The sequence below is a fragment of the Neobacillus sp. GCM10023253 genome, assembly GCF_042653105.1.
Classification (GTDB): domain Bacteria; phylum Bacillota; class Bacilli; order Bacillales; family Cytobacillaceae; genus Neobacillus; species Neobacillus citreus.
In genome coordinates, this window is the sequence record NZ_JBHSHV010000017.1 from 1 (window position 1) to 57,614 (window position 57,614).

Below are 57,614 nucleotides of genomic sequence, written 5' to 3' on the forward strand. Positions count from 1 at the left end.
ATGCTTATTTTTAGAATACCACACAATAAAAAGATATTTAAATGAAAAATGTTGACAAACTATTAGCTGGTTTATATCTGCTTCAAAAGCCTCCACTACATGCATTAGACGGAAAACCTCCGCCTATGAATTCTCATACCTACACGAAAATCAACAATGAATAATAACAGAGCTATTTTTAAAAAACGGCAAATAAAGAATGATTATTAGGTTAGTCATATAGTAAGCATACAAATTAAATATTGGTAAGGGTGTACAAAAATTGCTAATATTCAAATAAATACATTTCCACTATCTTTAACTTGTAAAATATATTTACCAGAATGATATCCTTTATGAAGAATCCTCGCCGGTCCATTGCATCTACCATTTACTGAAATAAAGGAAAATTTCATTAGATGACTACGTTTATAATTATGGTTTGCTTCAATGAATCCTTCTAAAGCTATTTCATAAATACCTTCTCAATAACTACTACAATGCTTTCGCAAACTTTTGTTAAACTTTATCGTTAGCCTGTTTGTTGCCTCGTCCATTTAAGAGGGGGCTATTTTAGACGGCATCTTTTGCATTTTGTAAAAGCAGAACTTAATTTTTTGAAAGGGGGGGATGCCGCAAATAGAAAAAATTTTAAGAGTAAAAACCTATGTATGGAAATGGTTACAATGATCAAAGAATTTTTTACCAAGGGAGGAAAATTAGTGGAAAAGTTAACTCCATGGAAACTAGGAACTTTAGGTCTTCAGCATGTATTGGCCATGTATGCTGGGGCCGTTATCGTTCCCCTTATTGTAGGACCTGCGGTAGGCATGACCGCCGAGCAATTGGCTTACCTTATCTCCATCGACTTGTTCACCTGCGGAATTGCATCATTGCTTCAAGTGGTTGGAGGAAAGAATTTTGGAATCAAGCTTCCAGTTATATTGGGGTGTACTTTTACTGCCGTCGGGCCGATGATTGCCATTGGAAAACTTCAAGGCATTAGCGCCATTTATGGTGCCATCATCGTCTCCGGGATCATAGTTATGATACTTGCTCAATTTATGAGTAAGGTAATGAGGTTTTTTCCGCCTGTCGTAACAGGAGCTGTTGTAACGATCATTGGGATATCACTTATTCCTGTGGCGATGAACAACGTTGCAGGTGGAGCAGGGTCACCTGATTTTGGGAATCCGCGAAATTTATTACTGGCAGCATTGACACTTGTCCTGATTATCGTAATTAACCGATACAGTTCAGGCTACATAAAGGCTGTTTCTGTTCTGCTATCCATGATTATAGGTACTCTGGCAGCTGCGGGTATGGGAATGGTGAATTTGTCACCAGTTGGAGAGGCTTCCTGGTTTCACATGGTGCAGCCCTTTTACTTCGGGATTCCCACTTTCCATGTAACCGCGATTCTTTCCATGACTCTTGTCGCCATTGTAAGCATGATCGAATCCACAGGTGTATTCCTGGCATTGGGGGAAGTCTGCGATAGGAAACTGGAATCGGAAGACATCAAAAAAGGATTGAGGGCGGAAGGTTTGGCTGGTGTTCTTGGAGGAATCTTTAACTCCTTTCCATACACATCATTTTCCCAAAATGTTGGATTGGTTGCCCTTACGAGAATTAAAACACTCAATGTAGTCATTGCCGCTGGTGCGATCCTGATGATATTAGGATTGGTGCCAAAAGTGGCAGCGCTTACAACAATCATTCCAAATCCTGTTCTTGGAGGAGCAATGATTGCGATGTTTGGCATGGTTATTTCTTCTGGGGTTAAAATGCTTTCCCGGGTAGATTTTCATAAAAATGAAAATCTACTGATTATAGCGGTTTCGGTAGGAATTGGTCTGGGTGCCTCAGTTGTCCCTGACGCATTTGCTAAATTGCCAGAGGGATTGCGTTTAATTTTCCAAAACGGAATCGTAATAGGTAGTTTTACCGCTATTGGGCTCAATCTATTTTTAAACAAAAGGGAAGAACAAAAGAGTATTGATCTATTAGAAGATCTCAAGTCGGATCATTCGGCAGAAGCAAGTATTTGATAAAATATCAATTCGAAATGTTATCTTGGGAAGTGCTTGAAACAATTTCAACTCGTATGGTAAACGAAGTCCCTCACTCCATTTATATTTAGGCAACCATAGTCAAACACACTGGTAGCTGCCGGGGAGTTTTTTTAGTAGAAAAAAATTTTCAGGGGGAAATAGGATGAAGAATTATTATGAGTTTGAAAAATTGGGGACTAGTTATCGTCAAGAATTCATTGGCGGCTTAACCACTTTTCTAGCGATGGCGTATATTTTAGTAGTCAATCCGCTGACACTTTCCTTAGCAAGTATTAAGGATTTTCCAGATGCGTTAAGAATGGATTATGGTGCTGTCTTCGTGGCTACGGCAATTGCATCTGCTGTTGGCTCGATTGTGATGGGGCTGCTCGGTAAGTATCCATTAGCGCTGGCACCGGGGATGGGGTTAAATGCTTTCTTTGCCTATACCGTTGTTTTGGGAAGCGGTATTCCTTGGCAGCACGCCCTTGGTGCGGTATTGATTTCTGGTGTGTTCTTCTTTCTCTTAACACTTACCGGCATTCGTGAAAAAATCATCAACGCGATTCCGGTTGAATTAAAGCATGCTGTTGGAGCGGGGATTGGTTTATTTATTACCTTTATCGGCTTGCAGGGATCGGGCATTATTGTTAAAAATGACGCTACGCTGGTCGGTTTAGGGAAGATAACTAGCCCGACTGCACTTTTAACGATTTTTGGAATTCTCGTTACGGTTATTATGATGACTAGAGGAGTTAAAGCAGCAGTATTCTTCGGAATGATTATTACAGCTGCTGTTGGAATGATTTTCGGGCAAATCTCCATTCCGCATCAAGTGGTTGGCGGTGTGCCAGATATTAAACCAACTTTTGGCGCCGTATTTTCGTCCTTTGGCGACCCTTCATTCTGGTCAACCGCCATGCTGGGGATTGTTCTTACTTTCTTATTCGTTGACTTCTTTGATAATGCAGGAACCCTTGTCGCAGTTGCCAACCAAGCGGGCTTAATGAAGGATAACAAACTTCCGAATGCCGGAAGAGCGTTGTTGGCAGACTCCATAGCTACAATGGCAGGTGCGGTGCTGGGTACTTCAACAACTACTTCTTATATTGAATCATCTGCAGGGGTAGCATCCGGAGCGAAGACAGGATTTGCTTCATTGGTCACAGCTGGATGCTTTATTCTTTCACTCTTTTTCTTCCCGCTTTTATCCGTTATTACAACACCTGTAACGGCACCGGCATTGATTATCGTCGGAATATTAATGGCATCCTCGCTTGGAGAAATAGACTGGAAAAGGTTTGAAATTGCTGTTCCTGCATTCTTAACCATGATTACCATGCCTCTTACTTACAGCATTGCAACTGGTATTGCCGTTGGCTTTATTTTCTACCCGATCACCATGATTGTGAAGGGAAGAACCAAGGAAATTAATCCAATCATGTACCTATTCTTTGCAATCTTCCTTATTTATTTTATGTTCAAATAAATGGAATAAAGGCCGCCCGATTTATCCAGGCGGCTCAGATTCTCGAAATGAAGAAATCTATTTTCTTGTATACAATTAGAAATTTGGTCTAATTGTCTCTACCGGGTTGCCGTAAACTACCTGACTACAAGAATAATCTGAAGCTATGTTGTATTAGCTTTAGTTTATTCTTGTAGTCTTTTTATGTTCGGCCACCCGTTTTTAAGTTTAAATGGGGAATGTAGAAAGGGGAATGTTTAATGGAAGAAATTTTTGCCGTTAAAGGCAATATTATTTTTACGAAGGAATTCGGCAAATATGAAATAATTGAAGATGGATTTATTGTTGTTCATGGAAAAAGTATTAAAGGTGTTTATAAAGAACTTACAGAAGAATATAGGAATATAAGGGTAGAAGACTATGGTGATTCTTTAATCATACCTGGTTTTGTTGATCTTCATTTACATGCACCCCAGTTTGCTAACCTAGGATTAGGTCTTGATAAAGAATTAATGCCTTGGCTTGAAGCCTATACATTCCCGGAGGAATCGAAATATTCAGATGTTCATTATGCTAGAAAGGTATATTCTTCCTTAATAAGGGAACTGTGGAGGTTCGGTACGACCAGGTCCTGTGTTTTCGCAACAATTCATAAAAATACAACAAAATTATTGATGGAGCTATTCGCAGATTCAGGTCTTGGAGCCTATGTTGGGAAGGTGAATATGAACAGAAATTCACCAGATTATCTGACGGAAACGACAGAAGCTTCGCTTAATGACACGGAAGAAATTTTAGAAGAATATTGCGGCAAATATGAATTGGTAAAGCCAATTGTTACACCTAGATTTGTTCCTAGCTGTAGCTTTGAACTTCTGAAAGGGCTTGGAGAGTTAGCTAAAAAATATAATGTTCCTGTACAGTCTCATTTATGTGAGAATTATGGTGAAATTAGTTTTGTAAAATCATTACATCCTGAGTATAAAAATTACGCTGAAATATATAATGGCGCTGGTTTATTCGGAGATGTACCTACTATAATGGCACACTGCATTTTAGTAGATGAGGATGAAATTGAACTAATGGTAAAGAAAAATGTATATGTTGCACATAGTCCTAATTCAAACTTTAATTTATCAAGTGGTATTGCATCAATAAGAAGACTGGTTTCAAGAGGGGTGTCTGTAGGACTTGCCAGCGATATAGCAGGTGGACATAGTTTATCAATGATGAACGTCATTACCAGTAGTGCACAGGCAGCAAATATCAAATGGATTGAAAGCAATAGAGTTGATCAGCCTTTAAGTACCGCGGATTTATTTTATCTGGCAACAAAAGGCGGGGGTAAATTCTTTGGAAAAGTAGGAAGTTTTGAAGAAGATTATGAGTTTGACGCTCTTGTCATTGACGATCGTAATATCCCTGCTTTTAGAACGTTTACGGTAGAAGAAAGATTACAGAAATTTATCTATACTGGTGATGATAGAAATATTAAAGAAAGATATGTTTCAGGTAAAAAAATATCCGAGCCCAAAGTTTATTAAGCTTAAAATCTATTAAAAGTGCTCAAGTCGGAACATTTTGCAGAAGCAAGTATTTGATAATAGATCAATTCTGAGGATCACTGATTATTTTAGTGATCCTGTTTTTTAGTAAGAATATGAGTATGGAGGCAGCCCTAAGTTCGTTTTTTGGGATGCCTATAGGTATTCATTTACTAACTTTATAAAATTTTTAGCAGAGGCGGAGACAAAATGATTTTCAAGCCAAATGACACCTAAAGAAGAGATTAAATTGGCATCCCTAATGGGTGTAGAGTAGAGACCGCTGTTCCCATAGACATCTAAAACAGATTTTGGCACGATGGTTACCCCCATTCCCCCCTTAACCATCTCCATTAATACATGCATATCAGAGCATTCACCAATAATTATTGGTTGAAGCTTTTGTCTAGAAAAGGCTTCAAAGATTGTATTATAGATGCCTAGACCCTCAGAACTCGGAATAATAAGGGGCATATCGGAAATCTCTTTCAAAGAGATCATGTTTGCCTGTATCTTCTTACTGCTTACGAAAACAAAGTTCTCATTAATAAGATGATGATAAGTCAAGCCGCGATGGTCAATGGCAAGACGTACAAATGCGATCTCAATGGCTCTCGATTTTACCATTCCCGCCAAACGAGGGGAATCATTTTGAACAATTTTTAATGGTACAAGCGGATATTTTTTGTGGAAGGATTGCAACATTTCTGAAAATCCTGTAACCGATAGGGTATTGATACCTACAGATAGTACGCCCCTTTTCCCATCTTCTGTTTCCTGTAATTCATTTTTTATTTCTTGGATACTGTTCACTAGAAGCAAAGCATGTTTATAGAGCACGTTTCCTTTATCAGTTAACTCCATACCCTTGCCATTTCGCTCAATTAATTTAACACCAAGCTCTTCTTCTAATTGTTTCAGCTGCATACTAAGAGGCGGTTGAGACATATGTAGCCGAGCAGCGGCAGCAGTTATATTCTTTTCCTCAGCTATCGCTATAAAATACCGTAATTGTTTGATATCCATTCATTTCTCCATCTATTTAAATAATATATGATTTCTATATAAATTATATATTTTTCGTATAGTATACGTCTATGATATCATAATAATATGAAAATTCAAAAAGTTATTTTGTGCCAGCATCTTAGTTTGTATTTATCATGGAGGTGACCAAAAATAGAAGCAATCATCTTGGCTGCTGGATATTCCAGCCGGGCGAATACCTATAAAATGACTTTGCCGCTGGGGCATATGACGATATTGGAGCAAACCATTTCTAAATTTGAAGGGTTAATCAGCAGGGCCATGATCGTAGCTGGGTTTCAAGCGGAAATCATCGAAGAGGAAATAGCGAAAATCAGCAATAAAAATGCCTATTCGTTCCAGATGAAGTTTGTTTATAATGAAAACTTTGACCAAGGAATGTTCAGTTCTATACAAAAGGGCTGTCGTGAAGTAAGTGACCAAGCCTTCTTTCTAACACCGGGGGATTGTCCACTTGTTAAGAAAGAGACCATCGAGCTAATCGCCATGCAAAGAGGGGACGTTGTGATTCCCAGCTTTAACTATAAAGGCGGTCACCCGATCAAATTATCAAGTGAAGTGAAACAGAGAATTCTAGATACCGACTCAAAAGGAATTTTGCGTACGGTCCTTGCCAGCTACGAAAGGAATTATGTGAATATAGATGATCCTGGAGTACTCATGGATGTAGATACACCGGAGGATTACCAAAAAGCCATGGATTATTATAAAACGAAAATGTCTCATTTACCTTTATGGGGATAAAAATGAATTATAAAATTCATTTTTATATATTAATTTTTGAAAGGGGTTTCTACTAATCTATGTTTCAGGTGAAAAAATTTAATCGAAGGGAGTGGCTGCAATGAGACTAAAGGATATAAGCACTCCAGTGCCCAAAAAGGACCATAAAGATAAAGTATCAGGCCAGCTGCCTTATATTAGTGACGTGAAAGTGGACAATATGGTTTATGGTGTTTTGTATCGGTCGCCGATTGCATATGGAAAAATCAAATCCATTTACGTGCCAGATCTTCCTGAAGGATATGATGTAGTTGGGGCAGAGGATATCCCGGGTCCGAATTACGTGAAAATTATTAAACAGGACCAGCCTATTTTCGCCAATGAGTGGGTCAACTATATTGGGGAGCCGATTCTCATGCTCGTTGGCAAAGATCTGAACACCCTCTACGGGTTGAGAGATGAAGTGAAGGTTGAATTTGAAGAACATCAGGCTATCTATACATTGGATGAAGCAATCGATCAGATATCTTCCGCAAGTTTCGTTAGCTATGAATTTGGGGAAAGCTTAGATATCATTTCAGCTATCGAGCAAGATGCCCATCAAATTGTTGAAGAAGAATATACGACGGGTTATCAGGAGCATGTCTACCTTGAGCCACAAGGAATGCTTGCCGTTTATAAGGATGATGAAATTGTCGTCCACGGATCGATGCAAGCTCTTTATTATATAAAAAATGCCTTGCTAAGCGCTTTAGCCTGTGGCGACGATGAGGTCAGAGTGGTGCAAAGCCCTACAGGCGGCGGTTTTGGCGGGAAAGAAGAATTTCCTTCGATGATGGCCTGTCACGTAGCCATTGCCGCTAATGCTGTTAAGAAATCAGTCATGCTCGTGTTCGACCGCCATGAGGATATGGTGGTGACGACAAAAAGGCATCCGGCCAAATTCAAATATCGAACTGCCCTTGATCAGGAAGGAAATATTTTGAGCATGTGTGTTGACGTCTCTCTTGACGGCGGGGCGAATGAAGGATTGAGTTCTGTTGTGCTGCAGAGGTCATTATTAAACAGTGCCGGTGTCTATAACATTCCTCATTTTCATGCCAAGGGCTTTTGTTTAAAAACCAATACAGTTCCGAACGGTGCCTTCAGAGGCTTTGGTGCCCCGCAAAGCTTTGCCGGAATCGAAAGTCATATGGGACATCTTAGTAAACACACTCAACTAGACCCTCTTGAATATAAGCGAAAATACCTCGTAAAACAAGGAGACCCTACCATCACAAAAGGTAACTTCCGCGACCCAATCTTAATGGAAGAAATGATTGAGGACCTGTTGGATGCCTCAGATTACACCAAGAAAAAAGAGGAGTTCCAGCGATTCAATCAACAAAACCTGCGCTATAAGAAAGGCATTGGGACTTCGGTGTTCCTCCACGGCTGTGGATTTACAGGCAGCGGCGAAAGAGATCATATTAAAGCAACGGTGAAACTAGTTAAATCAAAGGACGGCAAGGTTCTTTTAAAAATCTCAAATTCTGATATGGGACAGGGAATTTATACGACATTGAGTAAAATTGTCGCCAAAGAACTCGACCTCCCGTTGGAGGAAGTTTCCTACCCTGATCCCGATACAAAAGAGGTTCCCGACTCCGGTCCAACCGTAGCTTCCAGAACGACGATGATTGTTGGAAAATTACTTGAACGGGCCGCAAAAAAACTAAAGGCCGAGTGGAAGTCAGGGGAGGAACAAGAAGTATTCGAGCATTATGTTCACCGTGAAATGATTCCTTGGGACGAAAAAACCTTCACTGGAGATGCCTACCCTGCTTATTCATGGGGCGTTAATTTCGTGGAAGTAGAAGTAGATACGTTAACAGGAATTGTAAAGTTAGAAAAAGTATACGGAAATTACGATGTGGGGAAGGCGATCGATGATCGGATTATGAAAGGCCAAATTGATGGTGGTCTTGCACAAGGGTTAGCATACGGGTATCTGGAAAAGATGACAACAAAGCAAGGCAAAATCCAACAAAAAAGCATATCGGATTATGGACCTCCGACTTCATTGGACGTTGTTTCAATCGAAAGCAAGTTATTTGATAACCCATATGCGGATGGCCCGTACGGGGCGAAGGGCGCAGGTGAATTGACTTTAATCGGCGGAGCCCCGGCAGTCCAGTCGGCGATTGAAGATGCACTGCAAACTTCTTTTCAGCAAATTCCGGTTACAGCGGAAGTTATTATGGAAAGTCTTGAACGAAAGTTGGTGAATAGGGTTGATTAAATTTACCCTTAATGGAAAAACTGTGGAAACGGATGCTCCTCCCACTGCAAGATTACTAGATTTAATAAGGGAAGAGTTTGGATTAATCGGAACAAAGGAAGGCTGTGGTGAAGGGGAATGCGGAGCCTGCAGTATTTTCGTAAATAATTCCTTGCAAAACAGCTGCCTTATTCCTATTGGCGCGATTGCCGGTGCCGAAATTCAAACGATCGAAGGATTAATGGAAACAGAACAATTTAAGATTTTAGATGAGAGCTATTCCGAGTGTGGAGGGGTGCAGTGCGGCTATTGTATCCCGGGGATGGTCATGGCAAGTGCCGCTTTGTTATCTGAGAATCCCAATCCAACAGAAGCGGAAATTCGTGAAGGCATTTCTGGAAATCTATGCCGATGCACTGGCTACAATATGATTGTGGATGCAGTTAAATTGGCAGCGAAAAAAGGTGAAGTCGAATGCCAGAAAAAATAACCGCGTATCGTTTTGACTATTTAGACGAAACCTTGAGCCAGTTGAATAAAGAAGACTGTGCCATCGTAGCCGGCGGCACCGATGTCATGGTCCTTCACAAAAGTGGAAGGGGAGTGCCTCCTAAAATTCCTAAACCAGTTGTTTTTATTGATCATCTTTCCGAGCTAAAGCGGGTGTATCAAAAAGATAAAGATCTCCATATCGGAAGCTGCAGTACCTATGGTGAATTACTAGAAAACCCGTTAATTCCCATAGCCTTAAAAAACGCAATCAAAACGATTGCAGCACCGGCCATTCGAAACAGAGGGACATTGGGAGGAAATATTTGCAATGCATCTCCGGCGGGTGACACACTGCCATTATTATATGTTTACAACGCAAAACTTTTGCTGCGCTCCGTTAATGGGGATCGTGTGGTGGCAATCAGTGATTTTATTCAAGCACCGCGAAGAATCGGGCGTAATCAAAATGAAATTTTGGCTGAAATCATATTGCCGTCAGTTTTAGAAGAAGGATCCCATGTCGTTTTTGAAAAAATCGGCAACCGAAATGCAGATGCCATTGCCAAAGTATCGTTTGCAGGTTACATCCGGATCAGCAATGAACGAATCGATGACATTCGCTTTGCCTTTGGAGCGGTCGGACCGACGATGGTTCGTTCGATTGATATTGAGAAGAAGCTGCTTGGAAAACCGTTCCCATTATCGGATGCGGACATCGATTCGATTGTGGCAGACTTTGATCAAATCATTCGGCCAATCGACGACCAGCGCTCCACAGCAGTATACAGGAAAACGGTCGCCTTAAATCTTTTGCGTTATTTTCTTAACACACCACAATATCAACCGAATTAATTTTAAAAAAAAGGGGGGTGAGTCATACATGTTACTGATGGAAAAAGTCGCCATGTTAAATCGTCAAAACGAAACCTTTGCTCTAGCCATGATCATTGAATCAAGAGGCTCGACTCCCAGCCATGTTGGAAAAATGATTGTATCCCCTGATGGCACGATTGAAGGGACTGTCGGAGGGGGATTAGTTGAATATTTTGTCATTGATGAGTGTGTGCAGGCAATTCAAAAGGGTAAGTCGAAAATCGTTGAATATAAATTAAATAAACATGCTAAAGACGGAATTCAAATGAATTGTGGAGGAATAGTGCGGGTGTTTATTGAAGTTTATAAAAGCAGGCCTGAACTCGTTCTGGCTGGTGCGGGTCATGTAGCCATTGCGCTTTCAAAACTCGCCGATTTTCTTGAAATTCCCTATCGCGTTGTGGATGACCGGGAGGGTTATTGTACGAGGGAACGCTTTCCAAATGCGACCAGGCTTATTGTGGATGAGGATATTGGGAAGGCAACGCTTGCGGCCAACCTAAATGAAAAGTCTTACTTAGTGATTGTGACAAAAGATCAAGATGAAATCGTATTAAAAACAGCCCTGCAATTTCCTTGTTCCTATATTGGCATGCTTGCCAGCAAGCGCAAGGCGATACAAATATTACAAAAATTAAAAGAGGAAGGATTCTCAGAAGAACTGCTGGAGCGCGTTTCTTCTCCCATCGGGGTGGATATTAACTCAGAAACAACACAAGAAATTGCCATCAGTATTATCGGTGAAATCATCAAATTAAGCAAAGAAACAAACCCAATCAAGGTGAAACAATTAAATAGATAAATAGAATAGATTCCGGGGGACGGTTCTGGCGCTCAAAAAAGCCGCTTTACCGCCCCTGTTGTCTTTTTGGAATGCTGTGCAATTATCCACTTGGAGTTGAAAAATGTGACCAAACAACAAGTTAAAGATCAATTAGGCAGGCCGCTTCGTGATATTCGAATTTCTGTGATTGACCGATGTAATTTCCGCTGCCAATACTGTATGCCTGCGGAACTGTTCGGTCCAGATTATGCATTTTTACCTAAATCAGAATTACTAACTTATGAAGAAATTACACGTCTTGCCAGCATTTTTATTAAATTAGGTGTTGAGAAGATTAGATTAACTGGAGGTGAACCTCTTCTTCGAAAGGATTTACCAATTCTTGTTGAAATGCTTTCAAAAATTAGTGGTCTAAAGGACATTGCTTTAACGACCAATGGCGTATTGCTCCCGAAATATGCTTCACAGCTGAAGGAAGCCGGCCTTGATAGGATAAATATAAGTTTAGATAGTCTAAATGACGAACTTTTTGGTGAAATAAATGGCAGGAATGTGGGAGTTGGCCCGGTACTCCGAGGAATTGAGGCCGCAAAAGGCGCAGGCCTTCGCATTAAAATCAATATGGTTGTAAAAAAGGGACTTAACGACTCTGAAATTATTCAGATGGCAACCTACTGTAAAGAACAGAACCTAGAACTACGGTTCATTGAATATATGGATGTCGGCAGTACAAATGGTTGGATGATGGAGGACGTTGTTACAAAGCAACAAATATATGAAATATTAAAAGAACACTTTGAATTTGAACCGGTGGAGGCTGCTTATTACGGAGAGGTGGCCAAGCGTTACCGTTATAAAGGGACGGATATTGATTTCGGCTTTATTACCTCAGTATCTGAATCGTTTTGCTCAACCTGTACCCGTGCAAGATTGTCAGCAAATGGGCAAATTTTCACCTGTTTATTTAATGGAAACGGCCATAATATTAGGGATTTTATTAGAAGTGGAGCTACCGATCAAGCTGTAGAAGAAAGAATTAAAGGCATTTGGAATCATCGATCCGACCGTTATTCTGATGAACGCACCGAGGAAACGAGAAAAGCTAGGAAAAAGATTGAAATGTCATATATAGGTGGATGATTACCTAATCACAACTACAGACTCCAAAGGTAATGGGGTTCACGAGTTTCTTCTATTATATATTCCTTTTTGTTTTATTTTAGGTTATACATGATTTTTACTGACCAAAACAAATTTGGAGGGAGTATTTTTGTTTGGTGCAATAGAAGCGGGCTACAAAGTTCATTTGGGCTGTCGGTGACATATAAATAGACGGAAAAAATTCGCTTAATTAGTAATTAGCATGTAAAAAAGCTTAAATAGACGAAGATATTCCGCCTATTGACTCGAAAAGCGTGAAAATGAGGGATTTTGCTTTGCATAATCGGAAAACCTTCCCTTATTTACCCCGAAAGTAGCTCCATTCTGAATCTAACCGAAAAATTTCCGCTTATTTTCCTTTTGCTGGTACCTTACTTAAGGACAAGAATTCTTATTGAAAAGGTAGTGAGATAAAAACCATCGTAAGACAGGATTCCATTGTTTTTTTTCAGTTTTTCTACTGGAAAATTCACAAAAATGTTTATACGGAGGAATTCGGAAAATATAAAGGAATTATAAGCAAGTGCCAGTCATTATCCGGAATTTGTTGATATTTAATCGACATTATTCGGGTGGTGCCAGTCACTCTTTTTTGCAGTACCGGTCCTGGTACCAATCGAACTTTGTCGAAGAATGATAGGTTTCTAGCAGTTTGGAAAATGATAGAATAAAGTTGTAGCTGAATATTGTCGGGGTAGTTGGTTGCGCGCTTCTTTCTGGTTTTCCCAGAAGGGAGGTGATAATCATGGAAACATTTCTTGAAATTCTACGTGAAGTTCTGAAGGGGATAGTGCGCGAAAGTAGTGCCTTTATCTTTCGGAAAAACGTCCTAGTACACAAGAAAACCACCCGACGCCGTTCAAAGCAGGTGGTTCTCACAAATAAATTGCCCAAACAACCATCACCCTGACGGTAAAGGCTGCAGGGAGAAGTGTTACCAGCACTTCTCTTTTTTATTATATATCCATTATATACAAAAAAATTCCTTTTTAAAAGAGGTAAAAGTGATGGTGTTGGAGCTTTATGCGGTTCCGTTTTGCGCAGCAATTCTTCTCATCGTTACCATGACATTTCATACCTCTTTCCTAATAAACTCAAGCTGCAATAAAAAGTGCCAGGCACCGCCCAATTTTCTGGATGGTGCCTGGCACTTTTTCCTATTTATTTAAATAGTGAAGAATATACTTTTTATTGTTCTTTTTATACAGCGCCTAAAGGTCCTCGTGTAGAATTTCTTTGTATTTTAGCAAAAGAGAAGTAAATGCAATTCAAAATACATTAACTGAAAAATTGAGGAAATTTAAGGAATAATTAGAAAATATGTTAAAATGTAACTAGTTCACACACATTAACAGGAAGTAAAAAATGGGAGTGGGTAGCTTGAAAAAAATAAGTGAGTTTACTAGCACAAACATTATGTCTGTAAGTCCACACAGGGAAACAGAATTTTCAAGCATTATTCATCAATCATGGGAACGTTCGAGGGAATACAATATTGATCCTAATCGAAAATATGGTAAGGTTTCAAAAGAATTATGGAAGAAAAGTATCGTAAACAATGCTGAATTAATACATACCGCCTTACCCTTAATGAACGATATATACCAGTTAGTAGAAGGCACAGGGTTTATGGTGATTATTTGTGATAGGAATGGACGATTACTGAAAACGATAGGAGATGAAGAAATTTTAAAAAAAGCGGAAAGCGTCTCTTTTGTTGAGGGGGCTGATTGGAGTGAAGAGGCGGTTGGCACAAACGCCATTGGCACTTGTATTAAAGTAAATAGGCCGCTGCAAGTTTTTCATTATGAGCATTATTTGAAAATTTTACAAGAATGGACATGCTCCGCATCACCGATTAGGGGATCAGATGGAAATATACTCGGTGTGCTCAACGTATCAGGTCCTTATGAAAAAGTGCATCCGCATACGCTTGGAATGGTGGTCTCCGCGGCCAAAGCGATAGAAAATCTCCTGAAACTGCAAGAAAAGAACAGAAGAAATGAGGTAATGAAAAGCTACTTAGAGGTAACCATGAATTCACTCACTTCTGGGATTATTCTTGTAAATCAGCAAGGTGACATCATTCAGGCAAACAAAACATTACAAGACATGATTCAACTTAACGAGGAAGATCTTGTTGGTAAAAAAATTGCTCAAGTGTTTACGAACCAATTATTCCAAACGGATCTGTTTATGTTCGATAACATTAAAGATAGAGACATCACTCTTAAAACGAAGATTAACCAGAATACCAAGCATGTGCTACTAAATTGCAAACCAGTCTATCAAGGAGAAATGCGAATTGGCTCGTTGCTCACGTTTCAGGAGATTCAAAAAGTACGCCAGTTAGTCAATCGTTTTACTGGCAATAGGGCGACAATTACGTTTAAGGATATTATCGGGAAAAGTCCGCTGTTCCTCAAAAGCATAAATGAAGCGAAAGCAGCTTCACATTCTCCTTCAAATGTGTTGCTTTTAGGTGAAAGCGGTACGGGGAAAGACTTGTTTGCTCAGGCAATTCACAACAATAGTAAACGCAGTGCCATGCCGTTCATTGCCATTAATTGTGGGGCGATTCCAAGAGACTTATTAAGTAGTGAATTGTTTGGATATGTGGAAGGAGCTTTTACAGGGGCAAGAAAAGGCGGGAATTCTGGGAAGTTTGAGCTTGCCGATGGGGGGACGATTTTTCTTGATGAAATCGGTGAAATGTCGTTGGATATGCAAGTTCTTCTTTTAAGAGTCCTGCAAAATAGAGAGATTAATAGAATTGGCGACCATAAAGTCATTCCCGTCGACGTAAGAATTATTGCCGCAACCAATAAAAATTTGAAAGAAGAAGTTAGAAAAGGAAATTTTCGAGAGGACCTATATTTTCGTCTTAATGTTCTTCCCATTCAGATTCCATGCTTGCGCGAAAGGGATGAGGATATCATGTTGTTAGCCTCTCATTTTGTAAAACAGTATAATCAAAAAATCCCTAGATTAATAGAATCAATTTCACCCTCCTACTTGAATGCAATAAGGAAATATGACTGGCCAGGAAATGTCCGTGAGCTTCAAAATGTCATTGAAAGATCCTTAAATCGATCTACCTCAGGGGTTCTTTCGATCGAGTCTCTTCCAGATGAAATCACGGGCCATCAGGTCGAAACAACGGTTGACCCAAATGTACCAGGTAAAAAAGCAGAGATCCAAAAACAATTATTACTCAATACGTTAATAGATTGTCAATATAACTACAGTAAAGCAGCTAAGAAGTTACAAATATCTAGGAGTACGCTTTACAGATGGCTGGATCGCTTCAACCTGAAATAATATTGTCCCATTTTGTGTCAGTGTATCATTCGTTGTGATACATTTTGATACAAAATGGGACATTTTTTATCGAAATAACTAGAAGGTATGACTTTTCCTTCTTGAAGGGTGAGGAAGTGATAAAGAGAATAAATGCTAGTGTTCCAGGGGATTGTTCTGCTGCATAGGAAGCCTTTTTTTTAAAAAGTGAAAGCGGTTACCAAATTGGCACGAATCTTGCAAATTAAATGAGAGTGAACATCCATTTAATAAAAGGAGGATTCAAGATGTCAATTCCTAAAGATAAACTGCTTTGGATGTACGAAACGATGGTGAAAAGCCGTTATTATGAAGAATTGCTTGTCGAGGCTTATGCTGAAGGGAAAAAACCAGTGTTTAATATTGGTGCGGGACCTGTTCCGGGTGAAATGCACCTTTCAAATGGGCAGGAACCTGCTGCGGTTGGGATCTGCGCCCACTTAACAAAAGACGATACCGTTGCTTCGCCACATCGTCCACATCATCACGCAATCGCAAAAGGTGTGGATTTAAAACGGATGACAGCGGAGATTTTCGGCAAGGTAACAGGCCTGGGAAAAGGGAAAGGCGGCCATATGCATTTGTTTGATCCTGCGGTGAAATTTTCTTGTGGGGGTATTGTCGCTGCAGGGATTCCTCAAGCGGCTGGCGCAGCTCTTGCTGCCAAGCAAAAAGGAAAGGACTGGGTGGCAGTAGCGTTCATCGGTGAAGGAGCGGCCAATGCCGGTGCTTTTCATGAAACATTAAATATGGCAGCACTATGGAAACTGCCACTCATTGTTGTGGTGGAAAATAACTCTTGGGGTATTTCTGTTCCTAAGTCGGGCTCAACAGCCATTTCATCAAATGATCGGCGGGCGGCAGCTTACGACAATACAGTGGGTTATTCGGTAAAAGATAATGACCCGCTTGAAATGTACAGGGTTTCTCAGTTAGCAGTTGAAAGAGCCCGTCGTGGAGAAGGGCCATCGATTATTGAGATTGAAACGTACCGCTTTTTAGGACACTTCCAAGGGGATCCAGAATTGTACCGTGACAAAGAAGAAGTTCCTTCTTTACGTGAAAAAGACCCCATTGATCGATTAAGAAATCATCTGCTATCTGAAGGGATCGCTTCAGAAAATGAATTAGACCAAGTAGAGAACCTTGTGAAAAATGAGGTTGATGCAGCTTTCCAATTTGCACGGGAAAGTGAATATCCGCTTCCAGAAGCCGCACTTGAAGATGTATTTTGTTAATTTACTAGATAGGAGATGAACGGAATGCAAACAACGAAACGTATGCTGACAGGAAATAAAGCGATGGCAGAAGCCATTGCTCAAGAAATGGAACGCAACCCAAATGTATTTGTGATGGGTGAGGATGTCGGTAAATATGGAGGCATATTTGGAGCGACTCAAGGACTGATCGACAAGTTCGGTGATCAAAGAGTACTGGATACACCGATTTCTGAAACTGCATTCATTGGAGCTGCGATTGGTGCGGCTGCAGAAGGTATGAGACCGATTGTGGAATTAATGTTTGTTGATTTCTTTGGTGTTTGTATGGATCAAATCTACAACCATATGGCGAAAATTCCTTATATGTCCGGCGGGTCGGTCAAGTTGCCAATGGTGTTAATGACAGGGGTTGGCGGCGGATACAGTGATGCTGCACAGCACTCACAGACACTTTATGCAACCTTTGCTCATCTTCCGGGAATGAGAGTAGTCGCACCTTCCACCCCGTATGATTTGAAAGGAATGATGACGGCTGCCATCAGAGATGATAATCCGGTTGTATTTATGTTCCATAAGACATTGCAAGGCTTGGGCTGGATGGACCAGGTGGAGGAGTCGGTAGGCGAAGTACCTGAAGAACCTTATACGGTTCCACTTGGAAAAGCAAAGGTTGTTCGTGAAGGTACAGACGTGACCATTGTGGGAATCCAAATGATGACCCACCAAGCAACTGCTGCGGCAAAAATCCTTGAAAATCAGGGGATCAGCGCAGAAGTCATTGATATTCGTTCACTTGTCCCGCTTGATAAAGAAACGATCCTAAATTCTGTACGCAAAACACATCGTTTGGTAGTGGTTGACGAAGATTACCTATCCTATGGTTTCACGTCTGAAATTGCCGCAATCGTTGCGGAAGAGGCACTTTATGAACTGGAAGCGCCAATTAAACGGCTCGCCATTCCGGATGTGCCGATTCCATATAGCCGAGACCTGGAAAAATATGTGATTCCAAATGCACAAAAAATTGCCGATGCAGTCGTTAAATTAATGGATTAATAGTAAATGGAAATTTTGCAGGCGGCTGTTCCATTCCAGGAAAGCCGCTTTTATGCTGAATGTTGGGAGGAATCGGAATGCAAGACATAAAAACATTACATGAGATTACATTACCTCGTCTCTCAGAGGCGGATGAAGAAAGTCTGATCACATTTTGGCATAAGTTAGAAAAGGATCGTGTGAAAAAAGGGGACGTCCTTGTCGAAGTTCAGACAGAAAAAGCGGTTACCGAAATAGAATCCGATATTGATGGTGTGATTGTGAAAATCCATAAAAAAAGGGGGGAAGTCATTGGAATGGGTGAAGTCCTTGTCAGCATAGCTGTAGATGATAAGGGAGAATCCGCACCAGTGGCAAACCACGCCCAACCGATAGACACTTCAGTTCCGGGTCAGCAAGAAATGGAAACAAGAAAGCCGTCATTTGTAAAAACTTCGCCACGAGTACGGAAAATGGCAAAAGATTTAGGTGTTGATTTAGCAACAATCTCAGGAACTGGTAAAAACGGAGAACTAACGATTGAAGATATACAGAGAGCAGCAAATAATGTTCGGAGCGTCGAAACACCAGTCCAAAACCAACCTCACGAACAACAAAGAGTGATTGCATCACCTTCGGTAAGAAAGCTTGCCAGGGAAAAAGGAGTAGATCTCGAAGCATTACAAGCGAGTAATGGAAATGGGAGAATTAATCGTGAAGATGTGCTGAAATTTGCAGAAGAAAAAGAACATCCATTGCAAATGGAACAGGCAATCAAAGAGGTGGAACCAGCTACGGAAGCAAATAACGGTCAAATCGAACGTGTCAAGCTGGGAGGCATACGAAAAGCGATTGCCAAAGCTATGGCCCATTCAAAACAAACCATTCCGCATGTAACCCATTTTGCTGAAGCGGATGTGACAAGTTTGGTCACCCACAGAAACAGGCTAAAGGAAGTGGCAAAAGCAAAGAATATTAAATTAACCTTTATTCCATATGTGGCAAAGGCACTAATTAGTGCCTTAAAAGAATATAAAGAATTAAATGCTTCCATAGATGAAACAGAAGAAAACATTCTCTATAAAAAGTTTTATAATATTGGAATTGCCGTCCAGACCGAGAATGGCCTTGTTGTACCAGTGGTGAAGGATGCAGACCATAAAAACATTGCTGCACTTGCAAAGGAAATAGACCTGCTGACAAAAATAGCAAGAGATAACAAGTTAACTATGGACCAAATGAAGGAAGGAACCTGTACAATCTCGAATATAGGCTCAGCAGGAGGACAATGGTTTACTCCCGTCATTAATTTTCCCGAAACTTCAATCTTGGGGATAGGAGAAATTATTGAAAAGCCGATCGTACGGAATGGAGAAATTACCATTGGCAAAATGCTGCCACTTTCCTTAAGCTATGATCACCGAGTAATTGACGGTGTAATTGCCCAAAATGCATTAAACCATATAAGAAGATTGTTGGAAGACCCTGAACTCCTGTTGTTGGATATAGAATGAATTTATGGTGTGCCATTTTTAATGGACATATTGATGTGTAAACCCGTTACCGGTATAACCTTTGTTAAAGAGCTCCCGAAAACCGCCTCAGGAAAAATCCAAAAGGTACGTCTGTGAAATGGCTACTGGGAAACTCAAGGCAAAGCTGGAAGATTTGTAAACTAATAAGGAAAACCGTGCAAAAACTTTAAATGAGCAACGCGGACTCTTATCTGTAGCATATAGTAAGATGAGAAAAAACTCTATCAGTATTCAATACTGTTAGAGTTTTTTTTTACAATTATTCTACTGACAATGTGCCATTTCATTTTGGTTTTTTTTAGTTAATCTAAACCTACTACCTAAGTACTGACCCAAAAACGCCCCAATCACTTCGTGTTAGCTATCCTAAATGACCGAAAGTTGCCAGTGTTGCCTGTCTAGGTCGGCAATGCCTGTCACTTTTTCCATTTAAAGCTCCAGTCATTCTCTGAACTTCCTATTATAAAAACTAGAATCCAAGAGAAAGCATTATTATCACAAAATATCCACCTTTTTATAAAACCTACCCTATCCGTTTCCTTCACCAAACCATAAATAAAGAATGAATAGAGTTTTTCAATAAACAAGGATGGTGGTTAAGAATGGCAAAGTATCGAATGGTGCGAACTGAATTTTGGGAAAATCCCGTTGTGGAAGAGATGACCCCGGAGGAGAAGTATTTTTACCTCTATCTGCTGACAAATTCGAAAACAACTCAAATTGGCATCTATCGAATCACGAAGAAGCAAATGGCTTTTCATTTGGGCTATTCAATGGAGACTGTTCATTCGTTAATGGAACGATTTGCAGAGCATCATCAGTTGATTCGCTACAATCCGGAAACAAAAGAACTGGCGCTTAAATACTGGGGGGAATATAACCTGCATAAAGGCGGTAAACCAATCATGGACTGTATAACCGCCGAGCTAAAAGAGGTCCAGGATCACTCGCTTATTTCGTATGTTTCGGAAGGCATTACTAATTTCGGAATTAGCAGCCTTTACGAATCTTTTAGTAGACAGGAAGAATTGTATTTTGGCAACGAGGGTAGTGAGCGTGAGGAACAGGATACATATACCGATACGGAAGAAGAAGAGTTTAACGATACGTCCGCGCGTCGTTTGACGATACGTGGGCAAAAAGAAAAAGAAAATAAAAAAGAAAAACAAAAACAAAAAATAGTTTCTCAGCCATATATGGAGGACACTCCAGATTTAGAGAATCTTACAAAGCCGGAAGACGTGAATGAAATTATTGAGTTTTGGGATGCGAATGGTTTTGGGTTTACAAACGTGATGGCGAAGCAGCAACTGTTAGCATGGTTAGATGAATCTAGCTTTTTACAGCCAAAAGAGATGATTTTAAAAGCCATGGAGATAGCCTGTGCTAATAACAAGCGAAGGCTCAACTATATAGTTGCGATTCTTAGAAACTGGGAAAATGAATCGTTACTGACCGTAGCAGATGTTGATGCCCATCAGGCACCCCAACAGGCAGTACCAATGTCAAGAAAATCAACTGAAGCCTTTCGTACTGGAAGAGATATTCCAAGTGGATTCCAACTCGATCTAACGGCAGGTGAAGAGGAATGAGTATAGCTGAAAAAGCGTTCTTAGGCAGTTTGATGAAGGCGGAGTACTTACTAACGGATACCGTGATCCAGCCTGAACAGCTAGAAAGCGTACGGCATAAAGAAATCATGCGAAAAATGGTAGAGTTCAAACGCGCAGGTAAGAATCTTGATTTGATTACTTTTTCAACCTTGCCCGACCTCGAATCAGTGGGGGGAATGTCCTATCTTTCTGAGCTGCTGTCCTATGCAGACATCGGGAAATTTGATGGAATGGAAAAGCTCATTCTTGAGTCGTGGAAGGAGCGGGAAAAGAGAAATATTTTAACGATAGCCGCCATGAATGACTGGGAGATTGCAAAAGTCATTAGCGAGTTGGATAAAATTAGCCAATTAAAGCTCGAGGATCACACCTCGTTACAACAAGCGTTGGCCAACATCTATGAGGCACCCTGGGAAGATCAATTACGCCTGAAAAGTGTCACAACGGGTATCAAACAGCTCGATGACATGACGGGAGGTTTTCAGGGTGGGGAAGTTACGATACTGGCAGCTAGACCATCAATGGGAAAAACCGACGTGATGCTTCATTTTGCCAAAATGTCGGGCTGGGCGGGGTATCTGCCACTCGTATTTTCTTTAGAAATGCCTGAGAAACTGATTACCAAACGATTAATAGCTTCGACAGGGGGCTTTAACCGTGCGAAAATGCGGGACCCGAAACGAATGCTGAGTCAACGTCAAAAGGATAAATGATCGGATGTGATTGGCGATCTCACGGAAACCAATATGCAAATTTTTGATGGGGCGGGTCAAACGATTGCCGAAATGAGAGCGAAAACGAGAAAGATGATGAATCAATTTCCTGGCAAGAGACCGATACTGTTTATCGATTACTTAACACTGATCCAATCCAGTCAATCGTACGGAGGGAATTCCCATCAACAAGTAACTGAGATATCCAAATCCCTCAAAAACATGGCGAAGGATTTTGATTGCCCCGTCATCTGTTTGGCGCAGCTAAATCGATCGGTGGAATCAAGGGCCAATAAACGGCCGATGATGTCTGATATTCGGGAATCGGGAAGTGTGGAGCAGGATGCCGATGTCATTTTGTTCCTATACCGCGAAGCCTACTATGACAAGGCTTCTCAAGATCATTCCCTTGAAATCATCGTCTCAAAAAACCGAAATGGCCAAGTTGGAACCATCGCCGTCAATTACAACGAGTATACGGGAGCGATTGATGAGCGAAAGGAACAGAATCAACCCCTTGTATAGCTGTCCAGCAGCCATTAGAGAAGAAGCACGCGGAACATTTTATGAACGATTAATGAGGTGAAATCACATGTTGGTGAAAGAAGCTTACGAAGATAGTTTTCGTTTTGAAGAATCTACTTTGGCTCATTACATCTACCATTTACTTACGGAACAGAAAATTTCCTTAGAGGACGACATGTCTATATTAAACGCAGTTCAAGCAGATAACCGGAAAGTAGCGGAATTGATCCGAAAGAATGTATTAGGGATTAATAAGGTTCGCGTCTACTCACTGAAGATGAACAAGAAGGACTTTTTTTTCATATTTGCCAGCAGCCCGCAAGAGGCGATCCAATTCTTTACCGAAACATTTCAGCAAAGCCCATTAAACTATCACGAATATCCACTAGAATTCGAGTTTGAGAGAGGAAAAGAGGTGGTTACCTTTCGGGACATGAGGAAGGATTTTGAGAGTTTTCCAGCCGTAGCGGGGCGGTTTGAGTAGGTGGGGGGAAGTGTGGGAAGGAAATAAATCTACATTTGAAATATTCATCATTCCTGGTTATATGTTAATTTCAAATAAGCATTCGTCCGACGTAGACCATCGGTATCAAAGTTCCTATTTGTAATGCGGTGAACCTTATCATAAGTAAATGAGGTTCTTCTTAGTTAATATTCTTGAACGAAATATACTTGAAAGAATAAGATAGTAGAGTATTTTTCTCTACTATCTTTATTAATCAAGAGCACCTGTTCGTATTATTTCAACCTTAATAGTTGATTTTAACTTTAATGTTGAATACTTTTCCCTCAAATCTTTATCACTTAAATTGGAATATTTTCTGATGCTTTTTATTTTTCTTCCAATGCCAATTGGATCAGTATTTAATTTTCTTAATTCTTCAAGAAAATCCCCCAATTCTTTGCTTAGTTCTTCCCCAAGCAGTTGCTCCAATTTTTTTATAGATTTCTTATTGTTAAGAGTAATTGCAGGCTGTAATTCTATAGTTGAAACCTTAATCGTTGCGTTTAGATAAAAGTCATCTTCGTTAGATAATTCAACTTTTCCACGGTGCTTTATTGGGCGGATTGTAATATTAAATTTATCTCCTTTTGGCTTTTCGACTAGTGGTATTTCCTTTTTTTCTAAAACCTCTAGAGGAATGTTTAATGTTATATCTCCCAAAGAAGCTCTGCGATTGGTGAATAATTTTATGAACAAGGTTTTTGTCAAAGAAATAGAACCGACCATTTTATCATCCTTTAATAATGCCACCTTTTCAATATAGGGTGCTGCACCATTCTTATTCGATATAATAGGTAAGGTAGGATCGATGCCAATTTCATATAGAGTGGAGAAAAAATCATGCAGGTTGGAGTTTATTAACATTTCATTCCTTGCTTGCTTATCCAATAATTGATAAATATATGACCCCATCTCAGGGTATTCTTCATAGTTATTATTTTTAATGACTTCTTCAGTATTGTTTGTAATGGCCAAAAATATTAATGATCCAATGCTGCTGTCTCGCTGCATTGAATCTAAAAAAGATGAAATTCCTATCTTTTCACTTATATCTTTATCAAAAAGTATTGTCCTCAATTGTCCAGATGTAATGTCGTGGCTTGTTTGCTGTTCTAACCTTTGTCTTATTTGTTTGCTTGTAGTACCGACGGCAGAAATGGTTTCACTTGTTTTTTCTTCTTTACGGTCGAATTGCAACAAGCTAATAGAGCCTTTATATGTATCTTTATCAAGTAAATCATAACCAATAATAGTTGAAATCCCTTGCCTTTCTAATATTTTTTCAGGGGGCACGCATGCAGTACAGAGAAGACAACAAAATAGAATAAGCCATTTTTTCATCTTTTCAACTCCGTTAAGAATGTGAAAAAAGTTTAGATTTAATGATTGAAATGGAAAATAACAAGATTGGATAGATAAACCATAGGTAAAAGCCGACTTGACCAACTTGATCAAAAAAAAGGTTATTGTCGACTCTTTTGGTGACAAAAAAACTCGTGATAAAAATGATTATTGAGATTACCCATATACCATGTTTTTGTTTTAAATGAAATATTTGCTTTACTCCTTTTGAAGAAATGAACAGGTATAAACATAAATTTGGAAAAATAACTAATATCCATAATGGAACGGCAATAAATTCAAACCGTTCAAGAAATGGAAAATGGACCGTGCTTATCATACTGACCACAGGCCAAATATGTTTTTCCAATTCCTTTGGACTAAAAAATAAGATTGAAATAACAGTGGTTATAAATACTAAAAGTGTAGTAAACCAGATTGCTAATTGACTGAAAAAAAGCAGCTTTTTTTTCTCCTTTATAAATGGAAAAATAAAAAATAAGGTTTCAAAACCTAACATTGTAAAACTGGTTTTAAATACTCCTTTCATTAGTTGTGCTGGGGTTGCCGACATGACGGGTAAAATTCTAGTGAAGTTTATCGATCCAATTGGTTGATAAAAAACAAATACCAGCCATATAGTCATTAAGAAGGATAAGAAACATGTTCCTGCAATTACTCTGAATCCGCCAGATACGGCATAAATGGTTACTAATAATAGCACTAAAACACCTACCCATTCATCAACTCCTTCATATCCCCATGTCAGGGACAATTCAACATAAGCGATGATGATAGAGTAAAGTGCTGCAATAAAGTAAATAACCATAAAAGTATTGATGATACTGCCTATAAAGCGACCAAATACATTCTCGTGTATTTCATAAAGATTACAGTTTTCATACTTAGCAAGGATGCTAATTATCATCCAAATGATAACACTAATGAATAGTCCAGAGAGTAGAACACTGATCCAGGCATCTTGCTTAGCTTCATGAAAAAGAATCCGAGGGACGCCAAGTATGCCCATACCGATTTGTGAAGTGTGAATGATAAAGAAAGCCATATAGGCGTTAACAAAATTAATATTTGATTTCATTATCCACCTCAAATTTCATCTAGATCGTTTTCTGTTTTTTGAGATTTCCATCCTATCCGGAATACGTTTAATGGGCGATTAACAACAGGACGTTTCCTATAAAAATGGTGTGGAAGACGTATAAGGGCGTATTTTAAATCCTTTATCCTAAGCGGGTAAAGAGGTGCAAGGTAAGGTCTATTTAAGGATGTCAACTTTAACAAGTGGACAACCAGTACACAGACACCGATCATAATCCCATTAAAACCCCCCACACCCGCTAGAATAATGAAAGGAAATCTGGCAATTCTTATAGCAGTCCCCATCTCATAAATTGGGGCCGAAAAAGCTCCTAATGCACTAAATGCCACGATTATAATTAAAATATTGCTAGTTAAGCCAGCCTCAACAGTTGCTTGACCAATAACAATCCCTCCAACAATCCCCATTGTTTGACCTACTTTTGATGGAAGACGTGCCCCTGCCTCTCTAAGTAATTCAATTAATAATTCCATTAATATTGCTTCTAGTAGAGGGGGAAAAGGGACTTGTGAACGTGATTGCCCAATGACAATTAACAATTTAGATGGTATAAGTTCATAGTGATAGGTAAGGATTGCAACATAGAATGCTGTAAAGAGCAGTGATCCAGCCATAGCAACAAAACGTATAAATCTTATGAAAGTACTCAAAGACCAGCGTAAATAAATATCTTCTGTAGATTCGAAAAAAGAAAAAAAATTAGCAGGCCCAATAATTGCCACTGGGCTTCGATCTAAAAGGATACCAACCCGTCCATTTAAAATAGAATAGAGAAATCGATCGGGCAGTTCTGTCATGATAAACTGAGGAAAAAAAGAATAATGATTATCTTCAAGACACTGTGCCAAAACTGAACTGTCACTTATATCATCAATTGTAATAGTTTCAAGCTTCTGCTTAAGTGTTTTTAGTATGTCTTCATCCGTTAAATCTTTCATGTAAATAATTCTTAATTTCTTCTTAACACGTTCTCCTATTTCTAATTCATCCGTACACAAATTAGAATTATTTAAATTTTGTCTGATAATTTTTATATTAGAAGTCAATGATTCTGTAAACGAAATTTTAGGGCCGTATACCAAAGATTCAGTTTCTGCTTTCTCGATAGATCTTTCAATTGGATCAGCACAATTTACTAAAAGGGCTTTATTTTCTTTTAATACGTAAATATAAACGAATCCATTTAAAAGTGAAGAAATAATCTCCTGTTCCTTAAAGTCAATCTTTACCTCGTCAATGGGGATATTCTTTATTAAATAAGAATAGGTTATATCTTTTTTTGGCAGCTGTTGAATGAATTTAATAACATATTCATTAACTGTTTCACCCTTAATTAAATTTTTCATAAAGACAACTTCAAGACAATCTCCAGCGACCTCAATTGTCCTGCAAAGTAAATCTGGTGATTGGTTGAGGATATATTTAATTTTTTTATAATTTGGGCAGTTATTTTTATTTGGTGTGTTTGTCATTTGAACAATCCTTAATAATTTTTTTTTATTATTTGAAATAAAAAAAAATTTATCCTTGTTTTACAAAGAAGTAAGGCCAAAAAGTAGTTTATGGACTATTTCTTGAACTGAATTGTAAGAGAAAAAAAGGTGTAATAAACTGAGTGGAAACAGGATAAGTAGCTGCGTAATCAAAGAGGGTGAAAAATCCTCATTTTAGATACAATACGGTGAACCGTACCATAAGTAAATGAGGTTCTAGTTTTATTAATAAAAATTTCCAGGGTTGAAAAAGAAAAGGCTGGAATATTCATAACCATATTATAAATGAATATTCCAGCCTTAGGCATAAATCATCTTGTAGCCCGTTTTTTCTCCAGAAAACTACCCAACAATCGAGATCTTCAAAATATGACATGTGTCTTTCCGACGGCTCTTCACGATAACTCCCTTGAATGACATGCCTAATCATTTGGCCACCGATCTTTGGGGACCATTCTGTCTTCCGTAAGAAAAGCTATTGTCACAAAATATACACCTTTTTATGAAAACCACCCTATCCGTTTTCCTCACCAAACCCTAAATAGAGAAAGGATGGAGTTTTCCAATAAATAAGGATGGTGGTTGAAGATGGCAAAGTACCGAATGGTGCGAACTGAATTTTGGAACGGTCCCGTTGTGGAAGAGATGACTCCGGAGGAGAAGTATTTTTACCTCTATCTGCTGACAAATTCGAAAACAACTCAAATTGGCATCTATCGAATAACGAAGAAGCAAATGGCTTTTCATTTGGGCTATTCAATGGAGACTGTTCATTCGTTAATGGAGCGATTTACCGAGCATCATCAGTTGATTCGCTACAATCCGGAAACAAAAGAACTGGCGATTAAATACTGGGGGGAATATAACCTGCATAAAGGCGGGAAACCGATCATGGACTGTATCATTTCCGAGCTAAAAGAGGTCAAGGATCGCTCGCTTATTTCGTACGTTTCGGAATTCATTAGCAATCTCGGGATTAGCAGCCTTTACGAATCTTCTAGTAGACAAGAAGAAATGCTTTTTAGCAACGAGGGTAGTGAACGCGAGGAACAGGATACATATACCGATACGGAAGACGAAACGTTTTACGATACGTCGACTTGCCGTGATACGATACGTGGGCAAAAAGAAAAAGAAAAAGAAAAAGAAAAACAAAAACAAAAGATAGCTTCTCAGCCAGATATGGGGGACGCCCCAGATTTAGAGAATCTTACTAAACCGGAAGATGTGAATGAAATTATCGAGTTTTGGGACGCGAATGGCTTTGGTTTTACAAATGTGATGGCGAAGCAGCAGCTGTTAGCATGGTTAGAGGATTCTAGCTTTTTACAGCCGAAAGAGATGATCCTAAAAGCCATGGAGATTGCCTGTGCGAATAACAAGCGAAGGCTTAACTATATAGTTGCGATTCTTAGAAACTGGGAAAATGAATCGTTACTGACCGTAGCAGATGTTGATCCCATCAGGCACCCCAACATGCAGTACCAATGTCAAGAAAATCAACTGAAATCGTTCGTACCGGAAGAGATATTCCAAGTGGATTCCAACTTGATCTAACGGCAGGTGAAGAGGAATGAGTATGGCGGAAAAAGCGTTCTTAGGCAGTTTGATGAAGGCGGAGTACTTACTCACGGATACTGTGATCCAGCCAGAACAGCTAGAAAGTGCACGGCATAAAGAAATCATGCGAAAAATGGTGGAGTTCAAACGTACCGGCAAGAACCTTGATTTGATCACCTTTTCCACCCTGTCCGACCTTGAATCAGTAGGGGGAATGTCCTATCTTGCGGAGCTGTTGTCCTATGCAGACATTGAGAAGTTCGATGGAATGGAAAAGCTCATTCTGGAGTCATGGAAGGAGCGGGAAAAGAGAAACATCTTAACACTCGCTGCCATGAATGACTGGGAGATTGCGAAGGTCGTTAACGAATTGGATAAGATTAACCAATTAAAGCTTGAGGATCACACCTCGTTACAACAAGCGTTGGCAAACATCTATGAGGCACCCTGGGAAGATCAATTACGCCTGAAAAGTGTCCCAACGGGGATCAAGAAGCTCGACGACATGACGGGAGGCTTTCAGGGCGGGGAAGTCACGATTGTTGCGGCCAGACCGTCAATGGGAAAAACCGACGTGATGCTTCATTTTGCCAAAGTGGCCGGTTGGGCTGGGTATCTGCCGCTCGTTTTTTCCTTAGAAATGCCTGAGAGACTGATCACCAAACGATTAATTGCTTCGACAGGGGGATTTAACCGTGCGAAAATGCGGGATCCGAAACGAATGCTGAGTCAAAGTCAAAAAGATAAATGGTCGGATGTCATCGGTGACCTCACGGAAACCAATATGCAAATTTTTGATGGTGCGGGACAAACGATTGCCGAGATGAGAGCGAAAACGAGAAAGCTGATGAATCAATTTCCTGGTAAGAAACCGATCCTGTTTATCGATTACTTAACACTAATCCAATCCAGTCAATCGTACGGAGGGAATGCCCATCAACAAGTAACGGAAATATCAAAATCCCTAAAAAACATGGCGAAGGATTTTGATTGCCCGGTCATCTGTTTGGCGCAGCTAAATCGCTCGGTGGAATCAAGGGCCAATAAACGGCCAATGATGTCTGACATTCGGGAATCGGGAAGTGTCGAGCAGGATGCCGATGTCATTTTGTTCCTCTACCGCGAAGCCTATTATGACAAGGAGTCTCAAGATCATTCCCTTGAAATCATTGTCTCGAAAAACCGAAATGGCGAAGTTGGAAGGATCGCCGTGTATTACAACGAGTGTACGGGAGCGATTGATGACAAAAAGGAACAAAATTAACATCTTGTATAGCCGTTCAGCAGCTATTAAAGACGAAGCAGGCGGACCATATTATAATCAAATAATGAGGTGTAATCACATGTTGGTGAAGGAAGCTTACGAAGATAGTTTTCGTTTTGAAGAATCTACTTTGGCTCATTACATCTACCATTTACTAGCGGAACAGAAAATTTCCTTAGAGGACGACATTTCCAAATTAGACGCAGTTCAAGCAGATAACCAAATAGTAGCGGAATTGATCCGAAAGAATGTATTAGGCATTCATAAGGTTCGCATCTACTCCCTGAAGATGAACAAGAAGGACTTTTTTTTCATCTTTGCCAGCAGCCCGCAAGAGGCGATCCAATTCTTTACCGAAACATTTCAGCAAAGCCCATTAAACTGTCATGAATATCCACTAGAATTCGAGTTTGTGAGAGGAAAAGAGGTGGTTAGCTTTCGGGAGATGAGGAAGGATTTCACGAGTTTTCCAGCCATATTGGGGCGGTTTGAGAAGGTGGGATGAGTGTGAGAAGGAAATACACTTACGTTTGAAATAGTGATATGACCAAGTTAAAAGTAAGTCCTAATCCTATTTCAACTAAGTGTTCGTTCGACTTTGACCGTCGGTAGTCGGAATAAAAGCGGTTATCTCAACAGGGAAGCTACTTTTTCGTTTTTTTAATGAAAAAATATCAGCCTTTAAATAGTAGGTAATGCCCAGATGGGCGCGATTGAAATACCTGAATTCGTCATTGTTAAATTTCCACTCTATCCTGGCTGTTGGTTGTAAACGAGTTAAACCGGGGGTTAATTGAAAGCAATTTTGGGACGTTGACCCATAAATAATGGGCGGCATGATGTGATGACCACTCAAGCCCTTGGTGTATAAGGGTTTTGAAGTGATTTGCTAACAAAATGCTAACATTAAGAAAAATAAAAGAAGCTTCTCATAAGTTGAACAACTTGTGGGAAGCTTCTTTTTTCTTGCGTAAGGTGTAGATAAACATTTTCCATAATAATATTATCAGGATGATTTAAACTCTCCTTGATTAGAGAATGACATCAGTATCCTTTAATTTTAGAAATATATTTAAAAATGCAATGGGTGACTAGTGTTTTTCTAACGACACTTGAGAGCCATAGCATTTTTACTGTTAAAGGTAGGTTGAAAATATGAGTCTGATTTGAATATGGAATATTTTATCAAACATTGTAGAAAAATTAGTAGGTAAAATATACAATTAAACTATAATGGTAAAAAATAACTAGGGAAAATAAAGAGAAATTCTTAAATGTATTCCCTTTAAAAATATGAAAGGTTACAAAAATTTACGTGAAAGCTGACCAGAAGTAATTTGAAAGGGATTTGGCATTGAAATGACATATTACTTTCTATTTAAAGATGGTAAGTTGAAGCTTTTGGGTTAGTGTTTATCGGATATTGAATAATTAAGTTGAAAAGATAGAGGGGCTAATACATTGTGGTGTGACTGTGTTGATGATAGAAGATGAGAAATTTAAGTAAAATAAAAAAGCACGGGGGATGTAAATGAGACTAAACAAAATAGTAATAAATAACTTTAGGAAACTATCTCATAATGTATCAATTGATATTTCAGATGAGACATTAATAGTTGGTAAAAATAATACTGGGAAAACTTCTGTTTCGGAATTATTTATAAAGTTTTTTTTACCGAAGAAATCATTTAGGTTAGAAGATTTTAGCAGTTATTCAATTACAAGCAGTCTGGTAAATGATATACATTCTAAGTACTTGCTATTAGCGGAGGATTCTTCACAAAGCTCGGAACAAGTTAGGTATCTTGACGCACTTTTCCCTACAATTAGTATGGATCTGAACATTAGTATCGAAGCAAATGATAACCTTGCTTTAATTAAACCTTTATTATTTGAGTTTACAAATAACGAGGAACTGATAATTAGATTAAAGTATGAGTTCAGGGGCCTAAAGACTTGTGTTGATGATTTTACAAAATATAACAAGAAACTAACAACTAAATATAAATCTGGTATAGAAGAAGTCACATTTTTTGATTTCTTTAAAAGAAACTATTCAAATTACTATAAGATAAATGGTTACTGCTCAAAACCTAATCAATTTTATGAACACTCAGTTGATGTAAACGAAATTAGTAATCTATTTAATATAGGTATTATTTCAGCACAACGAGAAGTTGATGATACGTCTGATCAAAATTTACAAAGTATCTCTAATGCACTTTGGAAATACTACCAATTTATTACCAAGGAAAATAGTGACTTAAATCAAGAAGATGTTTACAGAGCGTCAATTAGTAACATAAAAACAAATCTAAATAGTGAATATAGTGAACTATTTAAAGAATTATTAACTTCAATTAACGAGAATATAATGGAAAGTGCTACTCAAAGTGTAGAAATTTCTTCCGAATTTAGTATTGAAGATATTTTAAAAAGAAATTCTAAACTAAAATATAAAATTGACGAATTGTTAATGCCTGAATCCTATAATGGATTAGGTTTTAGTAACATGATGTATATGTTTATTCAATTAGTAACTTATATAGATAAAGTAAAAAAAGAGAACAAGGTCTTTAACATCCTATTTATTGAAGAGCCTGAATCACACTTACATCCACAAATGCAATCAACTTTTTTGAAAAAATTAACTGATGTAATTGGTACAGAACATAATGTATATCGAATATTGACAACGCATTCATCCTATATACTACAGAATGCCAATTTATCAGGGGTTAGATTTTTTAGTGTTAATTCTAATAGTATTGATGTTAGGTCATTAAGCGCCTTTTTTAAAATACCAGAGTATTCTTCTTTAGAAACATTCGTGAAAAAGTACTTTAAGGTAAATACTTGCGACTTGTTTTTTGCCGATAAAGCAATTTTAGTTGAAGGTACTGTAGAGAGAATGTTGATCTCACTCTTGATTCAAAAGTTTGACGATGAACACAAGACATCCTTATCCAAGCAACACTTAACCGTTGTAGAGGTTGGTGGTGCCTATGCTCATACTTTTAATGAACTTTTAAGTTTTTTACAACTTAAAACATTAATTATCACAGATATAGATTCGGTATCAGGCAGCCATAATGAAACTTGTAAATGTGATATATCAGAAGAGGGAGATGACGCAAATACATATAGCATAAAGTCATCCAATGCAGTTATAAAAGATTGGTTTAACAGTACCGGCGAAAAATTATACATTAAAAATCTACTTGATAGATGTAAATCTAGTGATGTGTTAATAAAAACTAATAAAGATGGTAAAGGAGTAAAAAGAATTACCTTTCAAAGACCAACTGATGACAGATTGGTTTGGGGGAGGACTTTTGAAGAACAATTCATTATCGAAAATGCAACTTCATTGGAAAAGTCTATTAAAGCATGTGAATTCCAATCTCTTATTGAAGCCATCTCTAAAACAAAAGATGGTGGCCTAAATAAAATGGAGAAAAATGAAATTACTGAATCAATACTAAAAGATCATGCCTATGAAATTGTAAGAAATATTGATAAAACTAACTTTGCGTTGGACCTACTAATGTATAATGATTGGAAAGTTCCTCAATACATTAAGGAGGGCTTACTATGGTTAGAGAAGTAAAGGAAAAGATTATCCAATGTATTAATGAGGACACGAGTTTTGTTTTAGAGGCTGGTGCTGGCGCAGGGAAAACACACACATTAATGGAAACACTAAATTATATTCAAAGTGAATTTAAACATAGTAAAGTATCACAGCCTACTATACTTTGTATCACTTATACAAATATCGCCAAGAATGAAATAAGAGAGAGAACTAAACATATTCAAGGAATAAAGATTAATACCTTGCATGAATTTCTTTGGGATTTTATAAATCAATTCCAATTAGAGTTAAAAAAAGCAATCATTGATATGATAGAAGAAGACAAAAATAAAATCATTGATGAAATAGGAAAGGCTGAAAGGCTAATTGAAAGACCTCGTAAAAATACGAACGTAGAACAAAAGAAGCTGGATTTAGAAAAGAATAAGGCAAAACTAATAAAATACAATACTTGTAAATTAGATAAAATACGTTATGAGGGATATAGAGCTTTATATAAAGGAGTAATTAGTCATAAAGATATTATAAACATTTCAATAAGATTCCTAAAAGAAAATACTTTTGCTAATTTGTTCATAAATGGGTTTACTCATATATTTATTGATGAATTTCAGGATACAAACAAAGACATTCTATTACAACTTATGGATACTATAAAATTACACAAAAAAGAGAAGTACTTGGTTATTGGTTTATTCGGTGATCGAATGCAACAAATTTATTCTGGACAAGCTTTAGATATTGATTACAATTACTATCAATATGAAGTAATTCCGAAACTTGACAACTATAGGTCGTGTAAAGAAATCATTCTAGCAAATAATATATTGAGAAATGATGGATTACACCAAGAACATAAAAATCAAGATATTAAGTATGAAAAGTTAGATTTTATATTTAATGTAAACAAGGATGATATGTATTTGAAACAACATCTAGGTGGGAATTTAGGTGGCTATCAAAGATTATTTCTTAATCATCGAGAGATTGCAGAAGAAGTAGGTTTTATTAATATATCAAGAGTATTTACAGAAGAATATAAAAATTTAACAAACGACAAACTGTTAAAGAGAGAAGATACTTTTTTAGATTTTCTAATGGAAACAGTATTACCAATGGCAGCTAATTATCTCGCTGGAAATCACCAGTTACTCCTAAAAAATCTGAATAGAGATAGCTTTGGATTAGCTGACCTAACAAATCTAAATAAAGAACTAAATAAAATTTTCAATACTGAGAAACAATTACGAACTATGCTAGAGGGGTTGATTAATAAGAATATAGTAAGTAACAAAAAGGTAAATGGAATAATTAAGGAATATGCTGAATTAGATAAGGCAGAATTTATTGATCAATTACTTGAAATACAGCTACAAGAGTATTTGAATTTATATCGACAAATTAATAATGAGACTAGGCTTCAAACGTTGCATGGTGTTAAAGGGGACGAGTTTGATAAAGTGGTTATTAATATCCGTCATCAACAAAGTTGGAACCAATATAATTTCGATAGTTTATTTATGGAAGGATTTAATGGAACTGTATCAAATCAAAATGCACATAAATTGTTTTATGTTGCCTGTACACGTGCAAAAAGTGCTTTGATAATTAATTATATTTCTGAGGCTAAGGATGAAGTGCTTATTAAAGCTGTCTGTTCTAAAATTCAAGAGTTGTTTGGAAATTTTATCACAACGTATGTGTATGAAAGTGACATGATTATATATAATTCTGAACAATTTGTATGAATTTAAATACGTCTATTTCTATCAATAAATTATATTAAACAAGACATTCAGAAAACAATAAAATAAATGATTATGACATTCATTTTAACTCAAAGAGCGGAATTAACTCTAAAGTTGTATCAGGACTATAGCCGCATTCACAGGTGTGCCTTACGTTGTAAGAAATAGGAGTATGGATAAAGATTGAGAGATACAAAAGTAATATAAATAATGTGGGTTAGCAAATTGCTAACATTTTGCTAACGCAATCCCATAAAAAAAGGTAAATCTCCGTTAAAGATATTACAATTAAAAACATCCAAAACGTTGATTTACCGCACATTCTGCACTCAATGTTAACAATATTACACTCTAGAATTCTGTGGGCGGCATGATGTGATGACCGCTAAAACCCTTAATAAATAAGGGTTTTAAAGCTATTGCTAACAAAATGCTAACATCAGGTATATAAAAGAGGCTTCTCATTAGTTGATTAAACTTTTGAGAAGCCTTTTTCTTTTGTTTCCGAGAGAAGGTGCTACATTATGCAATATCAATTATATCAGTCTTCTGCAAACAGGTTAGATTAGCGAAAGTTCATCTAGCTGAAGGAAAAGATAGATGTAAAGTTTTATCCTGCGACGGTTTCACTAGAAGTAGTTAAAGAAATGATTAATGATCAAGGTATGATGTTGAATAAAGCCTTTTAAGTATTTGTTGAGTTTTGGTGCCTGTCCCTCTCTACCATGGGCATGAATCTATTATTGAGGAGCATTTACCAACAGTGCATGTGAAAAAGGTGATCCTTAAAGCTGACATTAGACCTAGATTGTTTAAAATAAGAAGGGAAAAGGGGACTGTGAACTGCACCACAATTGTTAGACACACAACTACAATTGGAGGTGTAGTATTTTATGAAGCTTACAATTCCTGGAATTTTGTCGATAAGAAAAAAGTAGTCAGGACGTTTTGCCTACCTACGATCTGGAAATAATGGTAGATAGCTAGGAATGGTAAAAAGCATATAGTAAAATAGTAATAAACTTGTATAAAAAGCACGACCAGATGAAATCACAAAGAAAAGGTGATCTTCGTGAAAGTATTGGCGCTTCATAACTTCTATAAAACAGTTCCAAGGGAAAAGGAACAAGATGTGAATGAAAGAATATCGTATCTCATTCGGGTTCTGAGAGAATATCATAATAATTTTGATGCTATTCCTACTGGTTTAGGATTTAAGAGAGTGGAATCTATCAGTCAAAGAATCTATAAATTCAAAGTCCATGGTGACAGGGTCTTATGCTCTAAAGCCGAATACCTACATCCGAACATAGAAAAAGAATATAAAGACAGCTTGATTCTTCTGGAATACTGCAATCATGATTCTCAGATTAAAGTGGCCAAACGTAGGGATTTTGCTAAACAAATCACAAAAGGTGAGCTTCTTCCGGAAGAGGCTATTATTATAACGGAAGCAGACAAGAAAGAGCATATCCTAGACTATACCCTAAATGCTCCAACTACGATTATTAAAAATATCGACGTTGATAATGAGCAGCTAGTGAATATTTTCGGAGAGGAAGGAAACTTTTACTACCTTGATCCTGAACAAAAAAGTCTGGTGAACAACATCGATAAGGGGCAATTTGTTTTTGGATCGGCAGGAAGCGGCAAGACCACAATCAGTGTTTATAAAATTATTCAGTTTCTTGAAAGCAAAAGAGAATCTCCTGAGTCAAAAATTGCTTATTTTACATATTCCAATAAGCTGAAAGAGCAGACGAAAACATTGTTCGAAAAAATGGCCAAAGAGATATATGGGTTTGAGCGAAAAGACTTCCAGGATAAAGTTGAATTTCAGACGGTCGAAGAATATCTCGAACAACATAACCCACTTGCAGGAAAAATTGTTACATATGAAAAGTTTAAAGAATGGTATGAATCGCAAAATAATCTTTCAAGGTTTGATCCTACTGGATTATGGAAGGAACGGAGAGGAATTTTTCAAGGGATGATTGGGCCTAGTTGGCAGAATTCCTTTGAATTGCCTACAAGAAATTTTCATAAGGATACCCTGAACTATCTAAAACAAAAAAACTATATTGAATGGAATTATCAAACATTCCGCCTCAGTGTGGAGTTGAATAAAATTTGTAGTTCGATCCAAGCTGAATTTGGCAGTTCGGAACCCTTTAGAAATAATGTTATTTCTGAATATAACAAACAAATTGCTTCTAAAAAGGAATTATCGGAGGATGAATATTATCACTTAAAAGATCGAGACAGCCTTTATTACGGTGAGGAGCGTAATAAGGTAGTTACTATTTTTAAGCGGTTTGACACGTACATGGAATCCCTTAAGGGGAAAGGGTTTTACGAGGAGGGGAAAATTGTAAGGTCAGCCTTGCAGAATGTCTTCCCGACCTATGATTATATCATTATTGATGAGGTGCAGGATTTAACTGAAATCCAGGTTTATTATCTCTACCAGCTACTTAAATCGAAATACAATGTTTTTGTATGCGGTGACTTTCATCAAACGATTAATCCAACCTTCTTCCATGTAGGCAGGATTGAAAGCATTTTCAGATTTTTAGGTGGCATTGATAATTATAGCACAGGAAAACTCGAAAAAAATTATCGTTCTAGTAAAAATATCGTTGATTTTGCTAATGAAATTTCGTTGTTAAGAAAAGAGTCGATCGCAACGAACGAGGAGTTGAATTACACAGAGAAACCGCTTAGAGGAGAAACGAGGAATCCCTATCTATTTCGGGGGGATAAGGCCCTGTTGTGGGATTATGTAAAGGACAAAAGCTACTTATATATCGTAGTCGGGAACGAACGGACGAAAACGGAGTTAATAAAGAGTTTCCCAGATTTGGAATCAAGGATTATGACCGTTTCTGAAATTAAGGGGATTGAGAACAAATACATCATTACGTATAACATTTTTTCTGACAATAACAAACAGTGGACGGACATATTTGCCAAATTAAATTCACCAACAAAATTAAAATCCGAGGTTTATCGCTATTACTTTAATCTCGCCTATGTCTCCATCACCCGTGCAAGGGATGGCTTGGGCATGATTGAAGATGACCTGCCTGAAACAGCATCCAACTGGCTAAAGGAAAAAGTTGATGTAATCACGAAGTTTGATATTCAGCAATTGGGCCTTCAAGAGCAATCTTCTTCTGGTGATATGTTGGAGAATGCCTTTCATTTGGAGCAAGGTGAGAATTTTGACCAAGCGATTGCAACCTATAAAACGGTTATTAATAGTGAAAACCTTGATTTGATCAAGGCTGCAGAAAAAGGTATAAAAAGGTGCCAACTTAAAAAGGATTGTAAATTGACAAAGGACTATGCATTTTGCGGCAAGCAGCTGTTGGAGTTAAAGGAATATGATGAGGCGATCCCATATTTACAGAGAGGGAAAGATGCCAAAGCATTATTGAAAGCAATCCTCTTATCCAATTACGTTGAACGATATGACCTAAATAAGGAAATGGAGGGTTTAGAAACGAATCCATTAAAAATCCTGATAGAAATGAATGATGAAAGACTAACCAAGAGATTTATTTTAAACGAAATAGATCCCTTTAAACATCAATATCATGAACTGGTGCGTAAATCAGGAAAAGTAGTTGTTCTTTCGGCAAAATCATAAAATTACGGAAGTAGGGGAAATAAAATGGCTGCTGGGACAGACAACAAAGCACTTGAACAGTTAATTAAGAAATTTACCGAGGCTTCTGACCAAACAAAAGAGCTTGATAAGGTCATCTCAAATTTTAGCTCTGTGCTCGAAGCATTCTATGATGCAATAGATGGTTTAGATGAAAAAGTGAATGTCATGGAACTATCCTCCTTGTCAGAAGAGGTGTTGGAGCGACTAGAGGAAATCAAATCGCTTAATGAACTGCAAGTAGTAGAAAATCTAGAAAAAATCGTGAAAAGACAAGCTAATGACCAAATGAAGATGATTCAAAAACTCATGAACGATAGTAAAAAAGAGAGTATCACCAAAATAGATGATCAGTTTCAAAAACTCCTGACAGGAATCAACAATGCCAACTCTGAAGGCGAAAATCAAGAAGGCAGAAAAAAACAGGATGAAATGCTCGCCATCCTACAAAGAATTGAATCACAGACAAGATTTAATGGAAACGGTCAATGGGCGGGAGCTCAACAAAGTAATGAAGAATTAATCAAGCTTAGAAGACATGTAAGCCATCTAAATAGTAAAGTAAAGAAGTTAGAAAATGATTACGAGGAACGAATCTACCATCTGGAGAATGAGATTGAATTGCTAAAAGAGAGTATGCAGCAAAACAGCAATGTTCCATCCACTCCTTATAATCAAAATATAATAGATATAAGTGATGATGATTTGCCATTTTAAAAGGATTAATGGCTAATAAAACAAGAAGTTGAGTTTAGAAACAACTTCTTGTTTTTTATTGTTTAAAAACTTACAATCAAAAAAATACTTATAAGTTTCTGAGACCTAGGTATTTAGTGGATTTTCCCTTCAATTTTTTTACAAATATTAAGAGATTGGTACTATAATAAGGTTGGATGCCTAAGTGCATATAAGAACTTAAGGGCTGGTGCTTTTGTGGCGATAAAAAATGGAAACTAGGTAGACAAAGTGACAATTAGTATCAGGCAACAACAAAATATAGTGCTAAGGGGGGCTAAATATATGTTAGAGGTTCGTAAAGGCAAATCCTCAAAGTCGTACGAAAATGAATTTTTTAGGAAAATATCGGTTGAGTTGTCACAAGTTTTCGAGCAAAGACAATGGGATGGTATTTTACTAGGAATGCCAGAGTGCATTGTGCGAGAGGATTTGCAAATGGACTGCTTGTTGGTTACTGAAAGTCAAATACTTATTATTGATTTTAAAGATTATAGTGGGACACTAGAACTTCCATCCGAGGAATATTTCGGATTTGGTAGATGGGTGTTAAATGGTGATGTAACGGTTAAAGGAGGAAGCTCCCCGAATCCATTTAGTCAACTTGGCAAGCAGCGGATAAAGCTGATAGATGAACTTAAATATCGTTTGCACGATTTTGAGCGTAAGTCTATATCAACTGTAGTTTGTTTTCACGATAACATAGAAGTCGTAGGTAGAATTCCCCGCCAGTTCCAAATTAGTTTTTCGATTGTTGATTCAAACAATTATCTCAACAAAATTGTCGATATCCTTGATGTCATGGCTGATGGGAATATAAATTATTTGTCCGAAAAGGGAAGACAAACTTTTACAAAGACTTTGTTTGCTGCGAATGAATACCAGTTTGATATACAATTTGAACCGGAGTTGCACGTACCGCGTGTTGCAGAACGAACTAAAAATTGCGATTCCTTGCAAGAAATTCGGGAATTTCTAATATCTGATAGCAAAATTATGACCTTAACAGGTAATACGAGAAGTGGCAAAACTGCGCTAATTCCTGATATTCGAGAAATGGCTTTCGATTTAGGTTTTACTGATGCCTCAGTATTTGCTTACTCTAATCGATTGAGAAGGAAGATGCTGAGGAACAATCCAGAACTAGAAGAAGTCGATTCACTATTTAATACAGTATTTGATTTCAAGGGTGAAACAATAGATGAATTTTACAAAAAGACAATTCCTATAAAAGGACATGATGAAATCCATGATCAAGCTAAAGCCCTGTATATTATCGATGATAGTCAGCTGATTACTAATTCGGATTTCGATACAGATTTGCTGCAATTTGGTTCAGGGCATTTATTAGATGATGTCCTAAATTATATCGATTTGGAGTCCAATCCCGAGAGAAAGGTTATTTTCATTGGAGACAAAAATAAGCTGAGTTATGGGTCGAACACTGAAAATGCACTTAATCCAGAATACTTAAAAGCGCTTCTTGATCTAAAAGGTATCTTTTCAGAAATAGGGAATACAGAGCTGCCGGATCATAACGGAGATTCTGAAATCATTAAAGTTTGTAATAAGATTGCAAAGAATATACGGGAAGAACGGTATAATGAGTTATTTATATACTCTAGCGAAGAGATTACCATCTGCGAAAAGAAAAATCAAACCAATATATTGAAGGAAACCTGGTTAAATCCAACCAGCAGTAAGATACTTGTTTTTTCCAATAAGCAAGCAAATCAAGTGAATACTTGGATAAAGAAGCAATTAATTAAAAATAGCGGAGAAATAGGGGCAAGGGATTACATTGTTTTTAATTCAACGATTCAAGCTTATGGACCAAGATTGGTGGAAAATGATTTATCGCCATTTGATAATAATGAACAACCTTTTTCATTTGTTGAACCTAAAAGGGTGGACAACGGTTATTTTGGCGAAGTTATCACTGTAGATCATGATCATATAATCGAAAAAGCTGTGGTCGTTAAAGACGAAAAAGTAATATTAAGATTTATTCCTTGCCAAATAAAGCTTCAGGATGGAAGTATTATTGAAACTCTTGTATTCGATAATTACTTGAAAGCTATAAAGAATGAGCTGGAAACAAAAGAGATTATTGCCTATCAAATCGTATTATCGAGTTATGAAAAGGAGGTTTTTGATAAAGAACCTTTTGAAAGAAGTGTGGAATACCAAGAAATGTTACAGCATCCTGATCAATATATTACATCCAAAAAAGATGGGAAAGAAATTTATAGAGATTCCAAAGACAAACGGAAGTTGACTCGTTTTGAAAAGGCGTACAGAGATCGGGTACTGACAAAATTAAAAGTGCCAACTAGCGAATATTTTAAGCTTTTAAATGCAGCGAGAGTAAAGTTTGGCTGGGCGATGACGGTGAATAAGGCAATGGCTTATTCTTTTGAAACGGTGTTTTTTAATACAAATCAAGATGAAAACCGAGGTAAAACGAATAAGGGATATTTCAAATGGATCTATACTGGGATATCGAGTGGATTAAATAATGTTCAACTGGTCAATTGGAAACCAATCTCTCCTTTCTTGAAGACGGAATTTAGTGAGTCGACAACCATAACAGCTCCAAATAAAAGTAACATCATTTTATCGCTCTCCAATGGGGGCCAAACTTTTTCCGAACAGCTTCAAAACTATTTGGAAACCCAGCTGTCAGGTGTGGCGACTATCTCAAATATAGCTTCAAAAAATTTTTTAGAGATTGTCACTTTGGAGATGAATGACAAAAAAATTGAATTGTTCTTCGATTACAATGGGAGAGGAGAAATGAAGATACCAAGGTTAAAGTCAGGTGAACAGCAGGATTTTGCACTTATATTGTCTTTATTAAAACCAGTTTCAAAGGATCTTCCTAGTGGAGTAATGCAATCGTTTTTGCAAGAGTTTGCTGCTATCTTAGAAAATCATGATATTCAAATGAGAGTTTTGGACTTTCATGATTGGAATTTGGTATTAAATTTTTCAAATCAAGAGAATAAGGTACGTATCCAACTTTGGTATACCGGTGATGGCATGATTTCTAAATTCTATTACATTGATGGAAATAAGGAACTTTTCTCAGAAATTGTTGGATTGATAAAAGAAATCTATGTTTTTGACTAAAGGAAGTGAACAGAATGTACACAACCAAAAATTTTAAAGATGACTTGTACCAAATTTGTTCCAAGTACTTTGTGAAATTCAATTTGTTGCAAGATTACGCATATAATCGCATCGATCGTAATTATTTCGTGCAGCAATTAAAACTTAAAAAGGAGTATTCGGAAATAACGGAAATATTAAGCAAATTAGATAAGTTGTTTGAGAAAATTGCTAGGAACGGTGGAAAACTGGACCCAGACCCAATTGAAGAAGCAAAGCAACTGAGAAAAACAGGGAAGCGAAAAGAGGCATTCATTGCACTCCTTCCGTATCTTCAAGCAAATCAAGACGATGAGGATGCAGTAATCACTTTTGGCTGGATCATGTATGATTATTTGAAGACTTCTGAAGGGAACATTGACAATTATATACACAATTTAGTGATTCTTAACAATAATGCGGTTATTACTTTCGATAGCAATCCTTTCAGTAGTTTTACTGCTAACGATTTCAAGAAAACGTTAGTAAATTCAATCCTTTGGTCCATTCGACGGGTTGTGATGCAAGGAGAGCAGTTTGCTAATAAAGTTTTTCCACAGTTGTTGAGGTTTTGTGGGAATGAAGCGAAGTTTATTGAGAACAGAGGGTTTTATGTTAATGATGAAACTTCAGCTTCGCGTTTACTTATAAAAGAACTTCAAACCAAATTAAACAATACAAACTATCTTAAATTTATGGACACTATTGGATTCGGTTGGTTTGACAAAGGAGATTATAAAAAGACTAATTTTACTAATGATAAAGGTGAGAATGTAGAAGTTAGGTCATTGGCAGAAGATGTATTGAATTTTTATGCGAAAAAACTGTTATCATTGGATATTTCTATGGCAACGGAACAAAGGATTAATTCATTTATCGACGTGCTGAATACTCAAATACAAAGTAATCCTTCTTTTGAATGGCTCCCGTATTATAAAGCGAAATTATTGATGAAAGTGAACAGGAAAGATGAGGCTCTAGAAACAGTTACTGCATTTGCAAGAATGAAAAGCAAGGATTTTTGGGTTTGGGATCTAATTAGTGAACTTGTAAATGATGAGGAAAAATTCAATTGCTTATGTGCAGGATTACTTTGTAAGTCAAAACCTGATATGATTGTCGGATTGCAAGAAAAGATCATTCCTATTCTTGTAAGTAAAAAGATGTTTTCAAATGCGAAATATGAATTGGATGAATTAATTTCTACTCGTATGAAGAAGTGGGGAAAAATATCTCAGCAACTTGAAGGATGGAAAAATGAAAGTTGGTATATTGAAGCAAAGTCGGCTGAAAGTAGAGATGACTTGAAAAAATACGCTGACAAAGCTGAAGAAATTCTGTATCGAACGCTTCCGTTTACCTCTATTTTTGTTACATATATTAACAAAAATAGAGGTGTGATTAATTTTGCATACCTTGGAGATAGCAACCTTTCACCTATAAAAGCAGGGTATTTCTACATGGATTCCATTAAAGAGGCTCATCACTGGATAGCCGATGAAGCTTTAAAAGTAAGAATGTTTGAAGATAATAAGAAAAAAGATTTATTTAAGATTTATAAGGTTGCACCGGGGGATGAAACATTTCTATCTAATTTTGTTCAAACCGGGGTCGGCCATGTTGACAAAGAATACATTAATCCATTTGCATTTGTAGATGATGCATTTATCTCTCCTAAATTGGTTGAGGAACATAAAATTCAAAATTATGACAAGGTGGATTATATCAAGAAGAGAAGGTTCAACAAGAATAGAAACGAATGGGGATGGACAGTTGAAAAAATAACGTCTATAGAGAAGAATGAACAAACGGAATATTTTAATGAAGAATATTAGGATCTATTCCTACATATTTCAAATGGTAAAATGATTATTAATTAAAAAGTGTAAGGTAAACACCACTACATCAATATTTATCTGCCATCACTTCCCAACCCATGTGGAGTGCGTAAACAAATCTAAAAAAATACGGGTTACAGAAAATAATCATCATTATAAAAATAAATCAATTTAAAATCCTCTATTCCCCCAAAAATAGAGGATCTTTTTATTTCCCCAATTATATTGTACAATTTTGATATATCCAATTTATAACAGTATCAGAAAGTACAGGGGAAATTGAAATGGAAGCGACTGAAAAGAAACTGATTGTTAATTCAGATAAGGGCAATTTATTAAGAGAACTAGTGAAGTCGATGAACGAGTGTGAGCGGTTTTATTTTAGTGTAGCGTTCATTAATTTTAGTGGGCTGCAGCTGCTGCTGGATCCGTTAAAGGAAGCAGAGAAAAAGGGAATCAAAGGTAAGATTATCACTTCTACCTATCTAAATTTCACTGATGCTAAGGCTTTAGAGAAAATCAAAGAATTTCATAACGTTGAGTTGAAGGTGTTTGTTACCGATAAAGAGATTGGTTTCCATACCAAGGCATACATATTTGAATACCGAGATAGCTATAAGGTGATAATCGGTTCATCTAATATCACACAAAGTGCTCTAAAAAGTAATATTGAATGGAATGTTGAGATCATTACGAAAGAGAATGGTCGGTTTATTCAAGATGTCTTGAAGGAATACGATTATCTATGGAATATGAGTAATGATGCTGACCAGGATTTTATCAATCGATATGAGGAATTTTTGGCGAGCTTTAAGCAGACTCAAAGAACTCATCAAATGATTTATGAAAACAAACAATATATTGTTCCCAATCGAATGCAAAAGCGAGCAACAGAAAATTTGGAGAGACTGAGAAGCTTTGGCGAGAAAAAGGCCCTGGTCATTGCAGCTACCGGAACAGGTAAAACCTATATGTCGGCATTTGATGTAAAGAGTTTTAAGCCAAGGAAACTCCTGTTCATCGTACATAGAGAAGAGATCTTGAAAAAAGCAAAAGATACCTTTGAAATGCTGCTTCCTAATGATGGCATCACCTTTGGATTACTTACAGGTAATCATAAACAGAAACATGTAGATTATGTGTTTGCAACGATCCAAACTATTTCTAAATGCTATGAGGAATTTGAGAAGGATGAATTCGATTATTTAATCATTGATGAGGCCCATCATGCCACTAGTCCAACTTATCAGTCTGTCTTAAACTATTTTGAGCCAAAGTTTATATTGGGGATGACAGCCACTCCCGAACGTAGTGATGGGTACAATGTGTTTGATCTGTTTGATAATAATGTGGCTTTAGAGGTACGACTGCACGAAGCATTAGAGGATGAACTGGTTATTCCGTTTCACTATTTTGGGATTACCGATATTGAAGGCATCGATTTAAGCGATGTAGATATTGATGATATCACCGAGATTACCAAGAGGTTGAAGGTCAATGAACGGGTTGATTTTATCATCGAAAAGATGGACTTCTATGGTCATGATGGTGATAAGAGAAAAGGCTTAGGGTTCTGTGTCAGCATCGAACATGCACAGTATATGGCTAGTGAATTTAATAAACGGGGCTATAAAAGTGTTTGTCTGTATGGTGCGGATTCACCTGAAACCCGTGAGCGATATATTAATCGATTAGAGAATGACAATGATGAATTAGAATTTATTTTTACAGTCGATATTTTTAATGAGGGTGTCGATATTCCTTCTGTTAATACGGTCCTAATGTTAAGACCAACAAACTCTCCCATTGTCTTTATTCAACAGCTTGGTAGGGGATTACGAAAGCATGGTAGTAAGGAATTCCTGACAGTTCTTGATTTTATCGGAAACCATAATAAAACATTTCTGATTGCCTTGGCGTTAAATGGGAGTCGCTACTATGATAAAGAAAGTTTAAAAGTAGCAGTTGCCACTGGATTTGCCAATATTCCTGGGTGTACTCATATTCAAATGGACAAGATCTCTGAGGAAAGGATTTTGGCTCAGATTGATAAAGAAAACTTTAATTCAATGAAGTACTTGAAGGAAGAGTATTTGGAATTTAAGAAGCTTAATCAGGGGCGGATTCCTTATCTACTGTTGGATTATCTGAAATACGATGGAGCACCTGATCCGGTGAAATTTATAGATCGGGAGAAAAACTATCTATCCTTTGTTGCCAAAGTTGAGAAGGATGACCACTTAAAAAATCTGCTGCTGAACGAGTCTTTTGAGGGAGTACTCAAGGAATTATCAATTAAGCTTCCTCTAAAGAGGATTTATGAATTTGTCATCATTCGATATTTGTTAGAGCACGAGGAAATTGACCTGGCAACAGCGAAGTATCAAATTCTAAAGATGATCCAGGATGTCGATGATGATAGTATTTTGCATGCTTTTGAGACCTTAAATCAAGATTACTATGATAGTGGTCAGATTAAAAATAAGCCTAAGCTGGTGCAATATAGCGATGGTAAACTAGTCAAAACACCTCTTTTTAAAAAGGTCTTAGAAAATGAAGAATACAGGAAGTATATTGAAGATATCATCACCTATGGAATTTTTCGTTACGAGAAGGAATTCAAAGGTGAATATTACGGAGTTCCGCACTTTAAACTATATGAACAATATCAAATGGTAGATGCTGCCTTACTATCGAATTATCGAAAAATCCATAGTTCTTTCAGGGGCTCAGGTTTACTGGCAAATGGGAACGAGTATTTCCTTTTCATCGACTTACATAAAGAAGAGGATGTAAAGGAAAGTATTAACTACAAGGATAAATTTATTAGCCCTTATGAGTTCCAATGGCAGTCGGTGAATAGCACTACCCAGCAGTCCGAAAGAGGTAAGAATATTATCTATAATAAGCAGCGCGGCGTAAATCTCCACTTATTTATTCGTAAATATAGAGAGATCGATGGAAAAACTGAACCGTATATTTATATTGGAAAAGGGGATTCAATTTCCTTCGAAGGGGATAAGCCTATTACTGTCATTATGGAATTAGAGAATGAAGTTCCAGCACCGTTATATACTGAGTTTACAAAAAGAGTGTAGTCTTCTCATTTCGAGAAGACTATTTTTCTTGGATTAATTGCTCTACTGCCGGAACATCCGCCGGAGCCCATTTGAGTGAATCTAAGTTTTCTCGTTTTAACCAGATCAAATTTGAATGCTCACTTGGTGTTGGTGTTCCTCCAATAACTCTACACTTAATTGATATTAAATTAATAATGAATGTTTCGTATTCATGGGTGTTATCATTAAAAACTTCATTAAATGTCTCAATCTTACATCCCAGTTCTTCATCAATTTCTCTTTTTAGGGCTGAATAAATATCCTCATTTGCTTCCACTTTTCCACCAGGAAACTCCCACATATTTGGAATAGACATCTCTGGAGATCTTAGCGCACATAGAATTTCTTGTTGTTCGTTTTCAATAATGGCTGCTACAACTTTTATAAGCTTTTTCAAGATAACCCTCCTCTACCTTTTACTAGCCATTATGATACCACTTTTGAGGGTTAGATGCTGCAAGGGGAGTTTTTTGTTATATAAAAAGGTTTACAGATTTATCCTGTTTTCTCCACTATCTCCATTACGCTATCAATCACAATCTTCGGTTGATCATGGTGAATGTAATGACTTGAATTCTCCACTATTCTTTTACTGTCTATTTGATAGCTGAGGTAACGCATTCTGCGGCTTCCGCCAGTCTTTATGTTTCTGCTTCTTCAGCTCTGGAGGAGAAAATCATCACAGGGAGAATTCCTAATCCGGTAATTCCATAAAAGTATTAAATGTTTCAATCCTGTTATAAATATTAAAAAAGCGCGATACGGTTTCTTTTTCGTAAAATTAACTTTATAATGCGCACAAGATGATTTTTTTTTGGAAATTTATACTTCTGGCTTATGGAAGGAGCTCGATTATGAAAAAAATGATGTTTGCAGTAATAACTGTTCTAATGGCTGTTGTTCTAGCTGCATGCGGTGGAAATGAAGAAAGTAAAGCTAAAAATGACGAAAAAGCAAAAACATCGGTAACCGATCAGCAGAAGGAACAGCAAAAGCAAATGGAAGAAATGCAAAAGAAATTAAAAGCACAGCAAATAGATGAAAAGAAGACTGTTGCCATCGTGAATAATAAAAAAATTTTAGGAAGCGACTATAATAGCGCTTTAGCAACGATACAAGGACAAATGCAGCAAATGGGACAAGATCCGACTTCAAAAGAAGCTGCGAAGCAAGTGAAAAACCAAACCATTGACAGCCTAGTCGGACAAACTCTTCTTCTTCAAGAGGCAGATAAAAAAAACTTTAAAGTCACAGAGGCAGCTATTAATAAGCGACTGGATGAAGTCAAAAAACGGTTTAAAACAAATAAAGAATTCGAAGCCGCTCTTCAAAAATCCGGCATGGATATGAAAACACTTAAAACTCAAATTGGTGACGATATTATACTAAATCAGTATGTTGAGAAAGAAGTGCCGGCTGATAAAGTAACCGATGAAGAAATTCAAAAAGCTTATGATCAATATGCGGAACAAGGGAAGAGTACTGGACAAGAAGTTCCAAAGCTTGAAGACGTAAAACAGCAAATTCAACAATCTCTTCAACAGCAAAAACAGCAGGAATCACTCGCTAAGCAGGTTGAAGAGTTAAAGCAAAATGCAAAGATTGATATTAAGATTTAAGATGGTACACACAAAAATGAACAGCTTTAGGGGCTGTTGACAAACGCCCCTTCAAACGAAAAAGAAGATGGATCTCTACAAAATGTAGTGTTCATCTTCTTTTTTATTTGCTATTTTCTGTTTCTTTATAGGAGGCTCAGTGGAGTAAGGCTGCTGAAGCAACCCCCGCTGTATAAGAATAAGAAAACGGGTAAATTAAATCCAAAACTTGTGGAAGTTCAGACCCACTAAAAAGATGCTGAAATCGCTACAAAAATGAGGTTAGATGAAATGAAACAATAAAACAAACATCTCAAAATATATCTGGTTCCGTTTCCTATCGTAAACAATTTATAGATGATACTGTTAAGTAGAAAGGAAAACAGGACGATAGCCATTAAATTGGTTATCGTCCTTCTTCAACTATAGGGTAGCCTTTACCACAATAACAAATAAAATTAATAAGCCTAAATTATGCAAGTTTATATACACAACTTGTTCAATTTAGGCTTTTTACATTCATAAAACATATTGCCATAAACAGTATTTTTTAATTGCCAAAAACATTTTTGAACCATCTTAAGCTGTTTTTCATCAATAGAAGCCATAAATGTAAGTTCACTTCTTTGGACCTTATTATAAAAATCCCTATATAAAAACTCTCTCGATCTTTTGTCAGACATGACTTCTTCATGAACAGGCAGCATACCTAGGTTTTCCATTAACCTTATAACCCCCATATGCTTAACGATTCCTCAAAACATAAAGCTGAATCTGTTACTTTTGAACTTTTTCATATAAGAGATTTGTCTATTAATACGATTCCTGCTACTTCAAAAAAATCCGCTTGCCTATTTTTATGAAATTGTCTTCCAAAAACAAAGAAATCTATTAAATGAGGATTTAAATGAAATGGAATGTAAGGACAACGAGTCAGCATATAACAACCGGGGATATTCAGACAGTACGATCCCAGTGTTTGATGGTTTATCGACCAATATCTTGGGTAATTTCTATCACCCGCTTTGAATTCCCGATTGTTCGTTAGCACTCCCCGCTGACTTCCAAAAAAATATTTCCCACCCTGTCCTTTTCCCTCCAAAAACCATAAATAAAGGGTGAAAGGAGGTGAGAGACAATGGCACAAGCATTATTAGAAGGTTCAAAGCTTCGACTGGCATTCCAGGTGGACCTGGATGAGCAGGGGAACCCTGTTTTAAAAACAAAAACATTTAGCAACATCAAAATGGAATCGACTGTTGACCAGTTATTCCAGGTGGCAACCGCCATCTCAGCTTTATGCAATGACCCGCTAAACAAGGTCGAACGTAGCGACAGTACTGAACTTACTGCCTAACGGAAGCTAAGGGGTGATTCTCGTGATGCAAAGGGACGGTTCTAGTGCATCAAATGGCTAAGGCCATTAATTCAGGAAGCCTTCAAACTAAACCTAACAAGGAGGTAATCAGCAAAAAAAGTGAGGCAAAAGAACCGTCCCCATGCCTCAAAGAAAGGAGGTGAACAGAGATGGCAAAAACATTGGAATTAATGTTTGGTACGGAGTTTGGTAAGACCGCCCGCATTGCGGTGGATAATCCGAAGGAGCCGGTTGATGAGGCTGCTGTTAAACAATCGATGGAACAGATCATTGCTGCGGATGTATTTACATCGGCCAGCGGCAGATATGTTGAAGCAAAAGGTGCAAGAGTGATCGACCGCAATGTAGTGGAGTATGAAATTGTTTAATAGGTTATCAGATATCGAATTTGTATGGGAATTTGGTCATATCGATATGTTCTAAGGGAGAGGCCGGATTCTTTTACGAAACCGGCCTCTTTTAAAATATGATTCGGAAAGGAGAGAATGTGCCGTGGAACAAATCATCTCATTTATCAATGAGGTCGGCTTCCCAATCGTTGTGACCCTATATCTTCTATATCGAATAGAATCCAAGCTTGATCTAGTCGTCCAGTCGATACAGAGCCTACCTGAGCGAATGAAGGGGTGATCATCATACCGCCCTTTGGTAATCCCAACATGACTGAAGCCAACTACCTTTTTATACTGGGCAGTTGGCTTTTTAATTTAAAAAAGAACCTTGATTATGAACAAAACCTTCGCTGTTCGCCCCTGGATACAGAGACAGTTTGGTTTAAAACCATCCCCATTGGCTTAGTTTGATGGATTTCAACAAATTGTTGCCCAAGTCCAACCTAAACAAACGTTTAAGCTTGCCAATTGGCAATTTCGGTCAATGTGGTTGTAGTTATTAAAAATAAATAACTTCTTCTTATTATTAACACAGAACATTTGTTCTTGTATAATTATAACGAAGGGGATGACCAAATTGGCAATACGTGACCGAGGGAAACTTAAATGGCAACCAGCATCATTTTTACCGTTAGCCTTTGAAATGCAACGTTCGATGTTTAAGGATCAAGAGCGTCTACCTAAACCGTTAATCGACGAGAATCAGTCAGAAGAGTTTGACCAACGGATATGTTACGCAATGGAAAATAACTTAGCTGTAAGGTTTACGGTATGGAACGAAGGATTTACAGAGGATTTTTCAGGGCATGTTCATTACGTTGATTCAATTACGCACCAGCTTCGTATTGAGGTGCAGCCTGGAAAGTTTGAGCGTATAGAATTCGGAAATGTTATTGGCTTGGCAGTAATTGATTCTTAAACGCCCATCCAAAAAAGAAGACATCCGATTTGTAACGGGTTCCGTTTCCTATCGCAAAACTTAAAATTACAGTCTAAAATGTACTGCATAAAGCAGTGCATTTTGTTCAATAAGATTCTAATTATATTACACAATAAGTACCAAGTTCCTTTGTAGCTACCTTGTGAAGTGTTTTTGACATCTTCCTTTTAATATCAACGTGATAAAAAAGCCTAATTCCTCCATGTTTTTAACGAGAAATTAGGCTAATGAGCTTCCACAAACGCACCAGTTACTTTAAGTGTATTTTTTCACTAAGTTGACTTAGTAATTTTATAATTTTTATGATTGACTATGGTTGTAATTGGTTCGTCTTTTTCTTTATTGTGTCCGTACTTAACAATAACAGAATTTTCTCTTACAACCGTAACAATTCCTTCATAGCTTTTTCCTTCACGCTTAAAAGAAATATTGTCCCCGATTTTAGCAGTTGCCATTTTATCACCCTGAACTTATTATTTTCAGCAAAGATAAAAAAATGCATAAACAATTCAAATACAAGCTGTAATTATTGCGAAAAAGCAGAAGGGCTACCGCAACCCTTTATTTAATGAAAGCACCCGTTTGTTTAAGTGTAATTCTTCACAAACTTATCCTTTTAAAGTTCATTCAATACAGGAACGCTGCCTCTTTAGCTCAATAAGCCTTAACATTTTGGCCATAACCAAAGAAAGAGCACAATTCTTGCTGCAGAATTGCGCCCTATAACGTAATACATACTTTATTTTTAGATTTTTTTAATTGAGGGTAAGAATAAACTCCTCTACATCTTCGCAACGTGCATTAGAAAACCCACTGTCCTCACCAGTAATCGTGAATCCACATTTCTCTAGAACCTTAAGAGAGCCGACATTGTCTTTCGCAGCACGAGCATAAAGGGGACGAATTGTAATGTGCTTTAGAAATTCCCGTAAAGCTTTTGTTGCGATTCCTTTTCCCCAATATTCCTTTCCAATCCAATAGCTAACTTCTGGTTCTCCGAACTGCTCGAAACATGAAATATGCCCAACCACATTCTTTTCGACAATAATCGTCTGCTTTATAATTCCCTTATCCGTAAGAATTTTGTTCCAGTGTGTAGTGAAGCCATCACAATCACTGGGGTCTTTGCTCGTAAAGGCAGCCATATGGTTCGCTTCATGGTTCTGTTGATGCTTGAAAAAAATAGGAAGATCATCCTCAATCACATTCCGAAGCATTATATTACTCATCAAACTCCCCCTTTGTCGTTTACTTTATTTTAACAAACATTTGTTCCTGTTGTGGTGAATTTTCAGAATACTACATCCGTTTTGTGAACAAGAATATTCTCTGACCAACCACTTTGATTTTGCCATTAATAATAGTTGAATAACTCTGACATTCTGCTTACTTATCTTAGTAATATTAACTTAGTCAAAGTGGAACAATAGTCGAAGTTATATACTTGAAAAGGAGTTAAAAATGCAAAAACAAAACATCTTATTTAACCTTGATGATACATTATCATACTGTAATAGATATTTTAACCTAGTAATAGACGAGTTCGCTGACCAAATGATGGCGTGGTTTGAACCGATTACCGAGGAAGATATAAAACAGAAGCAGTTTCAACTTGATGTTGCAGCGATTAGTGAGCACGGACTAAAGTCAGATCGGTTTCCTGAGTCATTTGTTGGTACTTATAAATACTATTGTGACTTAACTGGGAGGGAAAAGAAAAAAGATGAAATCCAATATTTAAGGGAGTTGGGTTTTAAGGTATTCGAGATTCCTGTTGAACCTATTCCATATATGAATGAAACTCTACAACGTTTAAAAGAAGAGGGACATGAATTATATTTGCATACAGGAGGAGATGAGGCTAATCAACACAGAAAAATTACCCAGTTAGAATTGACTACATATTTTGAACATCGCATTTTTATTTCGGAACATAAGGATACAACAGCTCTATCCGATATTTTAAAAACCATTAAGGCTGACCCTAATGTAACATGGATGGTTGGAAATTCATTANACTGGAAACGGGAATCCATGCAATATACATTCCAGCAGAAAGTGATTGGAAATATAACCTGGTTGAAGTTAACGTTGAGCATAGTAGTATTTTTATAACAGTAGATTCACTTCAAGAAGTTCCTGATGTAATTTATAAACGTATCCAAGACCCAATAATGTAAGTGGATAGAAATAACCTAATTTTAAGAGCAAGGTTTAGTACACCCCACCTTTCTTGAAAGTGGAAAGACTTCTTAACCCGCCGAGTTCCGTAGTTGGGAAACCGGCTTTTTCATTTAAATTGGTGAAGAAATATACTTAAACTAAACTGCCCCGTTAGTGCAGTAAGCATCTTTTTGCAAATATGAATAAATATTAGTGCTTAAACAGGTTTGCGATTAAGTAATGATTCATAAAGATCAATAAACATACTGCCAAAACATACATCGGTTAATTGCCAGAAACAGGCTGCCAATATTTCTGGCAGCCATGGTTGAGGATCCTTATTAGTTAACTTTTAATTTGTTCTATCAAGAACCTTCCCGTGATCGACTGATCCTTATTGATGATCTGTGCAGGTGTGCCCTCAAACACCACCTGGCCGCCCTTGCTGCCGCCTTCCGGTCCCATATCGATGATCCAATCCGCTTGGCTGATCACATCGAGGTTGTGCTCGATGACGACCACCGTATTGCCGGCATTCACGAGGCGGTTCATGATTCCCAGAAGGTGACCGATATCTGACATATGTAGACCGGTCGTCGGCTCGTCCATCACGTAGATGCTGCCTTTCTTATGCAGCTCGCTTGCCAGCTTGACGCGCTGGCATTCCCCGCCCGAGAGCGTGCTGAGCGGCTGGCCGAGTGTAAGATAGTTCAGCCCCACATCACTCATCGCCTGAAGCTTCTTGACAACCTCTTTTAGCTGGAAAAAATCCAATGCCTGCTCTACAGTCATCTCCAGCACATCTGCAATTGACTTGCCGTTCATCTTGTACTCGAGCACCTCTTCCTTGAACCTTCTTCCTCCGCATACTTCACATGGCACCTCCACGCTATCGAGGTAGGCAAGGTCTATAGACACAACGCCCAGCCCGTGGCAGTTCTCGCAAGCACCCTTGGAGTTGAAGCTGAACAAACCTGGGTTGACCTTGTTTGCGGAAGCAAATGCCTTGCGCACATCATCCATAATGCCTGTGTAGGTCGCGGGATTCGAGCGTGTTGACACCCCAATCGCCGATTGGTCGATGACAATCGCATCCGGATGGTTCTTGAGGAACACTTCGTTAATTAGCGTACTCTTGCCCGAACCGGCAACACCCGTAACTACAGTCAGTACTCCGGTTGGAATATCTACACTTACATTCCGCAGGTTGTGCAGCGTGGCAGCCTGAACGGACAGCTTGCCGGATGGCTGCCGAGGGTCTTGCTTCAGCACGAGAGGACGCTTCATATAGTTGCCTGTCAGTGTATCTGCCTCCAGCAGGCCGTGGTAGCTTCCTTCATACACGATGGTACCGCCGTGGCTGCCAGCAAGTGGCCCGACATCAACGATATGATCTGCCACCTTGATTACATCGGGATCATGCTCGACAACAATCACGGTATTGCCCTTGTCGCGCAGCTTCTGAAGCAGCACATTTAACCGGTGTACATCACGGGGGTGCAAGCCAACGCTGGGCTCGTCAAAGATGTAAGTGACATCCACCAGGCTTCCGCTCAGGTGCTTCACCATCTTGACGCGCTGCGATTCGCCGCCGGACAATGTATCTGTCTCACGGTCGAGCGTCAAGTAGTCAAGCCCGATATCCACCAGATGCTTAAGCCGCTCCGTCAGCGACTTGACGACTGGCGCTGCTGCAGGGTTGTCAATCTCCCGAATGACGCGGATGAGCTGCCCGACCTCCATGGAGGACATTTCCGCAATGTTTAGTCCATTGATTCTGCAGTTAAGCGCAGCCTGACTGAGTCTCGCACCGTGGCAGCTTGGGCAGGGACCCTCGGAGATGTACGGTGCAACCGTTTGTTGTGTGCGATCGGAATACGCCTTCAGGTCCTTTTTGATGTACTTGTTGGTGAACTTCTCGATGACGCCTTCTACAGTAATATTCACTGTCTTCCCGCCGAAATTCGTCGGCACTTTCCTCGCCTTGCTATACAGCAGCTGTTCCAGTTCCTCCTCCGAATAATCACTCAACTTCTTATCGAGATTAAAGTCCAACTGCTCGAGCATGTTCAATTCCATGCTGTTCACTCCATAGCCCGGCAGCAGGATTCCCCCTTCATTCAACGACTTTGACATGTCCAGCGCCTTACTCATGTCAACGCACATCCTGCGGCCGGTCCCGTTGCATTCCGGACACATACCTTGCGGATCGTTGAACGAGAAACTTTGCGCAGGCCCAACATAGGGCTGACCCACACGCGAGAAGAGAAGACGGAGAAGCGGCGAGATATCGGTAACCGTGCCCATCGTGGAATGGGAACCGCCGCCCAAGCGTTTCTGGTCGACGATCACCGCCATGCTTAGATTTTCAATTGCGTCTGCATCCGGCTGCGGAACTCGCGGCAGAAAGGTGCGGACGAACGTACTGAAGTTTTCGTTCAGCAGACGCTGGGATTCGGCGGCGATCGTATCGAACACGATGGACGATTTGCCGGAACCGGATACGCCGGTAAAAATAGTGATTTTGCGCTTGGGAATGCGCAAAGATACATCTTTAAGGTTATTTTCCCGTGCGCCGCGGATTTCTATATATTCTTGGGTCATAAGATAACTTCCTTTACTTGTATTAAGATCCTTATCGATGTAGTGCTGCAAAAGGTGATTTAGTCAGAACGGGTTCACCGTTCTCAAGAAATTGATTGTCTTTTTTTGAATAGGGTAGTACCAGCTAAGCTGTTACCACCCGCAAAGCAGATGGAATATAGCAGAATTTCCAATCCCGAAATCAGCCGGCATACGTGTAAAAACAGATCACTTGAGAGCAATAAATACCATTAAGTAATCTGTTTTATAAGGCTATTTCCCTGTCATACACATTAATATAGCCTCAGGAAGGAGATGTTTTACAACTTATTGATTGAACTTGTAAACTGAAAATCTCATGATGAATCAGCCAATTATTTATTTCTCATCTAATAAATTTTTTAAAAGTGTCACGTTTTCCTTCCAAAACTTCTCGTAAAAGGATACCCAATCTTTAATTTCCTGTAGGGGAGCTGCATTTAGTCGATACCTTGTTTCTCTACCAACCTTGCGCTCAGCAACTAGACCAGCTTCCTTAAGGATAGCCAAATGTTTGGAAACAGCAGTACGGCCCATTTGAAATTGACCGGTTAATTGGTGAAGAGGTAACTCTTCTGAATCTGCCAACAAACGTAGCAATTTACGTCTTGTTGGGTCAGCGATGGCTGCATAAACATCACGCTGATGATTTTTCTCGTTCAAAATCACCCCACCTTATAATTAGACACTAAATGGTGTCTTGATTATAGGACACTAATTGGTGTCGAGTCAATTTTCATTTTTAACAAAATGGTATTAGTTTTATACTCTTATCATCAACTTTACTGTTTCAATAACCTCTCCGTACGTGGTTTAAGCGAAACCCTTCGCAATCTTCACTGTATATTTCAAATAAATTCTTAATTAAGTAACCAGCAGAAGTAAAATAACCGGAGATTTTTCGCTTAAATGTAGAATGGAACTAGTTTCGGGGTAAATAAACCAGCTAATAGTTTGTCAACATTTTTCATTTAAATATCTTTTTATTGTGTGGTATTCTAAAAATAAGCATGCCAAA

41 protein-coding genes, 1 pseudogene and 1 riboswitch are annotated in these 57,614 nt (G+C 38.0%); of the genes and pseudogenes, 32 read left to right on the forward strand and 10 right to left on the reverse strand.

Going from position 1 to position 57,614, the window contains the following annotated elements:
- Positions 1-701: 701 nt before the first annotated feature.
- The 3 genes from ACFPA1_RS20390 to guaD all read left to right on the forward strand — a co-directional run bounded on the left by ACFPA1_RS20390 (position 702) and on the right by guaD (position 5,045).
- Positions 702-2,030 (forward strand): nucleobase:cation symporter-2 family protein, encoded by a 1,329-nt coding sequence (locus ACFPA1_RS20390; RefSeq protein ID WP_378585052.1) that lies wholly within the window; start codon positions 702-704, stop codon positions 2,028-2,030.
- Positions 2,031-2,196: 166 nt separating this feature from the next.
- Positions 2,197-3,522, forward strand: coding sequence for an NCS2 family permease (locus ACFPA1_RS20395; protein ID WP_378585054.1), 1,326 nt, complete (start codon positions 2,197-2,199; stop codon positions 3,520-3,522).
- Positions 3,523-3,567: 45 nt separating this feature from the next.
- A riboswitch (purine riboswitch) is annotated at positions 3,568-3,669 on the forward strand.
- A gap of 92 nt (positions 3,670-3,761) precedes the next feature.
- Entirely contained in the window at positions 3,762-5,045 is a 1,284-nt protein-coding gene (gene guaD, locus ACFPA1_RS20400) for a guanine deaminase (protein WP_378585056.1), read from the forward strand.
- Positions 5,046-5,201: 156 nt separating this feature from the next.
- Here guaD and ACFPA1_RS20405 read toward each other — a convergent pair whose 3' ends face one another.
- On the reverse strand, positions 5,202-6,071 hold the full coding sequence (locus ACFPA1_RS20405; protein WP_378585058.1) for a LysR family transcriptional regulator: 870 nt from the start codon (positions 6,069-6,071) through the stop codon (positions 5,202-5,204).
- Positions 6,072-6,239: 168 nt separating this feature from the next.
- Here ACFPA1_RS20405 and ACFPA1_RS20410 point away from each other — a divergent pair, with 168 nt between their 5' ends.
- The 13 genes and pseudogenes from ACFPA1_RS20410 to ACFPA1_RS20470 all read left to right on the forward strand — a co-directional run bounded on the left by ACFPA1_RS20410 (position 6,240) and on the right by ACFPA1_RS20470 (position 22,849).
- A complete protein-coding gene (locus tag ACFPA1_RS20410; RefSeq protein ID WP_378585060.1) occupies positions 6,240-6,836 on the forward strand; it encodes a nucleotidyltransferase family protein in 597 nt (198 codons plus the stop codon).
- A gap of 100 nt (positions 6,837-6,936) precedes the next feature.
- Positions 6,937-9,096, forward strand: coding sequence for a xanthine dehydrogenase family protein molybdopterin-binding subunit (locus ACFPA1_RS20415; protein ID WP_378585061.1), 2,160 nt, complete (start codon positions 6,937-6,939; stop codon positions 9,094-9,096).
- Positions 9,089-9,565, forward strand: coding sequence for a (2Fe-2S)-binding protein (locus ACFPA1_RS20420; protein WP_378585063.1), 477 nt, complete (start codon positions 9,089-9,091; stop codon positions 9,563-9,565). Before ACFPA1_RS20415 ends, ACFPA1_RS20420 begins: the two co-directional genes overlap by 8 nt.
- Positions 9,550-10,419: an FAD binding domain-containing protein gene (locus tag ACFPA1_RS20425; protein WP_378585064.1), complete on the forward strand. Its 870-nt coding sequence runs from the start codon at positions 9,550-9,552 to the stop codon at positions 10,417-10,419. The genes ACFPA1_RS20420 and ACFPA1_RS20425 overlap by 16 nt, the downstream gene beginning before the upstream one ends.
- 28 nt (positions 10,420-10,447) lie before the next feature.
- Positions 10,448-11,242: an XdhC family protein gene (locus tag ACFPA1_RS20430; RefSeq protein ID WP_378585066.1), complete on the forward strand. Its 795-nt coding sequence runs from the start codon at positions 10,448-10,450 to the stop codon at positions 11,240-11,242.
- 105 nt (positions 11,243-11,347) lie between these two features.
- Positions 11,348-12,364, forward strand: a complete 1,017-nt coding sequence (moaA, locus tag ACFPA1_RS20435; RefSeq protein ID WP_378585067.1) for a GTP 3',8-cyclase MoaA — start codon at positions 11,348-11,350, stop codon at positions 12,362-12,364.
- 1,401 nt (positions 12,365-13,765) lie between these two features.
- Positions 13,766-15,706: a sigma-54-dependent Fis family transcriptional regulator gene (locus tag ACFPA1_RS20440; protein WP_378585069.1), complete on the forward strand. Its 1,941-nt coding sequence runs from the start codon at positions 13,766-13,768 to the stop codon at positions 15,704-15,706.
- A gap of 266 nt (positions 15,707-15,972) precedes the next feature.
- Positions 15,973-16,962: a thiamine pyrophosphate-dependent dehydrogenase E1 component subunit alpha gene (locus tag ACFPA1_RS20445; RefSeq protein WP_378585070.1), complete on the forward strand. Its 990-nt coding sequence runs from the start codon at positions 15,973-15,975 to the stop codon at positions 16,960-16,962.
- A 24-nt stretch (positions 16,963-16,986) separates the two neighbouring features.
- A complete protein-coding gene (locus ACFPA1_RS20450) occupies positions 16,987-18,000 on the forward strand; it encodes an alpha-ketoacid dehydrogenase subunit beta (RefSeq protein ID WP_378585072.1) in 1,014 nt (337 codons plus the stop codon).
- A 77-nt stretch (positions 18,001-18,077) separates the two neighbouring features.
- Complete coding sequence (locus ACFPA1_RS20455; protein ID WP_378585073.1) at positions 18,078-19,493, forward strand: 2-oxo acid dehydrogenase subunit E2; 1,416 nt, start codon at positions 18,078-18,080, stop codon at positions 19,491-19,493.
- Between the two features lie 623 nt (positions 19,494-20,116).
- The gene (locus ACFPA1_RS20460) at positions 20,117-21,106 is read left to right on the forward strand and encodes a DnaD domain protein (RefSeq protein ID WP_378585075.1); all 990 of its coding nucleotides are present in this window, start codon (positions 20,117-20,119) and stop codon (positions 21,104-21,106) included.
- Positions 21,103-22,365 (forward strand): annotated as a pseudogene (locus ACFPA1_RS20465) (replicative DNA helicase). The gene ACFPA1_RS20460 and the pseudogene ACFPA1_RS20465 overlap by 4 nt, the downstream one beginning before the upstream one ends.
- A 67-nt stretch (positions 22,366-22,432) precedes the next feature.
- Complete coding sequence (locus ACFPA1_RS20470; RefSeq protein ID WP_378585076.1) at positions 22,433-22,849, forward strand: hypothetical protein; 417 nt, start codon at positions 22,433-22,435, stop codon at positions 22,847-22,849.
- 231 nt (positions 22,850-23,080) lie between these two features.
- Here the strand turns inward: ACFPA1_RS20470 and ACFPA1_RS20475 are convergent, their stop codons facing one another.
- From ACFPA1_RS20475 to ACFPA1_RS20485, 3 genes are read right to left on the reverse strand one after another with little or no spacing between them, the layout of a single operon-like run.
- Positions 23,081-24,211, reverse strand: a complete 1,131-nt coding sequence (locus tag ACFPA1_RS20475; RefSeq protein ID WP_378585078.1) for a Ger(x)C family spore germination protein — start codon at positions 24,209-24,211, stop codon at positions 23,081-23,083.
- Positions 24,212-24,224: 13 nt separating this feature from the next.
- Positions 24,225-25,310, reverse strand: a complete 1,086-nt coding sequence (locus ACFPA1_RS20480) for a GerAB/ArcD/ProY family transporter (RefSeq protein WP_378585079.1) — start codon at positions 25,308-25,310, stop codon at positions 24,225-24,227.
- A gap of 8 nt (positions 25,311-25,318) precedes the next feature.
- Positions 25,319-26,803, reverse strand: a complete 1,485-nt coding sequence (locus ACFPA1_RS20485; RefSeq protein ID WP_378585081.1) for a spore germination protein — start codon at positions 26,801-26,803, stop codon at positions 25,319-25,321.
- Between the two features lie 609 nt (positions 26,804-27,412).
- Between ACFPA1_RS20485 and ACFPA1_RS20490 the strand changes: the two genes are divergently transcribed.
- From ACFPA1_RS20490 to ACFPA1_RS20535, 10 genes are all read left to right on the forward strand, one after another.
- Positions 27,413-28,381, forward strand: coding sequence for a DnaD domain protein (locus ACFPA1_RS20490; protein WP_378585083.1), 969 nt, complete (start codon positions 27,413-27,415; stop codon positions 28,379-28,381).
- A 22-nt stretch (positions 28,382-28,403) separates the two neighbouring features.
- Complete coding sequence (locus tag ACFPA1_RS20495; protein ID WP_378585084.1) at positions 28,404-29,648, forward strand: DnaB-like helicase C-terminal domain-containing protein; 1,245 nt, start codon at positions 28,404-28,406, stop codon at positions 29,646-29,648.
- On the forward strand, positions 29,626-30,153 hold the full coding sequence (locus ACFPA1_RS20500; protein ID WP_378585085.1) for a hypothetical protein: 528 nt from the start codon (positions 29,626-29,628) through the stop codon (positions 30,151-30,153). Before ACFPA1_RS20495 ends, ACFPA1_RS20500 begins: the two co-directional genes overlap by 23 nt.
- A gap of 1,026 nt (positions 30,154-31,179) precedes the next feature.
- Positions 31,180-33,258: an AAA family ATPase gene (locus ACFPA1_RS20505; protein WP_378585087.1), complete on the forward strand. Its 2,079-nt coding sequence runs from the start codon at positions 31,180-31,182 to the stop codon at positions 33,256-33,258.
- Positions 33,243-34,991, forward strand: coding sequence for a UvrD-helicase domain-containing protein (locus ACFPA1_RS20510; protein ID WP_378585089.1), 1,749 nt, complete (start codon positions 33,243-33,245; stop codon positions 34,989-34,991). The genes ACFPA1_RS20505 and ACFPA1_RS20510 overlap by 16 nt, the downstream gene beginning before the upstream one ends.
- Positions 34,992-36,063: 1,072 nt before the next feature.
- Positions 36,064-38,643 carry a UvrD-helicase domain-containing protein gene (locus ACFPA1_RS20515; RefSeq protein ID WP_378585091.1) on the forward strand — a complete coding sequence of 860 codons (2,580 nt, stop codon included), beginning with the start codon at positions 36,064-36,066 and terminating at the stop codon, positions 38,641-38,643.
- Positions 38,644-38,667: 24 nt separating this feature from the next.
- Positions 38,668-39,378, forward strand: coding sequence for a hypothetical protein (locus tag ACFPA1_RS20520; protein ID WP_378585093.1), 711 nt, complete (start codon positions 38,668-38,670; stop codon positions 39,376-39,378).
- A gap of 303 nt (positions 39,379-39,681) precedes the next feature.
- The gene (locus tag ACFPA1_RS20525) at positions 39,682-42,528 is read left to right on the forward strand and encodes a nuclease-related domain-containing protein (protein ID WP_378585095.1); all 2,847 of its coding nucleotides are present in this window, start codon (positions 39,682-39,684) and stop codon (positions 42,526-42,528) included.
- Between the two features lie 14 nt (positions 42,529-42,542).
- The gene (locus ACFPA1_RS20530) at positions 42,543-44,381 is read left to right on the forward strand and encodes a DUF7017 domain-containing protein (protein WP_378585096.1); all 1,839 of its coding nucleotides are present in this window, start codon (positions 42,543-42,545) and stop codon (positions 44,379-44,381) included.
- A gap of 287 nt (positions 44,382-44,668) precedes the next feature.
- A complete protein-coding gene (locus ACFPA1_RS20535) occupies positions 44,669-47,482 on the forward strand; it encodes a DEAD/DEAH box helicase (RefSeq protein WP_378585097.1) in 2,814 nt (937 codons plus the stop codon).
- A 19-nt stretch (positions 47,483-47,501) separates the two neighbouring features.
- On the opposite strand, the gene ACFPA1_RS20540 is transcribed toward ACFPA1_RS20535, so the two are convergent.
- Entirely contained in the window at positions 47,502-47,900 is a 399-nt protein-coding gene (locus ACFPA1_RS20540; protein ID WP_378585099.1) for a (deoxy)nucleoside triphosphate pyrophosphohydrolase, read from the reverse strand.
- Positions 47,901-48,357: 457 nt separating this feature from the next.
- On the opposite strand from ACFPA1_RS20540, the gene ACFPA1_RS20545 reads away from it, so the two are divergent.
- Complete coding sequence (locus ACFPA1_RS20545) at positions 48,358-49,122, forward strand: SurA N-terminal domain-containing protein (RefSeq protein ID WP_378585101.1); 765 nt, start codon at positions 48,358-48,360, stop codon at positions 49,120-49,122.
- A 461-nt stretch (positions 49,123-49,583) separates the two neighbouring features.
- On the opposite strand, the gene ACFPA1_RS20550 is transcribed toward ACFPA1_RS20545, so the two are convergent.
- A complete protein-coding gene (locus tag ACFPA1_RS20550; RefSeq protein ID WP_378585103.1) occupies positions 49,584-49,823 on the reverse strand; it encodes a hypothetical protein in 240 nt (79 codons plus the stop codon).
- A 416-nt stretch (positions 49,824-50,239) separates the two neighbouring features.
- On the opposite strand from ACFPA1_RS20550, the gene ACFPA1_RS20555 reads away from it, so the two are divergent.
- The 4 genes from ACFPA1_RS20555 to ACFPA1_RS20570 all read left to right on the forward strand — a co-directional run bounded on the left by ACFPA1_RS20555 (position 50,240) and on the right by ACFPA1_RS20570 (position 51,790).
- On the forward strand, positions 50,240-50,458 hold the full coding sequence (locus ACFPA1_RS20555) for a DUF1659 domain-containing protein (RefSeq protein WP_213146163.1): 219 nt from the start codon (positions 50,240-50,242) through the stop codon (positions 50,456-50,458).
- A gap of 170 nt (positions 50,459-50,628) precedes the next feature.
- The gene (locus ACFPA1_RS20560; RefSeq protein ID WP_378585105.1) at positions 50,629-50,847 is read left to right on the forward strand and encodes a DUF2922 domain-containing protein; all 219 of its coding nucleotides are present in this window, start codon (positions 50,629-50,631) and stop codon (positions 50,845-50,847) included.
- A gap of 124 nt (positions 50,848-50,971) precedes the next feature.
- A complete protein-coding gene (locus ACFPA1_RS20565) occupies positions 50,972-51,109 on the forward strand; it encodes a YvrJ family protein (RefSeq protein ID WP_213117301.1) in 138 nt (45 codons plus the stop codon).
- Positions 51,110-51,448: 339 nt separating this feature from the next.
- On the forward strand, positions 51,449-51,790 hold the full coding sequence (locus ACFPA1_RS20570; RefSeq protein WP_378585107.1) for a YolD-like family protein: 342 nt from the start codon (positions 51,449-51,451) through the stop codon (positions 51,788-51,790).
- 293 nt (positions 51,791-52,083) lie between these two features.
- On the opposite strand, the gene ACFPA1_RS20575 is transcribed toward ACFPA1_RS20570, so the two are convergent.
- Complete coding sequence (locus ACFPA1_RS20575) at positions 52,084-52,266, reverse strand: DUF2187 family protein (protein WP_378585108.1); 183 nt, start codon at positions 52,264-52,266, stop codon at positions 52,084-52,086.
- 300 nt (positions 52,267-52,566) lie between these two features.
- Complete coding sequence (locus tag ACFPA1_RS20580) at positions 52,567-53,040, reverse strand: GNAT family N-acetyltransferase (RefSeq protein WP_378585109.1); 474 nt, start codon at positions 53,038-53,040, stop codon at positions 52,567-52,569.
- A gap of 232 nt (positions 53,041-53,272) precedes the next feature.
- Here ACFPA1_RS20580 and ACFPA1_RS20585 point away from each other — a divergent pair, with 232 nt between their 5' ends.
- On the forward strand, positions 53,273-53,926 hold the full coding sequence (locus ACFPA1_RS20585; RefSeq protein WP_378585110.1) for an HAD family hydrolase: 654 nt from the start codon (positions 53,273-53,275) through the stop codon (positions 53,924-53,926).
- A gap of 393 nt (positions 53,927-54,319) precedes the next feature.
- On the opposite strand, the gene ACFPA1_RS20590 is transcribed toward ACFPA1_RS20585, so the two are convergent.
- Together ACFPA1_RS20590 and ACFPA1_RS20595 are read right to left on the reverse strand one after the other, a co-directional pair.
- Positions 54,320-56,578 (reverse strand): ATP-binding cassette domain-containing protein, encoded by a 2,259-nt coding sequence (locus ACFPA1_RS20590; RefSeq protein WP_378585111.1) that lies wholly within the window; start codon positions 56,576-56,578, stop codon positions 54,320-54,322.
- Positions 56,579-56,935: 357 nt separating this feature from the next.
- Positions 56,936-57,259: an ArsR/SmtB family transcription factor gene (locus ACFPA1_RS20595; protein ID WP_378585112.1), complete on the reverse strand. Its 324-nt coding sequence runs from the start codon at positions 57,257-57,259 to the stop codon at positions 56,936-56,938.
- Positions 57,260-57,614 lie beyond the last annotated feature (355 nt).

Excerpts from the sequence above, each read along its gene's own strand:
- ACFPA1_RS20500 (WP_378585085.1), top strand. The coding sequence starts at position 29,626 with ATGACAAAAAGGAACAAAATTAACATCTTGTATAGCCGTTCAGCAGCT.
- ACFPA1_RS20405 (WP_378585058.1), bottom strand. The coding sequence starts at position 6,071 with ATGGATATCAAACAATTACGGTATTTTATAGCGATAGCTGAGGAAAAG.
- guaD (WP_378585056.1), top strand. The coding sequence starts at position 3,762 with ATGGAAGAAATTTTTGCCGTTAAAGGCAATATTATTTTTACGAAGGAA.
- ACFPA1_RS20430 (WP_378585066.1), top strand. The coding sequence starts at position 10,448 with ATGTTACTGATGGAAAAAGTCGCCATGTTAAATCGTCAAAACGAAACC.
- ACFPA1_RS20520 (WP_378585093.1), top strand. The coding sequence starts at position 38,668 with ATGGCTGCTGGGACAGACAACAAAGCACTTGAACAGTTAATTAAGAAA.
- ACFPA1_RS20505 (WP_378585087.1), top strand. The coding sequence starts at position 31,180 with ATGAGACTAAACAAAATAGTAATAAATAACTTTAGGAAACTATCTCAT.
- ACFPA1_RS20560 (WP_378585105.1), top strand. The coding sequence starts at position 50,629 with ATGGCAAAAACATTGGAATTAATGTTTGGTACGGAGTTTGGTAAGACC.
- ACFPA1_RS20580 (WP_378585109.1), bottom strand. The coding sequence starts at position 53,040 with ATGAGTAATATAATGCTTCGGAATGTGATTGAGGATGATCTTCCTATT.
- ACFPA1_RS20525 (WP_378585095.1), top strand. The coding sequence starts at position 39,682 with ATGTTAGAGGTTCGTAAAGGCAAATCCTCAAAGTCGTACGAAAATGAA.
- ACFPA1_RS20575 (WP_378585108.1), bottom strand. The coding sequence starts at position 52,266 with ATGGCAACTGCTAAAATCGGGGACAATATTTCTTTTAAGCGTGAAGGA.
- ACFPA1_RS20530 (WP_378585096.1), top strand. The coding sequence starts at position 42,543 with ATGTACACAACCAAAAATTTTAAAGATGACTTGTACCAAATTTGTTCC.
- ACFPA1_RS20545 (WP_378585101.1), top strand. The coding sequence starts at position 48,358 with ATGAAAAAAATGATGTTTGCAGTAATAACTGTTCTAATGGCTGTTGTT.
- ACFPA1_RS20555 (WP_213146163.1), top strand. The coding sequence starts at position 50,240 with ATGGCACAAGCATTATTAGAAGGTTCAAAGCTTCGACTGGCATTCCAG.
- ACFPA1_RS20450 (WP_378585072.1), top strand. The coding sequence starts at position 16,987 with ATGCAAACAACGAAACGTATGCTGACAGGAAATAAAGCGATGGCAGAA.
- ACFPA1_RS20395 (WP_378585054.1), top strand. The coding sequence starts at position 2,197 with ATGAAGAATTATTATGAGTTTGAAAAATTGGGGACTAGTTATCGTCAA.
- ACFPA1_RS20460 (WP_378585075.1), top strand. The coding sequence starts at position 20,117 with ATGGCAAAGTATCGAATGGTGCGAACTGAATTTTGGGAAAATCCCGTT.
- ACFPA1_RS20470 (WP_378585076.1), top strand. The coding sequence starts at position 22,433 with ATGTTGGTGAAAGAAGCTTACGAAGATAGTTTTCGTTTTGAAGAATCT.
- ACFPA1_RS20480 (WP_378585079.1), bottom strand. The coding sequence starts at position 25,310 with ATGAAATCAAATATTAATTTTGTTAACGCCTATATGGCTTTCTTTATC.
- ACFPA1_RS20590 (WP_378585111.1), bottom strand. The coding sequence starts at position 56,578 with ATGACCCAAGAATATATAGAAATCCGCGGCGCACGGGAAAATAACCTT.
- ACFPA1_RS20485 (WP_378585081.1), bottom strand. The coding sequence starts at position 26,803 with ATGACAAACACACCAAATAAAAATAACTGCCCAAATTATAAAAAAATT.
- ACFPA1_RS20415 (WP_378585061.1), top strand. The coding sequence starts at position 6,937 with ATGAGACTAAAGGATATAAGCACTCCAGTGCCCAAAAAGGACCATAAA.
- ACFPA1_RS20535 (WP_378585097.1), top strand. The coding sequence starts at position 44,669 with ATGGAAGCGACTGAAAAGAAACTGATTGTTAATTCAGATAAGGGCAAT.
- ACFPA1_RS20425 (WP_378585064.1), top strand. The coding sequence starts at position 9,550 with ATGCCAGAAAAAATAACCGCGTATCGTTTTGACTATTTAGACGAAACC.
- ACFPA1_RS20455 (WP_378585073.1), top strand. The coding sequence starts at position 18,078 with ATGCAAGACATAAAAACATTACATGAGATTACATTACCTCGTCTCTCA.
- ACFPA1_RS20475 (WP_378585078.1), bottom strand. The coding sequence starts at position 24,211 with ATGAAAAAATGGCTTATTCTATTTTGTTGTCTTCTCTGTACTGCATGC.
- ACFPA1_RS20510 (WP_378585089.1), top strand. The coding sequence starts at position 33,243 with ATGGTTAGAGAAGTAAAGGAAAAGATTATCCAATGTATTAATGAGGAC.
- ACFPA1_RS20490 (WP_378585083.1), top strand. The coding sequence starts at position 27,413 with ATGGCAAAGTACCGAATGGTGCGAACTGAATTTTGGAACGGTCCCGTT.
- ACFPA1_RS20550 (WP_378585103.1), bottom strand. The coding sequence starts at position 49,823 with ATGGAAAACCTAGGTATGCTGCCTGTTCATGAAGAAGTCATGTCTGAC.
- ACFPA1_RS20445 (WP_378585070.1), top strand. The coding sequence starts at position 15,973 with ATGTCAATTCCTAAAGATAAACTGCTTTGGATGTACGAAACGATGGTG.
- ACFPA1_RS20495 (WP_378585084.1), top strand. The coding sequence starts at position 28,404 with ATGGCGGAAAAAGCGTTCTTAGGCAGTTTGATGAAGGCGGAGTACTTA.